The 56,248-nt window shown below is 70.6% G+C and carries 52 protein-coding genes (1 of these 52 running past the window's edge); 23 read left to right on the top strand and 29 right to left on the bottom strand.

What is annotated here, in order from left to right:
* Both DEIMA_RS00365 and DEIMA_RS16560 read left to right on the top strand, forming a co-directional pair.
* A protein-coding gene (locus DEIMA_RS00365; RefSeq protein WP_013555239.1) for a diguanylate cyclase crosses the window boundary here: on the top strand, nt 1–861 show its 3' portion. The gene continues 252 nt to the left of window position 1, outside the view; the window shows 861 of its 1,113 coding nt (coding positions 253–1,113); the start codon falls outside the window, past its left edge; its stop codon occupies nt 859–861.
* A gap of 146 nt (nt 862–1,007) precedes the next feature.
* Nucleotides 1,008–2,060: a GAF domain-containing protein gene (locus tag DEIMA_RS16560; RefSeq protein ID WP_013555240.1), complete on the top strand. Its 1,053-nt coding sequence runs from the start codon at nt 1,008–1,010 to the stop codon at nt 2,058–2,060.
* Nucleotides 2,061–2,400: 340 nt separating this feature from the next.
* Here DEIMA_RS16560 and DEIMA_RS00375 read toward each other — a convergent pair whose 3' ends face one another.
* The 5 genes from DEIMA_RS00375 to DEIMA_RS00395 form a co-directional block, all read right to left on the bottom strand.
* Nucleotides 2,401–2,928 carry a DUF4334 domain-containing protein gene (locus tag DEIMA_RS00375; protein WP_013555241.1) on the bottom strand — a complete coding sequence of 176 codons (528 nt, stop codon included), beginning with the start codon at nt 2,926–2,928 and terminating at the stop codon, nt 2,401–2,403.
* 111 nt (nt 2,929–3,039) lie between these two features.
* A complete protein-coding gene (locus DEIMA_RS00380) occupies nt 3,040–3,876 on the bottom strand; it encodes a carbohydrate ABC transporter permease (RefSeq protein WP_013555242.1) in 837 nt (278 codons plus the stop codon).
* Nucleotides 3,866–4,840: a carbohydrate ABC transporter permease gene (locus DEIMA_RS00385; protein ID WP_013555243.1), complete on the bottom strand. Its 975-nt coding sequence runs from the start codon at nt 4,838–4,840 to the stop codon at nt 3,866–3,868. Before DEIMA_RS00385 ends, DEIMA_RS00380 begins: the two co-directional genes overlap by 11 nt.
* Nucleotides 4,841–4,909: 69 nt before the next feature.
* Nucleotides 4,910–6,193: an ABC transporter substrate-binding protein gene (locus tag DEIMA_RS00390; protein ID WP_013555244.1), complete on the bottom strand. Its 1,284-nt coding sequence runs from the start codon at nt 6,191–6,193 to the stop codon at nt 4,910–4,912.
* Nucleotides 6,194–6,217: 24 nt separating this feature from the next.
* Nucleotides 6,218–6,931 carry a glycerophosphodiester phosphodiesterase gene (locus tag DEIMA_RS00395; RefSeq protein WP_013555245.1) on the bottom strand — a complete coding sequence of 238 codons (714 nt, stop codon included), beginning with the start codon at nt 6,929–6,931 and terminating at the stop codon, nt 6,218–6,220.
* Nucleotides 6,932–7,025: 94 nt separating this feature from the next.
* Between DEIMA_RS00395 and DEIMA_RS00400 the strand changes: the two genes are divergently transcribed.
* From DEIMA_RS00400 to DEIMA_RS00415, 4 genes are all read left to right on the top strand, one after another.
* The gene (locus tag DEIMA_RS00400) at nt 7,026–7,772 is read left to right on the top strand and encodes a GntR family transcriptional regulator (RefSeq protein ID WP_148234845.1); all 747 of its coding nucleotides are present in this window, start codon (nt 7,026–7,028) and stop codon (nt 7,770–7,772) included.
* Nucleotides 7,773–7,834: 62 nt separating this feature from the next.
* The gene (locus DEIMA_RS00405) at nt 7,835–8,872 is read left to right on the top strand and encodes an SIS domain-containing protein (protein WP_013555247.1); all 1,038 of its coding nucleotides are present in this window, start codon (nt 7,835–7,837) and stop codon (nt 8,870–8,872) included.
* A 1-nt stretch (nt 8,873) separates the two neighbouring features.
* Complete coding sequence (locus DEIMA_RS00410; RefSeq protein WP_013555248.1) at nt 8,874–9,689, top strand: PfkB family carbohydrate kinase; 816 nt, start codon at nt 8,874–8,876, stop codon at nt 9,687–9,689.
* Nucleotides 9,690–9,708: 19 nt separating this feature from the next.
* Entirely contained in the window at nt 9,709–10,479 is a 771-nt protein-coding gene (locus DEIMA_RS00415) for an ABC transporter substrate-binding protein (RefSeq protein ID WP_013555249.1), read from the top strand.
* 111 nt (nt 10,480–10,590) lie between these two features.
* On the opposite strand, the gene DEIMA_RS00420 is transcribed toward DEIMA_RS00415, so the two are convergent.
* Nucleotides 10,591–11,313, bottom strand: coding sequence for a TetR/AcrR family transcriptional regulator (locus DEIMA_RS00420; protein WP_013555250.1), 723 nt, complete (start codon nt 11,311–11,313; stop codon nt 10,591–10,593).
* Between the two features lie 91 nt (nt 11,314–11,404).
* Between DEIMA_RS00420 and DEIMA_RS00425 the strand changes: the two genes are divergently transcribed.
* Together DEIMA_RS00425 and DEIMA_RS00430 are read left to right on the top strand one after the other, a co-directional pair.
* On the top strand, nt 11,405–12,292 hold the full coding sequence (locus DEIMA_RS00425; protein WP_013555251.1) for an aldo/keto reductase family oxidoreductase: 888 nt from the start codon (nt 11,405–11,407) through the stop codon (nt 12,290–12,292).
* 49 nt (nt 12,293–12,341) lie between these two features.
* Nucleotides 12,342–13,217, top strand: a complete 876-nt coding sequence (locus DEIMA_RS00430; protein ID WP_013555252.1) for an SDR family oxidoreductase — start codon at nt 12,342–12,344, stop codon at nt 13,215–13,217.
* 306 nt (nt 13,218–13,523) lie between these two features.
* Here DEIMA_RS00430 and DEIMA_RS00435 read toward each other — a convergent pair whose 3' ends face one another.
* The 4 genes from DEIMA_RS00435 to DEIMA_RS00450 form a co-directional block, all read right to left on the bottom strand.
* Complete coding sequence (locus DEIMA_RS00435; protein WP_245528336.1) at nt 13,524–16,688, bottom strand: GAF domain-containing sensor histidine kinase; 3,165 nt, start codon at nt 16,686–16,688, stop codon at nt 13,524–13,526.
* A 70-nt stretch (nt 16,689–16,758) separates the two neighbouring features.
* Nucleotides 16,759–17,220, bottom strand: a complete 462-nt coding sequence (locus DEIMA_RS00440) for an arsenate reductase ArsC (protein ID WP_013555254.1) — start codon at nt 17,218–17,220, stop codon at nt 16,759–16,761.
* 10 nt (nt 17,221–17,230) lie between these two features.
* Complete coding sequence (locus DEIMA_RS00445; RefSeq protein WP_013555255.1) at nt 17,231–17,551, bottom strand: ArsR/SmtB family transcription factor; 321 nt, start codon at nt 17,549–17,551, stop codon at nt 17,231–17,233.
* 85 nt (nt 17,552–17,636) lie between these two features.
* Nucleotides 17,637–18,734: a TDT family transporter gene (locus tag DEIMA_RS00450; RefSeq protein WP_013555256.1), complete on the bottom strand. Its 1,098-nt coding sequence runs from the start codon at nt 18,732–18,734 to the stop codon at nt 17,637–17,639.
* A 120-nt stretch (nt 18,735–18,854) separates the two neighbouring features.
* On the opposite strand from DEIMA_RS00450, the gene DEIMA_RS00455 reads away from it, so the two are divergent.
* Together DEIMA_RS00455 and DEIMA_RS00460 are read left to right on the top strand one after the other, a co-directional pair.
* Nucleotides 18,855–19,745, top strand: a complete 891-nt coding sequence (locus tag DEIMA_RS00455; RefSeq protein ID WP_169311912.1) for a LysR substrate-binding domain-containing protein — start codon at nt 18,855–18,857, stop codon at nt 19,743–19,745.
* Between the two features lie 145 nt (nt 19,746–19,890).
* Nucleotides 19,891–21,750, top strand: a complete 1,860-nt coding sequence (locus DEIMA_RS00460; protein ID WP_013555258.1) for a glycoside hydrolase family 2 protein — start codon at nt 19,891–19,893, stop codon at nt 21,748–21,750.
* A gap of 93 nt (nt 21,751–21,843) precedes the next feature.
* On the opposite strand, the gene DEIMA_RS00465 is transcribed toward DEIMA_RS00460, so the two are convergent.
* Both DEIMA_RS00465 and DEIMA_RS00470 read right to left on the bottom strand, forming a co-directional pair.
* Entirely contained in the window at nt 21,844–22,335 is a 492-nt protein-coding gene (locus tag DEIMA_RS00465; protein WP_013555259.1) for a YciE/YciF ferroxidase family protein, read from the bottom strand.
* Between the two features lie 183 nt (nt 22,336–22,518).
* Nucleotides 22,519–22,971 carry a hypothetical protein gene (locus DEIMA_RS00470; protein ID WP_013555260.1) on the bottom strand — a complete coding sequence of 151 codons (453 nt, stop codon included), beginning with the start codon at nt 22,969–22,971 and terminating at the stop codon, nt 22,519–22,521.
* 126 nt (nt 22,972–23,097) lie between these two features.
* Here DEIMA_RS00470 and DEIMA_RS00475 point away from each other — a divergent pair, with 126 nt between their 5' ends.
* Together DEIMA_RS00475 and DEIMA_RS00480 are read left to right on the top strand one after the other, a co-directional pair.
* Nucleotides 23,098–23,340, top strand: a complete 243-nt coding sequence (locus tag DEIMA_RS00475; protein WP_013555261.1) for a VF530 family protein — start codon at nt 23,098–23,100, stop codon at nt 23,338–23,340.
* An 86-nt stretch (nt 23,341–23,426) separates the two neighbouring features.
* A complete protein-coding gene (locus tag DEIMA_RS00480; RefSeq protein WP_013555262.1) occupies nt 23,427–24,056 on the top strand; it encodes an FMN-dependent NADH-azoreductase in 630 nt (209 codons plus the stop codon).
* A gap of 59 nt (nt 24,057–24,115) precedes the next feature.
* Here the strand turns inward: DEIMA_RS00480 and DEIMA_RS00485 are convergent, their stop codons facing one another.
* Both DEIMA_RS00485 and DEIMA_RS00490 read right to left on the bottom strand, forming a co-directional pair.
* On the bottom strand, nt 24,116–24,430 hold the full coding sequence (locus DEIMA_RS00485; RefSeq protein WP_013555263.1) for a hypothetical protein: 315 nt from the start codon (nt 24,428–24,430) through the stop codon (nt 24,116–24,118).
* Between the two features lie 55 nt (nt 24,431–24,485).
* The gene (locus tag DEIMA_RS00490; protein ID WP_013555264.1) at nt 24,486–25,319 is read right to left on the bottom strand and encodes an HAD family hydrolase; all 834 of its coding nucleotides are present in this window, start codon (nt 25,317–25,319) and stop codon (nt 24,486–24,488) included.
* Nucleotides 25,320–25,425: 106 nt separating this feature from the next.
* Here DEIMA_RS00490 and DEIMA_RS00495 point away from each other — a divergent pair, with 106 nt between their 5' ends.
* A complete protein-coding gene (locus tag DEIMA_RS00495; RefSeq protein WP_013555265.1) occupies nt 25,426–25,722 on the top strand; it encodes a hypothetical protein in 297 nt (98 codons plus the stop codon).
* A complete protein-coding gene (locus DEIMA_RS16565; protein ID WP_013555266.1) occupies nt 25,722–26,738 on the top strand; it encodes a DUF6745 domain-containing protein in 1,017 nt (338 codons plus the stop codon). Before DEIMA_RS00495 ends, DEIMA_RS16565 begins: the two co-directional genes overlap by 1 nt.
* Nucleotides 26,739–26,767: 29 nt before the next feature.
* Here DEIMA_RS16565 and DEIMA_RS00505 read toward each other — a convergent pair whose 3' ends face one another.
* The 6 genes from DEIMA_RS00505 to DEIMA_RS00530 are packed head-to-tail and all read right to left on the bottom strand — an operon-like array spanning nt 26,768 to nt 32,750.
* Nucleotides 26,768–27,685: an STM4011 family radical SAM protein gene (locus DEIMA_RS00505; protein ID WP_043816901.1), complete on the bottom strand. Its 918-nt coding sequence runs from the start codon at nt 27,683–27,685 to the stop codon at nt 26,768–26,770.
* An 8-nt stretch (nt 27,686–27,693) separates the two neighbouring features.
* A complete protein-coding gene (locus DEIMA_RS00510; RefSeq protein WP_013555268.1) occupies nt 27,694–29,013 on the bottom strand; it encodes an STM4012 family radical SAM protein in 1,320 nt (439 codons plus the stop codon).
* Nucleotides 29,010–29,810 (bottom strand): STM4013/SEN3800 family hydrolase, encoded by an 801-nt coding sequence (locus tag DEIMA_RS00515; protein ID WP_013555269.1) that lies wholly within the window; start codon nt 29,808–29,810, stop codon nt 29,010–29,012. Before DEIMA_RS00515 ends, DEIMA_RS00510 begins: the two co-directional genes overlap by 4 nt.
* Nucleotides 29,794–30,900 carry an STM4014 family protein gene (locus DEIMA_RS00520; protein WP_013555270.1) on the bottom strand — a complete coding sequence of 369 codons (1,107 nt, stop codon included), beginning with the start codon at nt 30,898–30,900 and terminating at the stop codon, nt 29,794–29,796. Before DEIMA_RS00520 ends, DEIMA_RS00515 begins: the two co-directional genes overlap by 17 nt.
* Nucleotides 30,897–31,814 carry an STM4015 family protein gene (locus tag DEIMA_RS00525; protein WP_013555271.1) on the bottom strand — a complete coding sequence of 306 codons (918 nt, stop codon included), beginning with the start codon at nt 31,812–31,814 and terminating at the stop codon, nt 30,897–30,899. The genes DEIMA_RS00520 and DEIMA_RS00525 overlap by 4 nt, the downstream gene beginning before the upstream one ends.
* Entirely contained in the window at nt 31,815–32,750 is a 936-nt protein-coding gene (locus DEIMA_RS00530) for an STM4015 family protein (RefSeq protein ID WP_245528338.1), read from the bottom strand.
* Nucleotides 32,751–33,025: 275 nt separating this feature from the next.
* Between DEIMA_RS00530 and DEIMA_RS16570 the strand changes: the two genes are divergently transcribed.
* A complete protein-coding gene (locus DEIMA_RS16570) occupies nt 33,026–34,180 on the top strand; it encodes a GGDEF domain-containing protein (RefSeq protein WP_013555273.1) in 1,155 nt (384 codons plus the stop codon).
* Between the two features lie 64 nt (nt 34,181–34,244).
* On the opposite strand, the gene DEIMA_RS00540 is transcribed toward DEIMA_RS16570, so the two are convergent.
* Both DEIMA_RS00540 and DEIMA_RS00545 read right to left on the bottom strand, forming a co-directional pair.
* Nucleotides 34,245–35,030, bottom strand: coding sequence for a class I SAM-dependent methyltransferase (locus DEIMA_RS00540; RefSeq protein ID WP_013555274.1), 786 nt, complete (start codon nt 35,028–35,030; stop codon nt 34,245–34,247).
* 151 nt (nt 35,031–35,181) lie between these two features.
* Entirely contained in the window at nt 35,182–37,632 is a 2,451-nt protein-coding gene (locus DEIMA_RS00545; protein WP_013555275.1) for a putative bifunctional diguanylate cyclase/phosphodiesterase, read from the bottom strand.
* A 197-nt stretch (nt 37,633–37,829) separates the two neighbouring features.
* Here DEIMA_RS00545 and DEIMA_RS00550 point away from each other — a divergent pair, with 197 nt between their 5' ends.
* From DEIMA_RS00550 to DEIMA_RS00560, 3 genes are all read left to right on the top strand, one after another.
* The gene (locus DEIMA_RS00550) at nt 37,830–39,518 is read left to right on the top strand and encodes an FAD-dependent oxidoreductase (protein WP_013555276.1); all 1,689 of its coding nucleotides are present in this window, start codon (nt 37,830–37,832) and stop codon (nt 39,516–39,518) included.
* A gap of 26 nt (nt 39,519–39,544) precedes the next feature.
* Complete coding sequence (locus tag DEIMA_RS00555) at nt 39,545–40,402, top strand: alpha/beta hydrolase (protein ID WP_013555277.1); 858 nt, start codon at nt 39,545–39,547, stop codon at nt 40,400–40,402.
* Nucleotides 40,403–40,481: 79 nt separating this feature from the next.
* Entirely contained in the window at nt 40,482–40,766 is a 285-nt protein-coding gene (locus DEIMA_RS00560) for a hypothetical protein (RefSeq protein WP_013555278.1), read from the top strand.
* Nucleotides 40,767–40,813: 47 nt separating this feature from the next.
* Here the strand turns inward: DEIMA_RS00560 and DEIMA_RS00565 are convergent, their stop codons facing one another.
* Nucleotides 40,814–43,084, bottom strand: coding sequence for a putative bifunctional diguanylate cyclase/phosphodiesterase (locus DEIMA_RS00565; protein ID WP_013555279.1), 2,271 nt, complete (start codon nt 43,082–43,084; stop codon nt 40,814–40,816).
* Between the two features lie 111 nt (nt 43,085–43,195).
* Nucleotides 43,196–43,678: a response regulator gene (locus DEIMA_RS16575; protein ID WP_013555280.1), complete on the bottom strand. Its 483-nt coding sequence runs from the start codon at nt 43,676–43,678 to the stop codon at nt 43,196–43,198.
* Nucleotides 43,679–43,737: 59 nt separating this feature from the next.
* Here DEIMA_RS16575 and DEIMA_RS00575 point away from each other — a divergent pair, with 59 nt between their 5' ends.
* A complete protein-coding gene (locus tag DEIMA_RS00575) occupies nt 43,738–44,640 on the top strand; it encodes an RluA family pseudouridine synthase (protein WP_148234850.1) in 903 nt (300 codons plus the stop codon).
* A gap of 18 nt (nt 44,641–44,658) precedes the next feature.
* Here DEIMA_RS00575 and DEIMA_RS00580 read toward each other — a convergent pair whose 3' ends face one another.
* Nucleotides 44,659–45,699 (bottom strand): CobW family GTP-binding protein, encoded by a 1,041-nt coding sequence (locus tag DEIMA_RS00580; RefSeq protein WP_013555282.1) that lies wholly within the window; start codon nt 45,697–45,699, stop codon nt 44,659–44,661.
* A gap of 260 nt (nt 45,700–45,959) precedes the next feature.
* Here DEIMA_RS00580 and DEIMA_RS00585 point away from each other — a divergent pair, with 260 nt between their 5' ends.
* A complete protein-coding gene (locus DEIMA_RS00585; protein ID WP_013555283.1) occupies nt 45,960–46,400 on the top strand; it encodes a hypothetical protein in 441 nt (146 codons plus the stop codon).
* A gap of 36 nt (nt 46,401–46,436) precedes the next feature.
* On the opposite strand, the gene DEIMA_RS16580 is transcribed toward DEIMA_RS00585, so the two are convergent.
* Nucleotides 46,437–48,044, bottom strand: a complete 1,608-nt coding sequence (locus DEIMA_RS16580) for an ATP-binding protein (protein WP_013555284.1) — start codon at nt 48,042–48,044, stop codon at nt 46,437–46,439.
* 248 nt (nt 48,045–48,292) lie between these two features.
* Here DEIMA_RS16580 and DEIMA_RS00595 point away from each other — a divergent pair, with 248 nt between their 5' ends.
* Entirely contained in the window at nt 48,293–50,065 is a 1,773-nt protein-coding gene (locus tag DEIMA_RS00595; RefSeq protein ID WP_013555285.1) for a thiamine pyrophosphate-requiring protein, read from the top strand.
* A gap of 51 nt (nt 50,066–50,116) precedes the next feature.
* Here DEIMA_RS00595 and DEIMA_RS00600 read toward each other — a convergent pair whose 3' ends face one another.
* From DEIMA_RS00600 to DEIMA_RS00610, 3 genes are all read right to left on the bottom strand, one after another.
* The gene (locus DEIMA_RS00600; RefSeq protein ID WP_013555286.1) at nt 50,117–51,415 is read right to left on the bottom strand and encodes an alpha/beta hydrolase family protein; all 1,299 of its coding nucleotides are present in this window, start codon (nt 51,413–51,415) and stop codon (nt 50,117–50,119) included.
* A 124-nt stretch (nt 51,416–51,539) separates the two neighbouring features.
* Nucleotides 51,540–51,968, bottom strand: a complete 429-nt coding sequence (locus tag DEIMA_RS00605) for a hypothetical protein (RefSeq protein ID WP_013555287.1) — start codon at nt 51,966–51,968, stop codon at nt 51,540–51,542.
* A 17-nt stretch (nt 51,969–51,985) separates the two neighbouring features.
* Nucleotides 51,986–52,858, bottom strand: coding sequence for a sulfurtransferase (locus DEIMA_RS00610; RefSeq protein ID WP_013555288.1), 873 nt, complete (start codon nt 52,856–52,858; stop codon nt 51,986–51,988).
* 129 nt (nt 52,859–52,987) lie between these two features.
* On the opposite strand from DEIMA_RS00610, the gene DEIMA_RS00615 reads away from it, so the two are divergent.
* Nucleotides 52,988–53,884: a LysR family transcriptional regulator gene (locus tag DEIMA_RS00615; RefSeq protein WP_013555289.1), complete on the top strand. Its 897-nt coding sequence runs from the start codon at nt 52,988–52,990 to the stop codon at nt 53,882–53,884.
* Nucleotides 53,885–54,039: 155 nt separating this feature from the next.
* On the top strand, nt 54,040–55,863 hold the full coding sequence (locus tag DEIMA_RS16585; RefSeq protein ID WP_013555290.1) for a diguanylate cyclase: 1,824 nt from the start codon (nt 54,040–54,042) through the stop codon (nt 55,861–55,863).
* Nucleotides 55,864–56,248: the final 385 nt, after the last annotated feature.

A 56,248-nucleotide genomic window follows, 5' to 3' on the forward strand; every position in this document is an offset into this window, starting at 1 on the left:
GGCCGCCTCGCCGGACTCGCCGTTGCGGCGCCCATCGCCGTATACCGCCTGCTGCTGGGCGGCGCCGGCGCCATCCCCGCGTTGGCGCAACTCCTGATCATCGCGATCTTCGCCGCGCCGCGCGGCACCTGGCTGAACCTCAGCGCCACCCCGGGCATCTCCCTGACCCGCACACCCTGGGTGGCGCTCGTCCTGTTCGCCTGGGCGACCCTTCCGCTGTTCGTTGCCTTTGAAGTGGCAGACCAGCCATTCGCGTACGCCTTCGCCGCCTACGCGGCCCTGACCGTCCTGAGCGCCATCGGCCTGATCCTCGGACAACTGGCGGGACAGACGCGCCTCAAAGCTCTCGCGCAGGCGCACCGCCTACGCTCCCTGGCCTTCACGGACGCCCTTACCGGCGCGTACAACCGGCGCCAGTTCGAGCTGGACTTCCCCCGCGCGGACGAGGCCTGTCTGCTGCTGCTGGACCTCGACCACTTCAAGCGCGTGAACGACACCCACGGGCATGACGTTGGCGACCGGGTCCTGCAGGCCTTCGTGACGATCCTCCGCGAGGCCACGCGCCCAGGCGATGACGTGTACCGCCTGGGCGGTGAGGAATTCGTGGTGCTCCTCCGTGACTGTCCACCAACAAAAGCGGTAAGCGTCGCCGAACGCATTCGCGCGCACGTCGAGTCCTCCCTCGCACTGTACGCTGCTCTCCCAGGACCGGCCCTCACCATGTCCGGAGGGCTCGTGCCCGTTGGGGAACAAGCCCTGCGACGCGCGGATGAACTGCTGTACCAAGCCAAAGCGAATGGCCGCAACCGGGTCATGGATGACACCAATGCCCAACGTATTCCTCAATGGCCCTCAGGTTGATGGTTGGCCTCATGTGGTCCCGGATGACTTGAGGGCGATACCAAACGTGCAGCCCAGATGTTCGCTGATGCGGCTCGCAAGAGGCCGTTTCAGCCTCGTGTGATTTTCCAACTGTGCAGCTGACGCCCAGCGGGATAGGCTGCCCCATGACTGGCGCGCCACTCCCACCCGACGAATCCGCCCGACTGCTGGACCTCGCCCGGTACCAGGTGCTCGACACGCCGCCCGAGGAGTTGTTCGACCGCATCACCCGGCTCACCGCCCGGTTGTTCCGCACGCCGGTCGCAGCCATCAATTTCGTGGCGGTGGACCGCCAGTGGGCGAAATCGTACGTGGGCCTGCCCGGCCCGGAAGCCGACCGATCGCACTCCTTCTGCGCGTGGACGGTCCTGCAGGATCAACCGCTGGTCGTGCCGGACGCGCAGCTGGACCCGCGCTTCGAAACGAACCCGATGGTGCAGGGCGACCCGCATATCCGCCTGTACGCCGGGGCGCCCCTGTGCACGCCGGGCGGCCACCGCATTGGCACGCTGTGCGTCACGGATGTGGCGCCGCGCACCCTGACCGATGAGGACCTGCAGAACCTGCAGGACCTCGCGGCGTTCACCGTCACGGAACTGGAGTTGCGAGCTGAGCTGGCCCGGCTACGTCGGACTGTGGACGCGCACACCCTGCAACATGCCGAGCAGCGACGCATGGTGCAGTACGCGCGCACGCTCGACGGCGTGCGGGACCTGCTGTCGTTGCCCCTCGAGCCCGAAGAGCAACTGCAGCAGATCGGCATGCTGCTGGCCGGAGCCCTGGGCGCCGCGTGGGCAGGGCTGGTCGCGGATCATGGCGTGGCGGTCCACACGGCGGAGCTGCGCACCACCACGACGCCCCCTGATGCGCTTCAGGATTTTGCTTCGGCTCTGGACCGCACCCGTCACACGCTGAACGCGGACCGCACGCCCCTCGGGCGGCCCGTGTACTACGAGGACTACCGCCAGCACCCAGACCCTGCCGCGGAAGCGCTGGATGCGGGATGGCGGGCTGCCGCGTGGGTACCGTTCGGGACGTGGGGAGGCGTAACGTACCTTCTGGCACTGTTCCGCACACCCGAACCTGGCCGTGTGACCTGGCGAGAAAGCGACCGTGCCCTGCTGGACACCGCCGCGCAGGTCATCCGCGCCCACCTCAACACGGCTGGCAGCTCCTGACCCCCGATGGGCGTGACGGAACGGAGACGGCTGCGCCCATCAGCAGGACTTCAAACGCCCGGAACGGAAAGGTCAGCCGCTGACTGCACCCCAGAAAATCAGCGGCGCCGTCAGTGTTTGAGCCCGACCTGCATGATTAAACCTCAGCATCAGGCGCGAGCATACAGGTGCGCCCGCTCACGGGTGCGTAGTCAATCGCAAGCGCGACAGGAGACATAGTGGAACGTCACGGCGGGCACGACGTGTCGCTGCATACCCTCCTGCGGTGTCGGTCTGGGTGCAGGCCATGAGAAAGCGCACCGCCCCTGCTTGAGGATGCGGGTGCCCACACCCGGGGGCGTTAGGGGCGCTCCTGGCGGAGCACGAAGAAGTACGGCGCGGCGAACCCGCGCGCGTCCATGGCGCCCAACACCGTCCGGTCGTTCACGCGGCGGAACACGTCGTGGATCGGCTGACGGTCGTAGATCATGGTGGCGCTCACGCGTCCGCGGTACAACGTCATGCGCAGCCGGGCCGTGTACCGCGGCGTTTGCAGCAGGGGCCGCGCGGCGGTGATCAGTGCGCGGTACGGCAGGTGCCGGGGCACGCGGACGCTGAAGGGCACGCGTGCCGGGTCGATGGGGAAGATGTCTTCGGCGTGCGCGCCGCGGAACAGCAGCGGGTGCACGGATTCGTCATCGTGGAAGGCCTTGCCGTACCAGCCGGTGGCGCTCAGCAGGCCGTCCATGGGGTGCCCGGTGGGGAATTCCGCGCCGCGCCACGTGCCGCGCAGCGCGGTGGTGTCCAGGGGTGGCAGGGCGTCGAAAATGCGGAGGGCCACTTCGGGGCTCACGCAGCCCAGGTGCAGCGCGTCGTCGAAGGTCAGCATGCTTCACCTTAAGCCCGGCGGGTTCGTGGGATGCGCCGAGTGCGGACGCTGCAGCGCGGGCGGAGACGCACGTGCGTCTCCGCCCGCCGGGTAGGCCGGGTGGATCGCCGGTTACTTGTCCTCGCTGAGGGCGAAGCCGCGGCTGAATTGCCGTTGGAGGGCGGTGAAGACGATCAGGGGGGGCAGGATGGTGATGATCGCGCCGGCCATGACGGCGCCCCAGTCGGTCTGGCCGCCCACGTCGATGAGGCGGCGCAGGCCGACCTGCACGACCTGCCGTTCGTCCTGCTGCATGATGACGAGCGGCCAGAGGTACTGGTCCCAGGCGGACACGAACTGAATGACGGCGAGCGCCCCGATGGTGTTCCAGCTCATGGGGATGAGTACGCGCGAGAGGTAGCGCAGGGGACCGCAGCCGTCGATGCGGGCGGCGTCCGCGAGGCTCGCCGGGATGTTCATGAAGTGCTGCCGGAACAGGAACGTGCCGGTGGCGCTCGCGAGGAACGGCACGATGATCGCCGCGAAGCTGTTCGCCCACTTCAGGTCGCGGCTGACGAGGTCGAACAGGGCGACGATCAGCACTTCGGTGGGGAGCATCAGGGAGAGCAGCACGAGCGTGAACGCGGCGTTCTTGAGGGGGAAACGGAAGTGCACGAACGCGAGCGCGGCGAGCAGCGCGAGGGCGGTCTTGCCGACGGTGACGCTCACGGCGACGATCAGGCTGTTGAGCAGGTACCGGCCGAGGTGCGCGCCGTTCCAGACGCTCCCGAGGTTCTCCAGGAAGGCGGTGCCGGGCCGCAGGCTGGGGCTGAGGACGGCGTTGGATTCCTGCGTGGCCTTCACGAGCGCGAACAGCAGGGGCGCACCAACCAGCAGCACCGCCACGATCAGGGTGAGGTGGATCAGCCACGCGTTCGGGACGCGGCGGCTGGGCGTGTCAGGCGCCATAGTGCACCCGCCGTTCCCCGAAGCGGAACTGCAGCCACGTGAGGCCGCCCACGAGCGCGAGGAGCAGCACGGCCTGCGCGGCGGCGGCGCCCGCGCGGAAGTTCACGAAGCCGTCCTGGTACAGCTGGTACACCAGGAACGTCGTGACGCCCGCGTGCCCGGCGTAGGGGCCGCCGCGCGTGAGGATGTCGGTGAGGGCGAACGCGTCGAACAGTGCGGCGACGATGTTCGTGAACACCAGGAAGAACGTGACGGGCGTCAGCAGCGGGAACACGACGCGCCAGAACACCTGGGTGGGGGTGGCGCCGTCGATTTCGGCCGCTTCGAGGACGTCGCGGGGGAGGTTCTGGATGCTGGCGAGGTAGAAGACGACGTTGTACGCGAGGCCCTTCCAGATGGCGGCGAGCGTGACGAGGCCGAACGCGAGGAGGGGTGTGTCGAGCCAGCGGGGGCGGACGCCGACGAGCGCGCCGAGCAGCTGGTTCACGACGCCGATTTCGGGGTTGAACAGGAACAGCCACAGTGTCCCCGCGATGGCGGGACTCAGGGCGTACGGGTAGATGAGCAGCAGGCGGTACACGCCCGCGCCGCGGATGGGGCGGCTGGCGAGCCACGCGAGGCCCAGCGCGAGCAGCAGCCCGAGCGTGACGGTGAGCGCCGTGAAGATCAGCGTCTGCAGGGCGACCTGCTGGTACGTGGGGCTGAGCAGCAGCTCCGTGAAGTTCGCGAGGCCCACGAACCGTTCCGTGCCGAGAATGACGTTCGCGCGGTACGCGGCGAGCCGCAGGGTCTGCAGGGCGGGCAGGTAGATGAACACGCCCAGCACCAGCAGGCTGGGCAGCAGGAACAGCCACGGGAGCGCCGCGCCGCGGAACACGGCGCGTTCCTCGTGGGGCAGGGCGGCGCGGGCGCGTTTCGGGCGGCGCGCGGGCCGCGGCGCGCGTCGGCGTTTCAGGGTGAGCACACGTGACCTCCGGGGGGTTCGGCGCGCGGCCCGCCCCGGGGTGGGGCGGGCCGCGGCGCGGAGCGGGGTTTACTTGAAGTTCGCGTTGTACTCGGCGAGGGCGGCGTCTGCGCGCGCCTTGGTGTCCTGCAGGGCCGCGTCGACGCTCTGGCCGCCGAGGACCTTCTGAAGGCCTTCCTCGATGATCTTGCGCGTCTGGATGGCCGCGCCGTTCAGGCCGCCGGCGGTGGCGGCGTTCGTTACGGTTTTGGTGAGCTGGTTGAACGCGACAGTCTGCAGAGGCGTCTGCGTGAACCAGCCCTGCTTGCGGAGCGTGTCGATGCTGCTCTGACGCACGGGGTAGTAGCCGGTGAGTTTATGCCAGTCGGCCATGTTGCGGGTGTTGGTCATGTACAGCGCGAAGTCCAGCGCGCCTTCCGCCTGGGGTTTGCTGATGCCTTTGGAAATCCACAGGCTGGCGCCGCCGATGACCACGCCGTTGCGTTTCGCGCCGTCGGGGATGGGGAGCACGCCGACGCCCATCGTGAAGCCGCTCTTGCGGGCGGCGTCGCGGATGTTGCCGATGTCGGCGGTGCTGGTGATGTGGAACACGGCCTTCTGGTTCGTGAAGATGGCGTCGCTGCCGTCCCAGTCCTCGAGTTTGCCGGTGTACGTGTAGTACTTGTTGGTCTGCAGCGTCTTGAAGAAGGTGAAGATGTTGCGGGCGGCGGCGCTGTCGAGGTTGGTGGTGGTGGCGCGGCCCTGGCGGCCGTTGCCGTTGTTGAGGAGCACGGCGCCCTGCTGCGCCATCCACTGCTCCACGAACCAGCCGTTGAGGCTCATGCCGAAGCAGCTGGCGTCGAGTTTCGCCGCCTGGATTTTCTGGCAGGCTTTGAGCAGCGCGCCGAAGGTGGTGGGCGGCGTTTTGGGGTTCAGGCCGGCTTTGCGCATCAGGTCCTGGTTGTAGTACAGGACGGGGCTGCTGGAGTTGAATGGCAGGCTGTTTACCTTCCCGCCGATGGTGTAGTAGTTCAGGACGGGTTTGATGTAGTCGCCGAAGTCGACATTCTTGACGCTGCTGATCGGCTGGAACGCGCCGCTGTCGAGGGCGAGCTGGCTGCCGACCTCGAAGATCTGCACGAGCGCGGGCGCCTTGCCCTGGCGCGCGGCGAGGATGGTGGCCTGCAAGCTGTCGTTGTAGCTGCCTTTGTAGCTGGGGACGACGCGCACGCCCGGGTGGGCTTTGTTGTACTCGTCCGCGCGGGCCTGAATCCAGCCGCTGCGTTTCGCGTCGCCGAAGGAGTGCCAGAATTCGACGGTGGTCTGGGCGGCGGCGGTGCCCGTCAGGGCCAGCAGGAGCATCAGTCGTTTCATGAGTGCCACCGTAGGCGCCCGGCGTCAGGCGTTCGTCAACCGTTCATGCGTGGGGGTGGATGCGCCGCATTGCAGCACGTCCGGGTGGTCGCCGATGAGGGCGTGCACGCCGAGTGCGCGCAGCCGCTGCACTTCGGCGGCGTCGTTCACGGTCCAGACGTTGACGTGCCAGCCGTGCGCGGCGGCCAGGGCCATCAGGGGCGCGTCCACCAGCGAGTAGTGCGGGTGGACGGCGCGGGCGTCCAGGCGGCGCATGACGGCCGGCACGAGGTCGTGCGCGCCCAGGCGGTAGCGGCGGTGCATCAGGAAGCCGCGTTCGATGTCCGGGGCGTGCGCCCGCGCGAGGGCCAGCGCGCGCGGACTGAAGCTGCTCACGATGACCTGCCCGGTCAGGCCGTACGCGCGGATGGCGTCGAGGGTCCGCACGGTCCGGTCGTCCGGGAGGTCGCCGTCCACCTTCACTTCGACGTTCACGAACGCGCCGCTGGACGCCGCCCAGGCGAGCGCGGCGTCCAGGGTCGGGACGTGTGCCGGGAGCGTCCGCGCGCCGAGGGTCTGCAGGTCCCGACCGTCGAGCAGGTGCGGGTCGTGGTGGATCACGAGGGTGCCGTCCCCGAGGCGGCGCACATCGAGTTCCACGCCGTCCAGGCCAGCATGCAGGGCAGCGCGGAAGCCGTCAAGGGTGTTTTCGGGGTGCAGGTGCGGCGTGCCGCGGTGGCCGAGCAGCAGGGGCGTCATGCGCGCAGCGTACCGGGCGCGCGTCAGGCGCGCGCCTGCCGTGGTCACGGCGGCCCGCTAGGAATTGCGGCGGGTTCGCGGCATGCTGGGCGGGATGACCAGACCGGATGACCGACCCACGCCTACGCTCCCGCGGTACCTGCAGGTGCAGCAGATGCTGCAGGACATCATCGAGGGGGCGGAGTACGCGCCGGGCGACAAGGTCCCGTCGGAGCGGGAACTGGCCGAGCAGCTGGGCGTGAGCCGCATGACGGTCCGCAAGGCGATGGACAACCTCGTGCGCATGGGGTGGCTGGAGCGTGACAGCACGGCGGGCACACGTGTGAGTGCGCCGCGCGTGAACCGGGTGCTGAATGACCCGCAGCTGCACAGCATCACGCAGATGGTCGCGGCGACGGGCGGGCAGGCGGGGGGGCGGCTGCTGGAGTTTCAGGTGGCGCCGGCGTCCAGCAAGGTGAGTGAGGTGCTGCGGGTGCCGCTGGGCAGCCCGGTGGTGGTGCTGCGGCGCTTGCGGCTGGTGAACGACGTGCCGTTCTGCCTGGAGACGAGTCATCTGCCGGCGGAGCGGGTGCCGGGCCTGGCGGCGGAGGACCTAGCGGGGAACCAGTCGCTCTACGGCGTGTTGCACGCGCGGTACGGCATTGATGCGGGGGAGGGGGAGAGCACGATCAGCGTGTCGAGTGCCACGGCGGCCGAGGCGGGCGTGCTGGGACTGGCGCAGGGGGAGGCGGTGCTGCTGTACCGGACGGTGGTGCGTGACCGGGCGGGGGCGCCGTTTGAGTACCTGAAGTCCGTGAATCACCCGCGGCTGGTGGCGTTCCGCGTGCGTTCGCTGGGGTGACGCTTGACTTTTCGGGGGCGCGCGCGCACTGTTGGTATATACCAAGAACCAGTGAGGTCAATATGTCCAGTTCCACCCAAGCGGTCGTGAAAGCGGCCCCCGTCAACCACGACCGCATCATCGAAGGCCTCCACGGCGCCCTCCAGGCCAAAACCCTCGCCGCGCAACTCGGCCAGGAACTCGCCCAGCAGGTCGACCGCATCTACTTCATCGGCTGCGGCGCCCCCAACCGCGTCATGCTCACCCTCGAATACTGGATGGACCACGCCCACACCAGCTTCCAGGTCAAGCGGTACTTCCCGGCCGAGTTCATGACGCTCGAACCGCACCTCGACGAACGCACCCTCGTGATCCTCGGCTCCAAATCCGGCACCACGCAAGAAACCGTCGAGGCTGCCCGCTACCTCCAGAACAAACCCTGCCTCACCGTCGCCGTCACCAGCACGGAACACGCCCCCCTCGCGCAGGCCGCGCAGCGCACCCTGCTCATGGGAGACACCGAGCAGGCCCACACCGGCATGTTCATCGTCCTGCAGGCCCTCGTGGGCGGCCTCATGCACGCCCGCGACGGCTGGCCGCACCTCCAGAACCTCCTGACCTCCCTCGACGCCCTGCCCGAAGTGCTCGTCGAATCCGCCCAGCTCAACGACGAACGCGGCCGCCAGGACGCCGACACCTACCAGCACGACAAGGTCCTGTACCACATCGCGTCTGGCCCGGTGTTCGCCACCGCCTACGTCTTCGGCGTATGCATGCTCATGGAGATGCAATGGATGCACAGCATCCCCATCGAGGCCGCCGAGTGGTTCCACGGGCCCTTCGAGATTCTCGACGCCACCACCCCCGTCATGCTGCTGCTCGGCGAAGACCCCAGCCGCCCCCTCATGGAACGCGCCGTCACCTTCTGCCGCAAGTACACCGACCGGCTCATGATCTACGACGCCAGAGACTACCCCATGACCGGCATCCACCCGGACATCCGCCCCATCGTCGCGCCGTTCGTCCTGCAGGCCGCGCTGAACCGCTTCGCGGAGCACCTCTCCGAACGCCACAACCACCACCTCGACACGCGCCGCTACATGTGGGTCACCGAGTACTGACGTGCGCCGCCTCCTCGGACTCGGCGACAACACCGTCGACCTCTACCTCGCCAGCAACACCATGTACCCCGGCGGGAACGCCGTCAACGTCGCCGTCCTCACGGCCCGCCTCGGCCACGACGCCAGCTACCTCGGCACGGTCGGCGACGACCCCGCCGGTCACCTGCTCCTGAACGCCCTACGCGCCGAACGCGTCGACACCACCCGCACCCGCCAGGTGCCCGGCACCACCTCCTGGTCGCGCGTCCTCCACCAGGGCAACGACCGCCACTTCGACGGCAGTGACGCCGGCGTGTCCACGCAGTGGACCTTCACCGACGAGGACGACGCGTTCATCGCCGAGCACCGCATGGTGCACAGCAGCATCTACAGCGGCCTCGACGCGCACCTCCCCCGCATCCGCGCGCACGCCCCGCTGCTGAGCTTCGACTTCTCGTCCGAATGGACGGACGACGCCCTGCAGCGCACCGCCCCCCACCTCGACGTGGCGTTCCTGTCGGCCGCGCACCAACCGCACGCCGCGTGCGTGGACCTGGGCCGGCACCTCGTCCGCCTCGGCCCCGCCGTCGTCGTGCTCACGCGCGGCGACCAGGGCGCCCTCGCCGTCACCCACGACAGCGTCCACGACGTCGGCGTCCTCCCCGCCGACATCGTCGACACCCTCGGCGCCGGCGACGCGTTCATCACCGGCTTCCTGAACAGCTGGTACGACGAGCGCGACGTCCCCCTCGCGCTCCACGACGCCGCCACGCAGGCCGCCCGCAACTGCGCCACCCTCGGCGCCTTCGGGCACGGCACGCCCATCCCCCCCGCCTGACCCGCCCCCTGGAGGACCTATGAACGGAACGCCGCTCCGCCGCTGGACCCTGCTGCTGACCCTCGTCGTCACCGGAAGTCTCCACGCGCACGCGAACACCCTCGCCGACATCAAGCGGACCGGCGTGCTCCGCCTCGCCACCGAAGGCAACTACACGCCCTTCAACTACTACAAAGGCAAAACCCTCACCGGCTTCGAGGTGGAACTCGGCAACGCCATCGCCAAACAACTCGGCGTGAAGGCGCAGTGGACCACCAACGTCTTCGAGAGCCTCCTGATCGGCCTGCAGCAGAACAAGTACGACCTCGTCATCGCCAGCCACGGCATCACCCCGGAACGCCAGGCGGCCGTGGACTTCAGCGCCCCGCACTACTGCAGTGGCGGCATCCTCGTCAGCAAACCCGGCGGGCCGCGCACCGTCGCCGACCTGAAAGGCAAGATCGTCACGATGGGCGTGAACACGTCCTACCTGCAGTACGTTCAGCGGCTTCCCGGCATCCGCGCCGTCAAGACCTTCCCCACCACCAACGACCAGCTCAACGCCGTCCTGGCGGGCCGCGCGGACACCATGGTCCTCGACCGTTTCAACGCCATCGACGCGAGCAAGGCCCTGCCCGGCAAGCTCCAGCTCGGCGACGTCATCTTCCCGGAACGCATCGGCATGGCCATGAGCAAGCGCAACACCCAGCTGGTGTCCGCCGTGAACGCCGCGCTCGCAGCCGTCATGCGCGACGGCACGTACGCGAAGCTCAGCACCGCATACTTCGGGCAGGACGTCCGCTGCAAATAACCCCCACTGCACGCGAGTGAAGCGCGGCGGCCCCGGCATGAAGGTTCTCCTTCGTGCCGGGGCCGCCGCACTGTTCCGCGTTCCCGCAGCCGCAGGGCAGGCGCTATGACCTCAGGTCAGGCGCCGCAGCCATTCCGCGAGCAGGGCCTGCTCGGCGCGGCTGAAGGCTTCCGGCAGGTCCGGCAGGAGCGCCAGCAGGGCAATGGCGTGCGTGGTCGCCTGCTGCCGAGCGGAGCGGGCCGCTGAGGGGGCCGCGCTCGCTCCGGGGGTCAGCAGGGCGTCCAGGACCGCGTCGCGCATCAGCGTGGCGAGCTGCGGGTCGTGCTCGGGCGTGCGCAGCAGGTGGAGGGTGATGCCCATGCAGGCCGCGTGGATGATGGCGGCGGCGCGGTCCACGCTGACGGTGAGCCGTCCGGTTTCCGCGACGCGTTGCAGCAGGGCGTGCAGCATGGCGGCGGCGCGCGTGGCGGCCGGGGAGGCGGCGCTGTGGTGCGGCGCGCCGTACATGAGGGTGTACAGGTGCGGGTGCGTGAGGCCGAACTCGACGTGCAGGTTCCAGCCGTGGCGGAGGTCCTCGACCGGGTCGTGGCGGGGGGGCTGCGCGGTCTTGAGGGCGAGGTAGGTGTCGAAGCCGGTGCTGGCGACGGCGTTCAGGAGGCCCTGCATGTCACCGAACTGGCGGTAGATGGTGGGCGCCTGGACGGCGGCGGCGGCGCTGATGGCGCGAGTCGAGACGGCGTCCACGCCGCCGCGCTCGAGGAGCGTCAGGGCGGCGTGCAGGATGCGGTCCCGGGGGGAAGGGGGGCAACCGGCGTCATATAGCAATGATAACACTCGCACGTTACCGGGTTGACATATCACTGATTACGGACTTAAGTTATCGGTGTAAACACCGTCAACCACCCCCTCGCCCAAGGAGCACCCCATGACCACCCCCGCACAGCACGCCGGCACCTTCACCCTCGGCAACCGCACCGTCCACCGCCTCGGCTACGGCGCCATGCAACTCGCCGGCCCCGGCGTATTCGGCCCGCCCCGCGACCCCGACGCCGCCCGCGCCGTCCTGCGCGAAGCGCTCACCCTCGGCATCAACCACATCGACACCAGTGACTACTACGGCCCCTACGTCACCAACCAGCTCATCTACGACACCCTCCACCCATACCCGGACGACCTGCTGATCGTCACCAAGGTCGGCGCGCGCCGCTCCGACACCGGCGCCTGGCTGCCCGCCATGGCCCCCCACGAACTCGAAAGCGCCGTGCACGACAACCTCCGCCGACTCGGCCTCGACGCCCTCGACGTCGTCAACCTGCGCCTCATGGGCGACGGCCACGGCCCCACCGACGCCTCCCTCGCCGAACCGCTCACCACCCTCGTCCACCTCAAAGCGCAGGGCCTGATTCGCCACATCGGCCTCAGCAACATCACGCCCACGCAACTCGCCGAAGCGCAAAGCCTCACCGACATCGTCTGCGTGCAGAACATGTATAACCTCGCGCACCGCGACGACGACGCCTTCATCGACGACCTCGCCCGCCAGGGCATCGCGTACGTCCCGTTCTTCCCGCTCGGCGGCTTCAACCCGCTGCAATCCGCCGCCCTCCAGAACGTCGCCGCGTCCCTGAACGCCACCCCTATGCAGGTCGCGCTCGCGTGGCTGCTGCAACGCGCCCCGAACATCCTCCTGATTCCCGGCACGTCCTCCGTCCACCACCTGCGCGAGAACGTCGCCGCCGCCCACCTCACCCTGCCCGGCACGGCCCTCGCCGCCCTCGACGACCTCGGCGCACCCCACCAGACGCACGCCTGAACGACCACCCCACCAGCCGCCCAAGACGCACCCCTCAGGAGGGACCCGCATGCTCCTCATCACTGGCGCCACCGGCCAGCTCGGCACCGCCGTCATCCAGCAGCTGCTCCGCCGGACCCCCGCCCACCACATCGCCGCCCTCGTCCGCGACGAACGCAAAGCCGCCCCCCTGAGCGCCGCCGGCGTGCACGTCCGCGTCGGCCACTACGACGACCCCGGCACCCTCGACGCGGCCATGCCGGGCGTCAGCACCGTCCTCCTGATCGCCGGCACCGACGAGCAACGCCGCGTCCAACAGCACCGCAACGTCATCGAAGCGGCGCGCCGCGCTGGCGTGCAGTGCCTCGCGTACACCAGCCGCGACCTGCGCGACCCCGCCACGCTCACGAACACCCTGATGCTCGGCCACGTCCAGACCGAGGACCTCATCCGCGCGAGCGGCCTGAACCACCTCATCTTCCGCAACATCCTGTACCTCGACGCCGTCCTGAACTTCGTCGGCCCGGACGTCCTCGACGCAGGCATTCAGCTGCCCACCGGCGACGGCCGCGTCGCCTTCGCGCTGCGCAGCGAACTCGGCGAAGCCATCGCCAACGCCCTGCTCGACGAACCACGCGGCCACACCACCTACCACCTCACCGGCAGCGCCGCGTACTCCTTCGCGGACGTGGCCGCTGCACTGAGTGACCTCTCGGGCCGCCCCGTCAAGTACACACCCCTCACGACCGCCGCCTTCGCGGAGCGCCTGCACGCGCGCGGCGTCCCGAACGCCCTGGCGCAGCGGATCATCGGCTTCCTCACCGACATCCGCCACGGGCAAGAGGACCACGTCACCCCCGACCTCGCCCGCCTGCTCGGCCGCCCCCCCGCCGGACTCCATGACGGCCTCGCCACGCTCTTCCGCCTCCCCGCCCCGCACGCCTGAGGCCGCGCGCCGCCCCGACAAGAAGGCGGTGGCGCTCAGGGGCACGCTGTCGCGCATTTCAGCGCAGGCCCCTCTGCAGGCGTCCCGTTCGACCGGCGCTTGAGCACGAGCGTGACCAGCCGAGGCACCCGTGGACGCCAGCACCGGGGCGACACATCGGACGACGTGGCTCACCCCAAGGTGTCCTGCGTGGGTGGAAGAGCCCGCCAGCATGCCGGACGCGTTCCCAGGTGAACCACGTGGCCGTGGCGCTGATCGGATGGACGCCGTGTTCGCGCTGTCTTCACGCGCGTCTGACCGACACCCTCAGTCGCTGTGGCCAGGCGCGGGCACGCCCTGCAGCGTGAAGTGGAAGGTGCTGCCCACGCCCGGCTGGGATTCCGCCCAGATGCGCCCGCCGTGGCGCTCCACGATCTTCCGGCAGATCGCCAGGCCCATCCCGGTGCCCTCGTACTGCTCGCGCACGTGCAGCCGCTGGAAGATCTGGAACACCCGCTCCGCGTACTCCTGCCCGAACCCGATGCCGTTGTCCACCACCCGGAAATGCCACGCCGCGCCGTCCGGCTCGGCCCGCACGTGCACCTCGGGCGTGACGCCTTCCCGGCGGAACTTCAGGGCGTTTCCGATCAGGTTCTGGAACAACTGCACCAGTTCCGACGGCGCGCCCATAACGGCCGGGAGGGCCTCCACGGTCACGCGCGCGCCTGTGCGTTCCACCGCGTCATGCAGGCGGTCCAGCGCCTCGCGGACCGGCACGGTAACGTCCAGGGGCTCCAGCGGGTCCTGCACCGCGTTCAGGCGTGAGAACACCAGCAGGTCGTCAATCAGGACCTTCATGCGTTGCGCGCCACGCGTCACGAACGCGAGGTACCGCAGGCCCTGCTCGTCCAGCACCCCTGCGTACTTGCGCTCGATCAGCCCCGCGAAGCTGGCGATGGTGCGCAGTGGCTCCTGCAGGTCGTGACTGGCGACGTACGCGAACTTTTCCAGTTCCGCGTTGCTGCGCTCCAGTTCCAGCGTGCGTTCCCGCAGCGCGGCGGCGCTGAGGGCTGCTTCCAGCGCCAGCCCGAGGCTGTGCGCCACGGTTTCCAGCACGGCGCGGTCCATGGCGGTCCACTGCCGATGCTGGAACAGGCCCACCCCGATCAGGCCGTGCAGGGTGTCGCCGACCATCACGGGGAGCATCGCGGCGGCACTCACGTGCTGCACGACGTCCGGGTCAGTGTCCGCGCCGCGTGCGTACTCGTCTTCGTACAGCGGCTCGCGGGTCGTCCACGGCACGTCCAGCGTGGGCGCGTGCCCGAGGGGGAAGCCGTCATCGACGGCCGCCTGCAACCCCGGGTGCCCGAGCGACCCGACCTGCGAGCGGCTCCGCCAGCGGTCCCCGTCCTGCTGCCAGTACAGCGCGTACCCTTCGGGCAGCAGCGACAGCAGAATCTCCTGCGCGCGCCGCACCAGGCCGTCCACGTCCGCCTCGACCGCGAGGTCCCGCGTGAGGTTCGCGAATGCCTCCAGCGCCTGCGCGCGCGCGCCCAGTTCCGCGTTCTGCACGGCGAGGCGCGTCGTCTGCTCCGCGCGTTCCAGCGCCAGCCCGAGGCTGCGCGCCACCGCCTGGAACACTGCCCGTTCACGCGCGGTCCACGCGCGCACCGACGTGGACGCCATCGTGAACAGCGCCGTCGCCTCCCCGCGCACGAAGTACGGCTGGGACGCCGCCGCCCCGTACGGCGCCGCCGCGGCGACCCCTTCTGCGGCCGGGTCCCAGCCGTCCACGAACAGCGCGTCGCGCGCCTCGACGGCCATCGCGAAGCTCGGCAGGTCCACCGGGAAGCCCGCGCGGGCCAGCGCCTGCATGTCCGGCTGGATGTCGTCGGTCATGACCCGCGCCTTCCAGAGCTCCCCGTCGCGTTCGTAGTAGGCGGCGCTCACGTTCCCGAGCGTCGTGCGCAGCACGTTCGTCGCGTGCCGCGCGAGGTCCTGCACGTCCGTGGAGGACGCGGTCCGTTCGCTGAACGCCACGAACGCGTCGAGGGCCACGCGCTGCTCCTCCAGTTCACGCGTGCGTTCCAGCACGCGGCGCTCCAGGGTCGCGTGACTGAACTGCAGCTGCTGGTACAGACGGGCGTTGTCGAGGGCCACGGCAGTCTGCGCGGCGAGGCCCACGGTGAGCGCTTCAGCGCGCGCCGTGAACACCCCCACGTCCGCATGGCCGAAGAACAACCCGCCCAGCACCTCGCCGCTGCGCGCGGTCACGGGCACCGCAAGGTAACTGCGGACCGGCAGGTGCCCGGGCGGCATGCCGTGATGCGGGGCGGTGTGACCGTAGCGCGCGTCCCGCGTGATGTCCGGCGAGCGCACCACGCCCTCGCCGTGGAAGGTCGGCGCGAACACCTGCGTGTTGCGCGGCATCGGGAATGACGAGAACGCCTCGCGCGGCACGCCCGACAGCGTGTAGAGCGTGTAGCTTTCCTGCTGCTCGTTCACGAGGTTGTAGAAGAACGCACCGAACTGCGCGCCCGTCAGTTCCACGCCGGCGTCCGTCACGGCCTGCACGAGCTTGCTGAGGTCCAGTTCTGCGGACAGGGCCTGCCCGATCCGGTTGAGCGTTTCGAGCGTCTCCGCCTGCTCCTGCAGCCGCACTTCGGCGGTGACGCGCCCAAGCGCCTGCGCGCACTGCTGCACGAGCGTCATCAGGAAACGGCGCTCCTCCTCCGAGAAGGTCCGCACCTCCCGGAAGCTGAGGGTCAGGACGCCCCAGAGCGCCCCGTCGACGACCATCGGCAGGGCCGCGATGCTGCGCGTCGCTTCCGCGCGGGTCGTGAGCGACTCCGGGAACTGCTCGTCGAACGCCCGGCCGCCCACGAACACCGGCTCGTGCGTGCGCGCCGCGTGGCAGGTCGGCAGGTCCAGTGTGATCGGGAACCGCGCGTACTGCGCCTTGAGCGCCTCGCTGAACCCGATTGTGCCGCGCAGCTCCAGGGCCTGCCCGTCCGCGGTCGGCCCCGTGAGCGACGCCATGTACGCGCCGGCCGCGGCGACCGCGTGGTTCAGGAGCACGTCCATCACCTGTTCCGGCGTGCTGGCGTCCGCGAGCGCCACCGAGACGCGCTGCAGCGCGGCGGTCTGCTGCCCGGTGGTGACGTCGCGGATCTGCACGGCCAGCGCCTCGCCGTGCGGCACGACGTGGACGCGCACCCACCCGCCGATGGCCGGGTTGAACGCGTCGTACGTGACGGGCCGCCGCTCGCGGCGCACCTCGGCGCGCGCCGCAAGCCAGCGCGCGCTGAACGCCGCCGAGAACTCACCTTCCAGGGAGCGGCCCAGCAGCTGCTCCGGCTGGAGGCGCACCATAGCCGCTGCCGCCGCGTTCGCGTACAGGAAGTTCCCCGCGCCGTCCAGCACGAACGTGGCGTCGCTGCTGGCGTCCATGAGGGACAGGAGCGCGGGCGGCAGTGGCGCGTCAGAGGGCATGGCCATCGTGATCCCGGGGAGAAACTTGCACTGCTGCCCATTGTAGGGCAGGGGCCGCGCCCCACTTCGTTCAGTGCGCCAGCACGGCGGGGCTGTCAGGGTACGTGGGTGGCACGGGCGTGCCCGCTTTCAGCGCCTGCACGAACGCCTCGAACTGTGGACGCATCTGGTCGCGCACCGCCCGCCAGCGTTCCAGGCTGCCGCCACTGGGGTCCACGAACGGGTAGTGCAGCCGCGTCGTCTGCGCCGGGTAGGTCGGGCAGGAGTCGGCGGCGCTGTCACACACCGTGATGACGTAATCGAACGCCCAGGGGTCCGGCACGTCGTGCAGCGTCTTGCTGGTGTGCGCGTCCAGGCTGAGGCCGAGCTCCGCCATGACCGTCCGCGCGCCGTCCTTGACGAACGTTGCTTCCGTCCCGGCGCTGTGGACGTCCAGGTCGAGGCCCGCCGTGGCGGCGGCGTGGCGGGTGAGCGCCTCGGCCATCTGGCTGCGGGCACTGTTGTGGGTGCACAGGATCAACACGCGCATCATCCCCGCGAGCCTAACACACCGACTCGGTTTGATGCGTCACGTCGCCCTCCCGCGCGAGCAGCTCGGTGAGGACGTCGCCGCCCAGGCGGTACAGGGGACCGCGTGCCAGGCGGTAGTACACGTTCTTTCCGCGCGGCTCACTCACGACCAGCCCCGCCTCGCGCAGCACGCCCAGGTGGTACGACACCCGGCTCTGCGGCAGCCCCAGGGCGGCTTCCAGGTCGCACACGCAGTGCTCGCCGCGCGCCAGGAGGCGCAGGGTGTCATAGCGGGTGTCGTGGGCGAGGGCCTTGAGGCGCATGAGGGCGCCCGCTGCGTCTGTTGCCGTCATGCATCAACTCTATCTGCTGGGAATGGAAGCCGTGCGGGCGCGGGCCGTGCATCGTTCTCGCAGCATGCGCCCGCACCGGGTGAGGTCAGCGTGGGTACAGCGCGCCGGAACGCCACGCCGTCCACGTCCGCGCGGCCACGACGAGCCAGGTGCCCGCGAGTGCGACCACGAGGGCGCACGCCACGACGAGCAGCGCCTGCACGTGCGTCTGCTGCGCGAGCGTGAACGTGGCGGCGGTGAACACCCCGAGTGGGAACGTGAATCCCCACCAGCCGAGGTTGAAGGGGAGCCCCTGGCGGACGAGCCGCGCCGTCTTGAGGGCCGCGAGCAGCCCCCACCAGAGTCCGTACCCCCACAGCAGCGCGCCGCCGAGGACGCCCACGCCGAACGCGACGCTCCCGACCCCTGCGAGGGGCGTGCCGACGAACGCGCTCGTGGACGCTGTGCCGAGCAGCATCAGCCCGAGCGCGCCCGTGCCGAGCGGGCCGAGCGGCAGCCACACGGACGCGCCCAGTTCGCGCGCAGGCAGGCCCTCCTGAACCAAGCGCAGGAACCACAGGGCGAGCACGCCCAGCACGAGCGGCACCGACAGGGCCCACAGGACGTAGCTGCCCTCGATGACGCCGCGGGCCAGGTCCGGCGCGAGGTGCGGCGCGAGCAGGCCACCGCTCGCGGCCGCGACCTCGCAGGGCACCAGCGGGAGCAACCACGTGGCGCTCAGCGTGCTGAAGTGGTGCTGCTGGCGGGTGATCATCAGGTACGGGACGAGCAGGCCGCACGCCACGCTGAGCGCGGCGTCCACGTGCCACGCGCTGAGGGCGAACGGGATGACCTCCGGGCCGAGGCGCGGTAGGCCGAAGGTGAGCAGGCCGTTCAGGAGGGTGGCGAGGCTCATGGGGATCGCGCCGAGGAACAGGGCGTGCACGGGGTCACGCAGCAGATCGCGGGTGGCGTGCGGGAGCAGCACCACGCGCAGTGCGAACAGCAGCGAGAAGGCGAGGAACAGCGTGACGTCCAGCCACCACAACGCCTCGCCGACCCAGGTCAGGCCTGGGCTGGGCAGTGGAACGCGGGCGAGCATCAGGGCGACGATGCCGGTGCCCATCGTGATGGTGAAGTGGTTGGGTGTGAACGGACGCAAGACGCGTTCGGCGCGCGTCTCGGCAGGGAGCGAGCGTTGCATGGTCTCCTTGGGGCGGCGCGGAATGCCACGCGCCGGACGCGTCCCAAGGTAAAGGGCGGGGCGGTATCAATCAAATGCGTGATTTTCAGGTCAATTATTCAGAAGTCTTATAATGTATTGGTGCCTGTGCAGCCTGAGCATCTGCTGACCCTGCTGCGCGTCGCCGACACCGGCAGCCTCAGCGCCGCCGCGACCGAACTGAACCTCAGCCAGCCGGCGGTGACGCAGCAACTCAAGCTGCTGGAACGCGCCGTGGGCGAACCGCTGTTCACGAGGCACCGCGCGGGCGTGACGCTCACCCGCACCGGCGACGGCCTCCTGCCGTTCGCGCGGGCACTCCGCCGCGCGCTTGACGACGCGCGCCAGTACGCCCTCGACCTGCGCGACCTGCAGGCCGGGGACGTGCGCGTGGCCGCGAGCACGACCCTCGCGGCGTTCGTGCTGCCCCCCGCGCTCGCCACCTTCCACGCCCGGCACCCCGGCGTGGCGCTGCACGTCACGAGCGGCAACTCCCGCGAGGTCACGCAGCGCCTGCTGGACGGCGCGTGCGACCTCGCCCTGATCGAGGGCGCACGCCCGGCGCTGCCGCCCGGCTTCGGCCACGCGGTGCTGCGCCAGGACACCCTGCGGCTCGTCGCGGCCCCCACGCACCCGCTGGCCGGGCGGACCCTGCAGCCCGGCGACCTGGACGATCTGCCCGTCGTGTGGCGCGAACCCGGGTCGGGCACGCGCGAGGTGGCGCGCGCCGCGCTCGCCCGCGCGAACGTCCGCGTGCACGACGTCCTGCACCTCGCCGGCGCGGAGGCGGTGAAGGAGGCCGTGCTGAGCGGCCTGGGCGCGGCGTTCCTGTCCGACCTGAGTGTCCGGCGTGACCTGGAACGCGGGCACCTCGTGGCGCTGGACGTGCCCCTGCCCGGATTGTCGCGCCCGCTGCAGGCGCTGTGGCCCGGGACGCGCTCGAAAGCGGCAGACGCCCTACTCACGCTGCTCCGCTCACCCAGCACCCCCTGAGCGGTGCGGACGCCGATTCCGGAGCGGCCACACGTGAAGGTTTGCCCTCTTGACGCGCCGGGCACGCACGGCACGATGAGGAGGACGTCCGGGCGCCCCCGACCACCCTCACCCTGGCGCCCCGTCCACCGCCACAAGGAGGGCCATGACCACACCTCACCCCCGCCCGCAACTCACCCGCGCGCACTGGATGGACCTCTGCGGCACCTGGGCGTTCGCGTACGACGACGACGACGTCGGCCTCGACGAAGGCTGGTTCCAGCCCGACGCCGCGCGCGCGTTCCCCCGCACCATCCAGGTGCCGTTCCCGCCCGAGTCGCCGGCCAGCGGCGTCCATGACCGCAGCTTCCACCCGGTCGTCTGGTACGCCCGCACCCTCGACCTCACGCGCCCCACAGACGGCGAACGCGTCCTGCTGCAGTTCGGCGCGGTCGACTACCGCGCGAGCGTCTGGGTGAACGGTCAGCTGGTCGCGCAGCACCAGGGGGGACACACGCCATTCACGGCGGACATCACCGCCGCGCTGAACAGCGACGGCGTCAGCACCGTCGTCGTCCGCGCCGAGGACGACCCGCAGGACCTCGCGCAACCACGCGGGAAGCAAGACTGGCAGCCCGAACCGCACGCCATCTGGTACCACCGCACCACCGGCATCTGGCAGCCGGTGTGGCTGGAACGCGTCCCGCACACGCACCTGCAGGCGCTGCGGTGGACGCCGGACCTCGACCGCACCGAACTGCGCCTGCACGCCCGCCTGAACCGCACGCCCCGCCCGGGCGTGCGGCTGCGGGTGCGCCTCAGCCTGCGCGGCGCGACCCTCGCGGACGTGACCCTCGACGCGCTCGGCCGTGACGTCCGCGTCACGTTGCCGCTGCACTTCACGTCCATGTACCCGGAACGTCACGACCTGCTGTGGTCCCCCACCCACCCGAACCTCATCGACGCGCACCTCACCCTCCTCGATGGCGACGCCCCCCTCGACGAGGTCGGCAGTTACGCCGGCATGCGCAGCGCCGAGGTCCGCGCCGGGCAGTTCCTGCTGAACGGCGCGCCGCTGTTCCTGCGCATGGTCCTCGCGCAGAACTACTGGCCGGACACGCACCTCGCCGCGCCCAGCCCGGACGCGCTGCGGCAGGAAGCGCAGCTCGTGAAGGACCTCGGCTTCAACGGCGTACGCATCCACCAGAAGGTCGAGGACCCCCGGTTCCTGTACTGGTGCGATCAGCTCGGCCTGCTGGTATGGGGCGAAATGGCGAACGCGTACGCCTTCACCGAGGACGCCCAGACGCGCCTCACGGCCGAATGGACCGAAGCGGTCACACGCGACTACAACCACCCGAGCCTGATCGCGTGGGTGCCGCTCAACGAGTCGTGGGGCCTCCCGAACCTGGAACGCGACCCGGCGCAGCGCGCGTACGTGCGCGCCCTGTACCACCTCACGCGCGCGCTCGACCCGACCCGGCCCGTCATCGCGAACGACGGCTGGCAGTTCATCACCGGCGACGTCCTCGGCATTCACGATTACGCCCTGAGCGGGCACGCCCTGCGCGAACGGTACGGCACGCACGAGGCGCTGCAGCGCTCCCTGTCGTCCGTGCAGCCCTACTTCCGGCGCCTGCTGCTCGACGGGCACATCCGGGACGGCGAGGCGGTCATGCTCACCGAGTTCGGCGGCATCAGCCTCCAGCCAGCCGAGGGCGAGCAGTGGTGGGGGTACGGGACAGTGCAGGACAGCGCGGCCCTCCTCGGGAAGTACGAGGAGCTGTTGAGCGCCATCCTCGCGTCGGACGTGCTGATGGGCTTCTGCTACACGCAACTGACCGACACGGAACAGGAGAGCAACGGCCTCGTGACCGCCGCGCGCATCCCCAAAGTCGAACCGTCCGCGTTGCGCGCCATCAACACGCGCCCCGCCCGTTCGGTGCCCGGCGAGGAACTGCTGGTGATTCACCACGCCGCGCACGACGCGCTCGTGGAGCGCACCAGCCGCACCACCCTCGAGTAACCCACCGCAGGCGGGCACCCCAGGGCGGGGGCCTCGCCTGCACGCACCACAAAGGGGGCGGCGCACGGCGCCGCCCCCTGGACGCAGGGTTCCTCAGGCGTTCAGGGCCTGAACGTTGATCTGCTGCGCCGCCTGCGTCAGCAGCTCATCGGTCTGCTTCTCTTCCTGCAGCGTCTGTTCGAGGAGCTGCACGGCTTCCTGGTCGCCGAGCAGTTGGGCGTACGTGCGGGCCGTGCCGTACCCGGCGATCTCGTAGTGTTCGATGGCCTGCTGGCACGCGATGATGCCCGCTTCGAGGACTTCCGGGCTGGCGTTTTCCTGCAGCAGCTTCTGCGCTTCCTGCACGAGGCCGCGCATGCCTTCGCACTGTTCCTGGCCGGGCTGCTCGCCGAGCTTCTGGAAGATCTGCTCCAGACGCTGAATCTGCCCCTGCGTCTGCTGAATGTGCGTGACGATGGACTCCTTGAGGTCTGGGGTCTGCACGACCTCGGAGGTCTGCTGCATCACCCGGAGCGCCTGCTGCTCCGCACTGTAGATGTCCTGGAGTTTGTGGATGTACAGGTCCTGCAGATCTTGCATTTGCATGTCATCACCTCTGCCACTCAGGGTGCTCGCCGTTCAAGTGGGGGGTCTGGCAGGGCTGGAAAAAAGGTGAAGGTTTCCCTTTCACAGCGCCTTCACTGAAGTCTGACCACACCCTGACGAGCCCGGCGGGTGGCCGCGCCTGCTTGAGCGTGTCGGTGTCCAGCGAAGTGCTGCGGGGGTGCGTCAGGCTTTGGCGAGCATGCGCAGGCCGAGCGGGAGCCCCTCGACCGTGAGGCAGGGGACGCCCGTGAGGATCGGGGTGGGGGCGACCTGCAGCACGTGGCTGCGGCGGTCCTCGTCGAGGGCGCGCACCGCGAACGAGGTGGCGAGCAGGACGGCGTCCGGCGAGGGCAGGCTGCGGGCGACGTCGCGGCAGGCGGCCCAGGCGGGGTCGGGGAGTTCCACGCCCGCGTACTGCACGTGAACGTCGAGCGTGGCGGGGTTCACGCGGGCGTCAGCGACGCGTTTCTCCTCGCTGATGAGGACGAGGCGGACGCCGCCGCGATGCGCGTCGCACGCGGCGAGGGCCTGCGCGTAGGTGTGCGAGGGGCTGTCCGAGCCGCGCAGGTCCAGCACCACGATGGGTTGCGGGACCTCCAGTTCCGGGCGTCTGGTGCCCCAGGTGAACGTGATCATGCGCGTTCCCCGCTGACGTTTGTGTGCGCGTTCGTCATGCCCTGAGTCTCGTGCGTGTGCGGCGGGCGCGCCATGAAGTTTCTGGCGCGTCGGGGCTTGGGGCGCCGGCCCTGCTTTAATGGAGGGATGACGGCTTCTCGATCCCCGGACCCTTTGCATGGCGTGACTCTGGAGCGGTTGTTGACGCAATTGGTGGAGGTGTATGGCTGGGCGGAACTTGGGCGGCGGGTGCGCATCCGGTGTTTCCAGCAGGACCCGAGTGTGGCGTCGAGCCTGAAGTTTCTGAGGCGGACGCCGTGGGCGCGGGCGAAGGTGGAGGGCCTGTACCTGGAGTGGCTGCGTGAGGGCGGCGTGGACAGCACCCTCTAAAACACACCGGTTGACTTTTTAAATCAGAGTGTTTAACTTGGGGTCATACGACGACGGCGCACCCGCGCCACGTCCAAGGAGACCCCATGACCAACATCCTGTACGTCCGCGGCACGCCCAAAAGCACCGAACAGTCCTACTCCCTGCGCCTCGCCGAACACTTCTTGAGCACCTACACCGCCGAGCATCCCAACGCCACCGTCACCGAACTCGACCTGTACGAGGACCACATCCCCCTCATTGACGAGGACGTCATGAACGGCTGGGGCAAACTCGCGCAGCAGGCGGAACTCAACCACCACGAACAGCGCAAAGTCGAACGCCTCGGCGAACTCGTCGACCAGTTCCTCGCCAGCGACGTCGTGGTCATCGCCGCGCCCATGTGGAACTTCGGCTACCCCCCCATGGTCAAGGCGTACATGGACGCCATCGCCGTTGCCGGCAAGACCTTCAAATACACCGAGCAGGGCCCCGTCGGCCTCGCCGGCGACAAGAAGGTCGTCATCATCGAGGCGCGCGGTAACACGTACACCGGCGCTTCCCCGTTCGCCAGCGCCGAGCACTCCGCCAGCCACCTCAAGGCGTTCCTGGGCCTGCTCGGCATCACGGACGTGGACGTGCTGCTCGCCGAAGGGCTCGCCATCGACCCCAGCAAAGCCGAGGACATCTTCCAGACGGCCGCGCAGCACGCCGCCACGGTCGCGCGCGCCTTTTAAACCCCACACGCTGAAGGCCGGACCCCCAGGGTCCGGCCTTCAGCGTTGCGGCCCGGGTGTTACCCGAGGTCGGGTTCCTGCCCCTGCGCGCTGACGTCTTCGTCGTCGCTGCGGGCCTCGTCCTGGTAAATCCAGTGGACCACGCCGTCCAGCAGGAAGAACAGGATGGGCCGGTTGTTGTCGCCCATGGCGCTGTACACCGCATTGATGTCACTGCTGTCGTCCGCGAGGTTCAGCATCAGCTCGTAGGCGTTGCTGTGCGCCTCGTCCAGCACCAGGTGCACGGCGGGCAGGTTGGGTTTCCCGACGACCGTGATGTAGGGGATCTGGCGTTTGCCGAGCTTCTTGCGGAGTTTCGTCTCGGAGTTCATCATGCGCCCACTGTACGCACTGCCATGCCGGGGTCCACGAGAAAACGCCAGGAAGCCTTCATGTTCGGTCGGTGCTGGTCATCCGCGCCGCCGCGTGGGCGGCCAGGACGCGTTCGATGCTGAGGGCGACACCGTCCTGGTCGTTGCTGAGGGTGACGTCGTCGGCAGCGTGCAGGGCGTCCGCGTGGGCGTTGGCGACGGCCACGCCGACGCCCGCCCAAGCGAGCAGGGGCGCGTCGGCGGGCATGTCCCCGAACGCGAGGACCTGCGCCCGGTCCAGGCCGTGGCGGGCGCAGGTGCGCTGCACGGCGGCGAGCTTGGTGGCTGCCGCGTCGGTCACCTCCGCGAAGTGCCGTGAGGAGGCGCTGACGTGCAGGGGCGGAGTAGGTGCCTGCACGTGGAGGTCCTGGAGGGCGCAGGCGAGGGTGGGCCCGTCGTGGTGGGGGTGGCGGGCGAGGAGTTTGAGCGGGGCCGGGCTGAGGTGGGGGAGGAGGTCGTCGGGCGCGCGCGCGCGCGGTGGTGCGTGCGGGGCACGCAGGGCGTGGTAGGCGCGCTCGGCGAGGTGGTGGGTGCCCCAGTCGGCGGCGAGGGCGAGGCCGGGGAGGGCCTGCCGGGCGGCGTGTACGAACGGGGCGAGCGGGGTCGGCAGGGGCGTGCGGTCGAGGACGTGGCCGTCGGCGTGGAGGGTGAGGGCGCCGCCGCTGCAGCTGAGTTCGTGCGCGCCGAGGAGGGGCGTGAGGGTGCGGGCGTGCCGGGCGGGGCGGGCGGTGACGGGGAGGATGAGCCAGCCGGCGTGCCGGGCGGCGTGGAGGGCGGCGCGGGCGCGGGGGCTGAGGGTGCCGTCGGTGTGCAGGAGGGTGCCGTCGAGGTCGAGGGCCAGGAGGCGCTGCATGCCCTGACTGTAGAGCGCGGAGGGATGAGTGCAGGCTGAATTGTCATTTGAGTCAGGATGTGTTATGCTATTTACATAAGTCGGTAGATGACTTCAGGAGGTAAATATGTTGTACCGTCACGGAGACGTCCTCATCGAACGCATCAGCGCCCTGCCCACCGCCACCCCCCGCCCCGGCCACACCCTCGCCCACGGCGAAGTCACCGGCCACAGCCACCGCTTCCGCGACCCCCACAGCGTCCAGCTCTACCAGCATGGCGCCACCACCTACCTGCGCGTCCTCAACGACACCGCCGACCTCATCCACGAAGAACACCGCACCATCACCCTCCCCCGCGGCGACTACCGCTTCTGGATGCAGCGCGAATACAGCCCCGAAGCCATCCGCCGGGTCATCGACTGATGAGCGCCCTTGCCCTCGGCGCCAAAGTCCTCAGCGCCACCGAAGCCCGCGAACGCCTCCTGAGCGGCGACACCACCAGCCCCCTGTACTTCCGCGGGCACCTCGACCTCAGCGGCACGCCCCTCACCCGCCTGCCCGACGACCTCAGCGGCGACACCCTCGACCTCAGCGACACCGGCCTCCCCACCCTGCCCGAACGCCTGAACGTCGGCGAACTCCTCGCCCGCAACCTCCCCATCACGCACGTGCCCGCCAGCACCCGCGTCCTGTTCCGCCTCACCCTCGACGGCTGCCCACGCCTGCAGCACCTCCCCGAAGGCCTCAAGGTCGGCTCACTCAGCCTGCAGGACTGCCCTTCCCTGGAACACCTCCCCGAAGGCCTCGACGTGTGCTTCCTGAACATCAGCCGCTGCGACGCCCTCCGCACCTGGCCCGAACGGGCCCAGGTACGTCACGGGCACCTCATCGCCCGCGACTGCCTGAACCTCCGCGCCCTGCCCGCATGGCTCACGCACGTCGCGCAACTCGACCTCAGCGGCTGCCGCGGCATCACTGCCCTCCCCGAGGGCCTGCGCATCAACGGGTGGCTCGACGTCGCCGACAGCGGCCTCACGGGCCTCCCCGAAGGGCAGGACGTCCCCCTGCGCTGGCGCGGCGTCCGCATCGACGCGCACGTCGCCTTCCACCCGGAACGCATCACCGCCGCCGAAGTCCTCGCGCAGCCGAACGCCGAAGTGCGCCGCGTCATGATGGAACGCATGGGCGCCGAGCGCTTCCTGCAGGAAGCCGGCGCTGAAGAACTCGACCGCGACCATGACGCCGGCGGCGAACGCCGCCTCCTGCGCGTCAACCTCCCCAACGACGAACCGTTCGTGGCCGTCAGCGTCGCCTGCCCGTCCACCGGACGCGCGTACGTGCTGCGCGTCCCCCCCACCATCCGCACCGCGCACGCCGCGTCCGCATGGCTCGCCGGGTTCGACGACCCGGCCCTCTACCAGCCCGCCCTCGAAGCGTAACGCCCAGAGCGGGGAGGTGGGGGCCACCCTCAGGGGCGGCCCCCACCTCCCCGCAGCAGCAGTTGCGCGCGCGCCAGGTACGCTTCCGGCGCTGCCCACTCCGGCCCCTCCGGAATGCGCGCCAGCAACCCGTCCCCGTACACCCCCGCCGCGTTCAGGTGCGGCACGTGCACGTACCCGATGTGGCACTCGCAACTGGCGCGGCTGCACGGACGGGGCTTCAGCAGCGCCTCCACCGGCCCGTCGTACAGGTTCCCGAGCGGCCGCGACACGAAGTGGCAGCGGCGGACCGTCCCGTCCCCCTCCACGCTGATGGCGCTCTCCCCGGCGGTGCACGCCGCGCCGCGCGTCGGGTAACGGCGCGTGTTCACTTCGAACAGCGGATCAATGCCGCTCAGCCACGCGACCTCCTCGGGCGTGTACCCGCCGCCCGTCTTGAACGCGTTTACCCACAGGTACACGTGCGCCGGGAGCGCCGCGCGCAGCGCCTCAATCGCCGGGAAGTGACTGCGTTTCCCCACCACGCCCACGCTGTAGCGCACGCCCAGCGCGTCCAGCTCCGCGCAGCGCGCCAGGAACCGCGCCTCGTCCACCTCGCCGGGGTGGTACGTGGCCCACAGACCCACCTTCGCGCGGTCCGCGTCGCGCGCCCAGTCCAGGCGCCCACTCAGGTTCGTCTGGATTGCCACCTGCCGCACGTGCGGCAGGTGGCTCAGGTGCACCAGCGCCCGCTGGTACCGGGCCCGCACCAGCGCCTCGCCCCACGGCGTAAACAGCACCGACACGTCGAACGCCTGCGCGTCTACCCACGCCAGGAACCGCGTCAGCGCCCGCTCGTCGTGCGCGTGCTCCTCGGCGCTTTCCGTCCGTTTCGCGAACGGGCAGTACGGGCACGCGTAATTGCAGCTGCTCAGCGGCCCGCGGTACAGCACATTCAGGTGCCGCACGCTCCCGCTCACCGCCACGCGAACTCCGCGCTCAGCGCCTGCACCGCCGGGGAGTACAGCCACGGTCCGATCGCGTCGGACTGCTCCAGCCCGGCATCGTTCAGCTTCAGCGTCTCGCCGTCCCAGGTCGCCAGCCCCAGCGCGAGGAGTTCCCCGAGTTCCGGGTGGTCCTCCAGCGGCGACGACCCGAACGCCAGGCGGTACAGGCCCGCCGATACGCCTGCGTGGTGCAGCAGCGACTGCAGCAGGAAGCGCCGCCGCTGCTCGTCCGCGCTCAGGCGCAGGCCGTTCGTCGCGAACGCGAACGCCTCCGCCGGGCGCGCCACAAAGTCCTTGAGGATGTCGCGCACGCCCACCGCACCCACCGCGTACTCACTCGCGTAATGCAGGCCGCGCGTGTACGACCGCGCGCCGCACCCCAGGCCCACCATGCCGTCCAGCTGGCACGTGTACTCCGGTTCGCTCTCCAGCGGCAGCTCGGCCCGCTGGAAGCGCCGCATGGACGTCTGCACGTACCCGTTCGCGCGCAGGAACGCCCGGCCCAGCCGGTACAGCTCCAGCCGCTCGTCATCCCACGTGCGCCCCAACCGCCCGATGCCCGTGAGGGGCCGCACGTACAGCGGGTACAGGAACAGCTCCTCCGGCGCCCACCGCAGCGCGTCCTCCAGCGAGTGCTGCCACGTCTCCGGCGTCTGGTGCGCAAGGCCGTAAATCAGGTCGATGTTCAGGTGCCCCAGGCCCGCCGCGCGGATGTTCGACAGGGCCGCGTGCACCTCCGCGTTGCGCTGCGAGCGGCCCACACTGCGCACCTCCGACTCCACGAAACTCTGCACGCCGATGCTCACGCGACTCACGCCGCGCGCCGCCAGCACCGCCAGTCGCTCCGGCGTGGCCGTGGCCGGGGACGTCTCGACGCTCGTCGGCTGGGCGTCCGGGCGCGCGCCGAACACACCGTCCAGCAGGTCGAACACGCGCTCCAGCTCCGCCGCCTCCAGGTACGTGGGTGTTCCCCCGCCGAGCGCGATGCGCGAGAAGGACACCTCGCCCAGCTGCGCGCGCACGGCGTGCGCCTGCCGCTCCAGTGCGTCCAGGTACGCGGCTTCCAGCGCCGCCGGCGCGCCCACCGTCGTGAACAGGTTGCAGAATCCGCAGCGCATCTCGCAGAACGGCACGTGCACGTACAGGTACAGGTTCCGCCGGGCCTCGTCCGCCCACGCGTCCCGCAGCGACACGGGCGGGTCGAGCGGCCGGTACGCCGTCTTGTGCGGGTACCCGTACGTGTACGCCTGGTACGGCCCGCCGCGCAGGTGCGCTGCGAGCGCCGTCACGCCCGCCCCCGCAGCAGCAGCTCCGCGTACGGCACCGTCCACACGTTCGGGTGCGCGATGCGGTGCCCCCAGTACCCGTCCTCCCCGAAGCACGTACCGTGGTCCGCACACACGATCAGCAACGTGTCGCCGCGCGCCCGCAGGGCGTCCAGCAGGGTGGGGAGGGCCGCGTCGACGGTGCGCAGCGCCGCGCGCTGCGTGTCCGGCGAGTCCCGGCGCGCCCCCGGAACGTAGAAGTGGGTTGGTGTGTGCGTGGCCGCGACATTCATAAGCAGAAACACCCTCTCCGGGATAGCACGAAGTCGCTCCGCCGCGACGCGCATCTGCACGCGCGCCCCATCCGGGTTCTGCACGCCCGACGCGGCTGTCCAGTGCGCCTCGTGAAACAGCGCGGGGAGCGCCGACCCGAGCGCCGTGCGCCCGTTGAAGAACCCCACGCCGCCCACGCACACCGTCCGGTACCCACGCGCCGCGAACGCCGCCGGCAGCGTCCCCTCATCGAACGTGAACGTCCGCGCGGCCGTGCTGGTGCTTCCCTCGAACCGCGCCGCGAACAGCCGCGCGTGCCGTCCCGGCCGTGCGGGCGTCGGCAGGAAGCCGCTCAGGAACGCGTGATGCGCCGCGTACGTGAAGCTGCCCGGCGTGTGCCGCGCCTCCCACGCGCCGCCCGGCAGCAGCGCCGCGAGGTGCGGCGTCTCTCCGAGGCGCAGGGCCGCGTCCGCCACGTCGTACCGCAAACTGTCCAGCGTGATCAGGACGACGTCCACGTCCGGAATCAGGTCACGCGCGCTCAGCATGCCTGCCCTCCGACAGGAGCGCCCGCAACTCTGCGCCGTACGTGTCCAGGCCGCCGTGCAGCACGCCCCGGTGGTAATCGCCGAACGCGTTCACTTCCAGCACCGCCGCACCCCGGAACCCCGGCGTGAGCAGCACGTCCACACCGCCGTACAGCGCGCCCGGGAACGCCGCGAGCGCGCCCTCCGCCACGCCCTGCACGTGTGCCCACCCGGCCTCGCCGAGCGCGCCCCGCAGGGCGTCCACGTCCCCGCGCTCATTCCCGAGGTGCAGGTTCGTGATCGGCCCGCGCGCGCTCCGCACCACCGTGTGCCCCGCCGTCCCGCCGATCACGACGACGCGCAGGTCAATCGTGCGCCCCTGAAAACTCACCTTCGGCAGCCACCGCTCCACGTGCACGCGGTGCCGCGCGAGGGCGTCCACGAGCGTGCGCACCTCCGCCCACGACGAGTACTGCCGCAGGCGCCGCGAGTTGAACAGCCGCCCACCCTCCATGTGCACCGTCGTGACCGCCGACACGCGCGAGCCGCGCCACTGCAACGCCACCGCCCCGGACGCGCTCGACCCGTACGCGAGCTTCACGAACACCCGCGACCACCCCCGCGCGACCGCCGCCTCGAACAGCGCCTCCGCGCCGTCCACCTCCGGCAATGCGGGCGGGACCGGCACGCCCGCCCCCGCGAGCCGGGCGTGGGTGGCGGCCTTGTCGAACATCGTGAGCACATGCTCCACGTCCTGCATGCGCCGGTGCGGCGCGCATCTGTCCAGCTGCCCCAACAGCTCGCGCAGCGCCCCCGCGAAGCCCGCGTACCACGCGCGCATCGGCGCGAGTTCCCCGCCCGCCAGGTCCCCGGCCTGCGCGCCGCCCCGCTCGATCAACGCACGTTCCGTGTCCGCATGCTCGCCGGGCGAGTCGAACCGCACGACCGTCCCCGGCCGCACGAGGTCCGTGAGGTGCACTTCGCCGCGCAGCAGCTCCAGGTACGACACGACCCGCGCGGGCGGCCACCCCAGCGCCGCCAGCGACGCCTGAAACGCGCGCGCGCGCCGCCCGGTGGGCGGCGCGATCAGCAACACGTCCGGGGCGGTCATTCGCCCAGCGCCACGAACCGCCACTCGTCATCCGGGTCCTGCGCGTCCCCGAGGTCCACCTCGATGCCGAGCGCCTCCAGCCGCGCCATCATCTCCGGCGTGCAGAAGTGATGCTGCAGGTCCAGCCGCTGCAGCCGCCGCACGCGCTCACTGGTGACGAGCGCCGCCGCCCCCTCATCACTGAGCGTGCCGAGCGACAGGTCCAGCGTGTGCAGCCCGTCCAGCACCGGCGCGTCCGCGAGGACCTGCGCGATCTGGTCCTGATGATCGCTGTCCTTCAGGCCCAGGTACCGTAATTTCGGGAAGCGCGCGCCGTCCAGAATTGGCGTGAGGTCCTCCACGGTGGCTGTCGAGCCGTAATTCTCCGTACCGAGGTACACCTCCAGGTGCTCCAGGTTCGGCAGGTCCGCCGTCATGACTTCACGCACCACATCGCTGCTCAGACCGCCCGCCTGAATGACGAGGTGCCGGAGCGCGTCCGAACGCAGCGGCCCGAGCGTCAGGCCGTTCCCGCCGCGCACGCCCAGGTGCGTCAGGCGCGGGTACGCGGCCAGCAGGGGAGACAGGTCCGTGTTCTGAATCCACGACACCTCGTTCTCCTCGTACGTGACGTCCCCGAAGAACAACACGTGCAACTCCGGCAGGCGCTCACGCGCCCCGGCCAGCGCCTCCACGACGTCGACCGGCTCCGCCTCACTGTCGTCCACGCCCCACCAGCCGACCACCAGGCCGCGCGTGCGCTCCACCCCCGGCAACTCCAAGAACGCCCGGAACTGCTCCACCCAGCTCTGCTCATCGTCCCACTCCACGAACAGACGCGCGATCTGCATCGCCGGGTCAGGCAGCGCCTCGCCGGGCCTCCAGGCGGTCACGTCGAACCCACCGAACTGCGTCAGGTGCTCACCAATGGCCATTCATTCCCCCAGGGCGACGTAGCGCCAGTCGTCATCATCCTGCTGCTCGTCCACGTCCAGCTCGACGCCGTGCGCGTCCGCCCACGCCTGAAGCTCCTCCACCATCGCGTCCGACAGCCAGTTGAAGTTCAGGTCCAGTTTGCGCAGGTGCCCGAGCGTGCCGCTCTGCAGCAGCGCCCGCCCGCCCTCGTCCGTGAGGACCCCCATCGAGAGGTCCAGCACCTCCAGGCGCGCCACGACCGGCGCCGTCACCAGCACCTGCGCGAGCTGATCCTGATGGTCGCTGTTCTTCAGGCCCAGGTACCGCAATTTCGGGAAGCGCGTCCCATCCAGAATCGGCGTGACATCCTCGATGGTGCTCGTCGCTCCGTACTCCTCCGTGCCGAGGTACACCTCCAGGTGCTCCAGGTTCGGCAGGTCCGCCTGCATCACGTCCCGCACCAGTTCGGACGTGACGCCGCCCGACTCGATCACCAGCGTCCGCACCTCAGGCAGCGCGAGGTCGGACAGGCGCAGGTTATTCCCCCCCCGCACCCCCACGTGCACCAACTGCGGGAACGCGCGCAGCACGCCGCCCAGGTCGGTGTTCTCAATCCATGAGACCTCACTCTCCTCGGAGGCGATGTCATTGATGAACAGTACGCGGAGGTCCCGCAGTTGCGGCGCGGCGGCCAGCAGCGGCGTCACCATCTGCTCGACCGGGTTGCTTTCAATGAGGATGTCCGTCGACCAGTACCCCACCACCAGCCCCGCCATGCGCTCCACGCCCGGCTGCTGCAGGTACGCGCCCAGCAGGTCCGCCCAGGACAGCTCCCCGTTGTAATCCGTGCTCAGGCGGTGAATCTGCCGCGCTGGATCACCCAGCGGATCGCCAGGCACCCACTGCACCACTTCAAACCCGCCGAACGCGTCCATGTTGCCGTAAGTTTGATGCACGCCCCCACTGTAGAGCCTGCGCGCAGCCCCAGCAGACGATTCCCGTCAGCGGAGGCCCACGCAGCCCGGACCCCCGCACCTTCCCGCACGCTCCGCAGCCCCTCAGCAGGCCACCCGATACCGGCGCCGACACAGCGCAGTCCTGAACAGGCCTGCAGGCCTCGCCGCGCCGTCATGCGTGCGGGCGAAACGCTGTCCTGAACGTGTCGGAGCATGTCAGGGTCGTGTAAGACCCCCGCGCGTAGGGTGGACCCAGGGAAAGGTGACCGGGCGTGATGGATCAGCTGTTCGTGAATTTCTGCGTCATGGTGACCTTCGCGTTCTTTCGGTCCTTCACGTTCATCACGGCGCAGCACACGGACGCGGCGGCCCTGCAGGCCTGGCGAGCGGCCATCACGGTCGCCAATGCGCTGCTCCTGTGCCACTACGGCCTTGTCGTTCAGGGCGTCTCCGTGGACCTCGGCAACGCGCCCATCGCGGCGTTCGCGTTCAGCAACGGACCCCTCGCCGCCCTGGCGGCCGCCGCGCCCCTGCTGGCGTACCGCGCGGTGCAGGCGCCCACGGACGCCCTGGACGCAGTGATGAGCACCCTGCTGAGCATCGTCGCGGTCATGGTGATCCGCACACTCCGGCGTCACCACGGCCCGCCGACGCCCCTCGAAGGGGTCCGGAACGCGCTGGGGCTGTTCGCCGTCGCGACGCTGCCGGCCTTCCTTCCGGCTGTCAGCGGGCAGCGCAGTCCCGCTGACCTGTGGGCGCCGTACCTGACGGAAGTCATCGGGAGTGCCCTGGCGCTCAACATCATCACCGCGGTGATGCGGGCACACTTTCAGGTGGTTCACAAAACCGAACGGTACCGAACGCTGATGCAGCTCGACCCGCTGACGCAGCTGTTCAACCGGCGGAAATTCGACGAGGACATCCAGCAGGCGCCCTCGCCCGCCTACCTCCTGTTACTGGACCTCGACCATTTCAAACGCGTCAATGACACGCACGGGCATGATGCCGGCGACGAGGTCCTGCGGGTCACGGCGCAGGTCCTGCGCGAAGCGGTCCGGGAGTCCGACCGGGTGTACCGCCTCGGCGGCGAGGAGCTCGCCGTGCTGCTCGCGCCCTGCGCGGCAGAAGCCGCAAGAGGCATTGCCGAGCGTATCCGGCGCAACGTCGAGCAGGACGTCGCCGCGCGGACGGGCCTGCCTGAACCGGTCACGCTCTCCGGCGGCCTGATGGCCGTGCACGGTGATCAGCGGACGCTGCTGCGCGCTGTTGACGCGCTGCTGTACACCGCGAAAGCCGCCGGGCGGAACCGAATCGCCACGGCACCGTCCACCCCGGCACCTGTGGTCGTGCCCGGCGATGTCGGGGAGCGCCGCCCGGCAGCGGAAGAGCCCGTGATGAGTCCCGCGCGCGGAGGCGCCGCGGGGGGGTGAGGCGCACGCTCGTACGCCACCGATCAACGCCGGTCCCTCCCGGGGCGCCACGGCACTGAACCGCTCAGGCGGGCGGTTCGGTGCGCTGGGCGGTGACGAGGGTGACCGTTGACGTGTACGTGTACTGCAGGCCCTGCGGCGTCCAGGTCAGGTAGGGACTCAGGGCACTCAGGAACGCTTCGCGCTGCTCGGCGGGCACGCGGGCGAAGGCCAGCAGGTCCGCCGGGTCCGCGAACGCCTGCGCGCGTTCCTCCTGCACCTGCACCACCTCGACGTTCGGCGTGCACGCCCGCAGCACCCCGGCAATCAGGTCCGTGCGCGCGAAGGGCAGCCGGGACGGGCCGCGCCGCCACGCCACGTGCGGCGCGGCAGTGCCGTTGTCCTCCAGAATGAGCAGGCGCTGGCGCGTGCGGCGCCACAGCGCCTGCACGTCCGCGCGGAGATCCAGGGAGCGGTACAGCGCCCAGGCGCACAGGACCACGTCGTGCGGGGGGACGGTGGCGTCCTGAAAGTGCCCCAGGTGACACGTCACGTTCGGCGGGCAGTTCCGCCCGAGCACCTCCAGCATCGCCGATGAGTAATCGAGCGCGGTCACGTGCCGCACGGCGTCCGCGAGGGGCCGCGTGAAGCGACCCGTGCCGGCGCCGGCGTCCAGCAGGGTCCAGTCCGGACGCAGGTACGCCCGCAGGGCCCGCAGCGTCCGTGGCAGTGGCGCCCGCGCAGCCTCGTACCGCTCGGCCACCCGCGCCCAGTACGACAGGTCGCGCGGGCTGTCCCAGCGGGCGCTCGGGTCGTTCAGCACCGCTTCCCGCCACGCCTGCAGCCCCCGCTCCAGTTCTTCCGGCGCCATCCGTCCACTGTAGCGGATGGCGCGCAGAGGCCGGCCCGGGCGGGGCGAACTGGACGCAAGGGCGCGGGACGCAGCGACGCCGGGTTCAGCGCCGACCGGTCACGCCCGCGGTTGAGCTGGCCGCGACGCCCCGCCGAGCAGGCCGCCCCCGTCAGGCGGGCGCCTCACCCCCGTGCCGCTGTGGGCGCGCCAGCCAGGCGTCCAGCGCGTCGCTCGGCATGGGCCGCGCGATGGCGTACCCCTGCAGCCGGTCGCAGTTCCAGGCGCGCAGCAGGCGCGCCTGCGCGGGCTGCTCCACGCCTTCCGCCACGACCTGCATGCCCGCTTCCTGCGCGAAGGTGATCAGCGCGCGCACCAGCGGTGTCGAGGACCGGCGGCCAGCACTGACGGGCAGCAGGTCGGCGATGACCGCGCGGTCGATCTTGAGGACCTGCGCGGGCACCTGAAACAGGCGGCTCATGCTGGAATACCCGGTGCCGAAATCGTCAATGGCGAACCGGACACCGGCGCCCGCGAGGGCCGCGTACTGCGGCAGGGCGGCCGGGTCGAGCGCCACGCGGGCCGGCAACTCCAACTCCAGCGCGTCTGCGTCGAGCGTGTGCGCCGCGAGGAGCCGCGTGAGGCGCCCCGCGAAATCCGGCGCGTCGAGCTGCTGCGCGGCCACATTGACGCTGACGCGCAGGTCCGGCCAGCGGGCGCGCCACGCGCGCAACTGCGCGCACGCGGCGCGCAGCACCCACTCGCCGACGCCCACCATCAGGTCGCTTTCCTCCGCGATGGGCAGGAACCGGGCGGGCAGGAGCAGCCCCAGCGTGGGGTGCTGCCAGCGCACGAGCGCCTCGACCGTGCAGGGGCCGCGCCCGTCCGCGGGCACGACCGGCTGGTAATGCAGCTGCAGTTCGTCGCGCTCCAGGGCGGCGCGCAGGTCCTGCTCGATGTTCAGGCGTTCCTGCGCGGCGTCGCTGAGGGCCGCCTGGAAGCGGCGGACGCTGCGCCGGTCGCGTTTGGCGCTGTACATGGCGAGGTCCGCGTGCTTGTGCAGCGTCGTGACGTCCGCGCCATCGTGCGGGAACAGCGCCATGCCGATGGACGCCGTGACGACCAGCGTGCGGCCCTCCAGCGTGACCGGCAGGCTCAGCGCGTCGAGCAGGCGCTGGGCGACCAGTTCGACGTCCGCGTGGTCCTGCACGTGGCGGAGCAGCACGATGAACTCGTCGCCGCCCTGCCGCGCCACGACGTCCCCGTCGCGGACGCCCTGGCGGAGCCGGTCGGCCACCAGCATCAGCAGCGCGTCGCCCGCGGGGTGGCCGAGCGTGTCATTCACCTGCTTGAAGCGGTCGAGGTCGATGAACAGCACGCCGAGTGGCGCGCCTGATTGCATGGCGGCGTGCAGCGTCCCCTCGAACGCGGCGCGGTTCAGCAGGCCGGTCAGGGCGTCGTGCCGGGTTTGATGCTCCAGTTGCGCCTGCGCGCACTGCAGCGCGGCGTTCGCCTGCGCGAGCTCCTGGTTGCGGAGCTGCTCCTCGGCGGCGCGGTGCGACAGGCGCTCCACCTGCAGCTGGGTGGCCAGCACCTGCGACTTGTGCCGCAGCACGTCGGCGATGAGTTGCCGGTGCAGCTGCTCGTGCGCGCGGAAGTGCGCGAGCGCCCGCGCATGCTCCCCCTGCGCTTCGAGTAGGTCCGCGAGGTGCTGGTGCGCCTCGCTCTGCCGCTGCGCGACCTGCAGGTCCTCCGCGAGGGTCAGGGCGCCCTTGAGGTACGTTTGCGCCTCGTCCAGCCGCCCGAGCCGCTGCAGGGCCCGTCCGCACACGACCTGCGCGTCACACCCGTTCTCGCGGTCCCCGAGTTCCTCCGTGAGGGCGACCGCCACCTGCGCGGCCCGCAGGGCGTCCTCGGGGCGCCCCAGCTCCAGCAGGTTCGCGGCGATGTTCCCGTGCAGCAGGCCCTCATGCTGCCGGTAGCCGGCGTCCAGCGCCCGCTGGAGCGTCACCTCATTCAGGTGCAGCGCCTCCTCGTACCGGCCGAGCTGGTGGTAATCCATGGCGGCGTTGATGGACGCGCTGGACAGCAGCAGCGGATGCGCGATGCGCCGCGCGATCTCCAGCGCCTCCAGGTGGTACTGCAGCGCCTGGTCGTGCTCCCTGAGCTCGATGTGGAGGTTCCCGATGTTGTTCAGGCTGCGGGCCTGCCCGAGTTCATCCCCGGTGGACTGCACGAGGCGCAGGCACGCCAGGTGATGTTCCAGCGCCTCGCCATACTGCCCGGCGCGCGCGACCGTGATGGCCAGGCCGCTCAGGCTGCGGGCCGTGAGGCCGGGCAGCGTGAGCGCCTGCGCGTCCGCCGCCGCGCGCTCGAATGCGGCGCGCGCCTCGTCGAAGTGCCCCAGGAAGTACGCGCTGTAGCCGGTGAGCATCAGCGCGCGCGTCGCGCCCTCGGGGTACGGGGCGCGTTCCGCGAGGGCGTACGCTTCGGCGGCCAGGGCGCGCGCGCGCTGCATGGACGTCATCAGGATGGCGTCCGCCTCGTCGTTCAGCGTGTCAATGCGGTGCCGGACGTCCAGGGGGACGCCGGTGAGCACGGCAGTGGGAGGAACAGTGGTCAAGGGGTCTCCTGAGCGGGTGGGCGTACTGCCTGCATGGTACGCGCGCCCCTCTGACACTTTCCTGAATGCCGCAGGACCTACCGCCCCGGCTGCCCGGGTGCGCTCCGGAGCCGCCGGGCCCTCATGCATCACTCATCCATTGACCCGGGTGCGCGGCCATCGTACGAGCAGCATGCCGTTCGCCCGACAGGACCCCCATGATCACCGCTGACCTGATGCGCGCCGTGCCGCTGCTGCGCGATCTGGACGACGCCACCTGCGAGCAGCTCGCCGCGACCGCAGCGGACATCCACCTGAACCCCGGTGAGTGGCTGGTGCAGGAGGGCGAGGTGCCGGCCTTCTACGTGCTGCTCAGCGGTGAGCTGGAAGTCACGAAGACCTCAGGCGGCGAGGCGCACGTCCTCAACCACTACCGTCCCGGCGACGCCTTCGGGGAGGTGCCGCTGCTGCTGGGGTCCGCCGCCGTCGCGAACCTGCGCGCCACCACCGAGTCGCGCGTCATGCGCCTCGAAGCGGACGACTTCCACGACCTGATGGCCGCGTCGGAACGGGTCGCGTCGCAGGTCCTGCGGACCATGTCGCGCCGCGTCGCGGACCTGCAGCGCCTCGCGCTGGACGCCCCCACGCGCCCCACGCTCATCGTCGGCGCGCGCGTGGACGTCGCCTGCTACGGCCTGCGGGAGTTCTTCTCCCGCAACCGACTGCCGTTCCGCTGGGTGGACCCCGACGAGCCGGCCACGCGCGCGCACCTGCCGAGCGGCGCGCAGGGGCCGTACCCGCTGGTGGTGCTGCCGGACGGCACGGTCCTGCACCAACCGCACCCGCGGGAGGTGGCGGAGCATGTGGGCCTGCAGACGCGCCCCGGCACCGACCGGTACGACGTCGTCATCGTCGGGGGCGGTCCGGCGGGCCTGGCCGCGGCGGTGTACGGCGCGTCGGAGGGGCTGTGCACCATGCTGGTGGAGCGCGAGGCGCCGGGCGGGCAGGCTGGAACGAGCACCCGCATCGAAAACTACCTGGGGTTCCCGACGGGCCTGTCCGGCGATGACCTCAGCGGGCGGGCGCTGCAGCAGGCGCGGCGCTTCGGGGCGGAAATCGTCACCACGCGCGAGGTGGTGGCCCTGACGCCGGCCCACGACGGGTACACCGTCACGCTGGACGGCGGCGACGCCGTCCACGCCCGCACGGTCATCCTGGCGACGGGCGTGGCGTGGCGTGCCCTGCCCGTGGAGGGCGCCGAGCGGCTCGTCGGGCGGGGCGTGTACTACGGCGCGGCGCGCACCGAGGCGCCCGGCACGCGCGGTAAGGACGTGTACCTGATCGGCGGCGGCAACTCCGCCGGGCAGGCCGCGATGCATTTCTCGGGGTACGCGCGGCGCGTCACGCTGCTCGTGCGCGGCCCGGACCTGGAGCGCAGCATGTCGCAGTACCTGATTGACCAGTTGCGCACCAAGGACAACATCCACGTGTGCGTGCAGTCGGAGGTGACGGCCGTGCACGGCACCGCGCACCTGACGCGCATCACCGTCCGCGACCGGGCGCGCGACGAGGAGCGTGACCTCGACACAGACGCGCTGTTCGTGTTCATCGGCGCGGACGCCCGCACGGACTGGCTGCCGGGCAGCGTCGCGCGTGACGAGCGCGGGTACGTCCTGACCGGCCTGAACGTCGCGGCGGGCGCGTGGCCGCTGCCGCGCGACCCGTTCCCGCTGGAGACGACCGCGCCGGGTGTGTTCGCCGCCGGGGACGTGCGGCACGGGTCCGTGAAGCGTGTCGCGTCCAGCGTCGGGGAGGGCAGCATGGCCATCGCGCTCATTCACCAGTACCTCGCCGCGCCGACCTCGCCGCCCCTCCCGCCGGCCGACGGCGCGCCCGAGCGCCCCTGACGCGCCGCGCGGTACCGTGAGGGCGCATGTTCCCTGGTTTCACGCTCCGCACTGTCCGCACGCCCGAAGCGACCCTGCGCGTCCGCACGGGCGGTGAAGGGCCGCCGCTGCTGCTGCTGCACGGCCACCCGCAGACGCACGTGATGTGGCACCTCGTCGCGCCGCGTCTCGCGCGGCACTTCACCGTCGTGTGCCCGGACCTGCGCGGGTACGGCGACAGTGTCGGCCCGCCCAGCACGCCCGACCACGAGCCCGCCTCGAAACGCGCCATGGCGCGCGACATGCTCCACCTGATGCGCCAGCTCGGCCATGACCGGTTCCGGGTGGCCGGGCACGACCGCGGCGGGCGCGTCGCGTACCGCCTCGCCCTCGATCATCCCGCGAGCGTGGAGCGCCTCGCCGTGCTCGACATCATCCCCACCGGCGACGCCTGGCGCCGCGCCGACCGCGCGTTCGCGCTCACGAACTGGCACTGGGCGTTCCTCGCGCAGCCCCACCCGCTGCCGGAGCGGCTCATCAGCGCGAACCCCGGCGCGTTCTACTACCGTGAGGGCCGCGAGCGCTTCGCGCCGGACGCGCTCGCCGACTACGAACGCTGCGTGCACCGCCCGGAAGTCATTCACGCCATGTGCGAGGACTACCGTGCGGGCGCCACCCTCGACGACGCGCACGACCGCGCCGACCGGGGCGTGCGGCGCCTCCGCTGCCCCGTGCTGGCGTTGTGGAGTGCCCGCGAGGAACTGGAGCGGTGGTACGACGTGCTGGCCGTGTGGCGCGCGTGGGCGGACGACGTGCGCGGCCGCGCCCTCGACGCCGGGCATTACCTCGCCGAGGAGGCCCCCGAAGAGGTCGCGGCGGAACTGCACGCGTTCTTCAGCGCATGAAGCCTGCCTGAACCCGAGGCTCAGCGGTCCGTGAAGCCTGCACCCAGCCAACCATCACGGCGGTGGGCAACACTGGCGTATGGACCTCCAAGAGCAGATTGAACGCATGCGCTTCCCGGCGGGAACGCAGGTCTCGATGTACCGGGAAGGCCCTGACAACGACACGGTGTTCCGCGTGATGCAACGCGACCAGAACGGCAAGCGCGGCCTGGAACTGGTGCTCACGCACGACGCCGAGGAGATGTACGGCGAAGGTCCCATGGTGCACACCGCCCTGCAGGAACTCTACCGCCGCGTCGAGGCGGGCCTGCCGGAGGTCGTGCCGGGTCAGGAGTACACGCGGCTCACGTACACCGGCGACTGAAGCTCAGTTGCGTCAGCGGGGGCCGCGGGCATGTCCCGCGGCCCCGCTCAGGTGAGCAGCGTGTCGCGTTCCAGCAGCGCCGGCACGTCCTGCACCGGAATGGGCCGGGATAGCAGGAACCCCTGCGCGTACTCGCAGCCTAGGCTGCGCAGCAGCGCCAGCTGCGCGCGCGTCTCCACCCCTTCCGCGACGACGCTGAGGCCCAGGTTGTGCGCCATCGCCGTGATGGTCCGCACCAGTTCCGCGCTGTCCGCGCGGTCCTCCACGCCGCCCATGAAGGACCGGTCGATCTTCAGGGCCTGCGCGTCGAACCGCTGCAGGTACCCGAGCGAACTGTACCCCGTGCCGAAATCGTCGATGTGCAGGCCGACGCCGAGCGCCTTGAGGCCCGCGATGTTCGTCGTCACGACGTCCGAGCGTTCCATCACGAGCCCTTCGGTGATCTCCACCTTCAGCAGCTCCGCCGGGAACCCCGACGCGTGCAGCGCCGTGCGCACTGCGTCCACGAGGTCCGGGCGGGTGAACTGCTGCGAGCTGAGGTTCACGCTCAGCGTCAACTGGTCCGTGTTCGGCAACGTCGTGCGCCACGCCGCCATGTGCCGGCACGCCTCGCGCAGCACCCAGCGGTCCACGTCCACGATCAGGCCCGTTTCCTCCGCGATGGGCAGGAACTCCGCCGGGCTCATCATGCCGCCGCCGCGCGGCCACCGCACGAGCGCCTCGAACCCATGCACGCGCGACGTCGGGATGTGCACGATCGGCTGGAAATGCACGGTCAGCTGATCCGCCGCGAGCGCCGCGCGCAGTTCCGCTTCCAGCAGCAGTTGCGTGTTCGTGTTGGGGCGCATCTGTTCGTGGAACGTCACGAACGCGCCCCGGCCCGCGCGTTTGGCGCTGTACATGGCGATGTCCGCGTCGCGCATCACGTCGTCGGCATGCTGGTAGTGTGCGCCGCCCACCACCACCCCGATGCTCGCGCCGAAATACAGCGTGTGCGGCCCCACCTGGAAGGGCGCCGTGAACGCCCGCGCGAACCGTTCCGCCACGAGTGACGCGATGTCCGGTTCATCGAGCGATTCGAGCAGCACCACGAACTCGTCCCCGCCGAGGCGCGCGATGGTGTCCGTGGGGCGCACCAGCGCCTCCAAGCGGCGCGCGAACGCGACGAGCAGCGCGTCCCCGACCGAGTGCCCGAGCGTCTCGTTCACGACCTTGAAGCGGTCGCAGTCCAGGTACAGCACCGCGAACGTCGGGTCGGCGCTGCGCAGGATCGCCTGCAACCGCAGGTTGAACAGCGTCCAGTTCGGCAGGCCCGTGAGCGTGTCGTGCAGCGCGTCATGCTCACGCTGCACCGTGAGGTGCTGCACCTCCCGCGTCCGTTCCAGCACGCGCTGCGCGAGCTCCATGCCGGTGGTGCGCAGGTGCTCCTCCTCTCGGCGGCGATCCGTGTTGTCGCGCTTCAGGAGCAGCAGGTGCGACACCTGCCCGCCCGCGTCCCGCAGCGGCGATACGCTCGTCTCCGCCCAGTACACGTTGCCGTTCCGGTGATCGAACTGCATGTCCAGCACGTCCGCTGCGGCTCGTGACAGCGCGCCGCGCAGGCGCGCCGTCGTCTCGCGGTGCGCGCGCCACAGCACCGCCGGGTCACGCCCCTCCACGTCTGTGGCCGCGTACCCGGATTGCCGCTCGAACGCCGCGTTCACGTACGCCACCCGCAGGCCGCTGCCGCTGGTCGCGTCGGCGCTGAGGATCAGGACGGCGTCCGTCGCGTTCGCGAGCGCCGCCTCCATCAGGTGCAGCTGCGATTCCGCTGCGGCGCGCGCCTCCACGGTCAGGCGCGTCTCCAGCGCTTCCATGGTCATCGCCGCGAGGTCCTGCAGGGTCAGCAGCTGCTCGGCGCTCACGTCATGTCGCGCGCGCGTGTCGAGCACGCACAGGCTCCCGATGGCCAGGCCATCTGGCGTGAGCAGCGGCGCGCCCGCATAGAACCGGATGTGCGGGTCGCCGGTCACGAGCGGGTTGTGGATGAAGCGCTCATCGAGCGTCGCGTCCGGAACGACGAACACGTCGCCACTCAGAATCGTGTGCGCGCAAAAGGCGATGTCCCGCGCCGTCTCGCGCAGGTCCACGCCGATGCACGCCTTCGTCCACTGCCGGTCCGCGTCGATCAACGACACCAGCGCCATGGGCGCGTCCAGGACGCGCGCTGCGAGCGTCGCGAGCCGGTTGAACGTCGCCTCGGCCTCACTGTCGAGCACGCGGTACTGCTGCAGCGCCGCCAGCCGGAGGTCTTCGTTATGAGGGTGAGGGACCGGCATCAACAACTCTCCTTGACGGTGCCACCGTACCATCCGTCCGGTCACAAGCTTCTTACGTTTGCCTCAATCCTCGCACGCCGGGCCGCGCGAGGAACCGGCGTTCACTGATCGTCAGGGCGCGAGGCTCAGGCTGGCGTCCGCAGCGCGTGCCGCGCGCCGTGCGATGTTTGCCGGAAGGGGGCAGTAGCAGGCGGCGTGCAGCCAGTACTGCAGCAGCGCCCGCAGCAGCTCGGCGCGCGCGGCCGGGTCGGCGGGTTTCAGGCACAGGCTGTTCGCCTGCCGCGCGTACGCGTCCGCGACCAGCGTGGGCGGCGCGTCGTCGGCGAGGAGCACCACGGGAATCATGCGCGCCACCGGGTGCCGCTTGAGGCCGTCCACGACGTCCAGCGCGTCAACGCCGGGCAGCGGGAGGCTCAGCAGAATCAGGGTGGGCGGGTGCGCGCGCAGGGCGTCGAGCACAAAGGCGAGCGCGTCTGCACCGTCACGGCGAACAGTCAGGTTCAGGGTGGGCGTCAGGGTGTGCCACGCCGCCTCCACACAGAGGGGGGCGGCGCGGTCCTCGACCAGCAGCGCGTACGGTCCCTCGTTAGGCATGCCCTATGGTGCCACACGTTCACGCTGCGTGGGCCGTCCCGGCGAGCTACTGTGTGCACGTGCCCCTGAACGAAGGCTACGCCTACCGCGAGCAGCTCGGCCCGCGCGCCCACGGTCAACGCTCACTCTGGTATCTGGTCAGCAAATACCGCCACTCGTCCGCGCAGGACTGGCGTGAACGCGTCGCGCGTGGCGAAGTCACCCTCGACGGCGCGCCCATCGACGGCCATGAGATCCTCCAGGCCGGGCAGGTGCTCGTGTGGAACCGCCCCCCCTGGGATGAGGAGGCCACGCCGCGCACCTTCGACATCGCGTACCTCGACGACGCGCTCCTCGCGGTCATCAAGCCCAGCGGGCTGCCCACCATGCATGGTGGCGGCTTCCTGGAGAACACGCTGCTGAGCCTCGTGCGCGCGCAGCACCCCGAGGCGACGCCGCTGCACCGCCTGGGGCGCGCGACGTCCGGACTGGTGCTGTTCGCGCGGACGCACGCGGCTGCGTCCCGCCTGTCCGAGGCGTGGCGCATGCACCACGTCGAGAAGCGGTACCGGGCGCTGGCGAGCGGCGTGCTCGCGCAGGACCGCGTGACCATCGAGGCGCCCATCGGGCCGGTGCCGCACCCCAGGCTCGGGACGGTGCACGGCGTGAGCGCCACCGGCAAGGCTTCGCGCAGCGTCGCGTGCGTGCTGGAGCGCCGGGAGGACGCGACGCTGCTGCAGGTGGACATCTTCACCGGCCGGCCGCACCAGATTCGCATTCACACGGCGTTCCTCGGGCATCCGCTGGTGGGCGACCCGCTGTACGGGCCGGGCGGTCAGCCGAAAGCGGACAACCCGGGCCTGCCCGGCGACGGCGGGTACCTGCTGCACGCGGAGCGGCTGGCGTTCACGCACCCCGTGACGGGCGCGCCACTGGACGTGTACGCGCCCGCGCCGCCGGCGCTGCGCTGCGCGGGCGAGTGAGCGGGGCGGCGCACCCCGTCAGGCGTGCGCCGCGCCCTGCAGGGCGCTGTTGAGGAGTGCGTCGAGGTGCGCGCCGTCCAGGGCGGTGCCGATGAAGACGAGTTCGCTGTAGGCCTGCGCCGGGTCGGTCCACTGGCCGGCCTGTTCGAGCGCGAGTTGACGGCCGGTGTGGTTCCAGAGGGTGGCGGCGCCGTCGCCGAGGTTGATCCAGCCTTTGCTGCGGATGACGTTGCGGGGCAGGCCGGCGGTGAGGGCGGCGTAGAAGCGCTCCGGGTCGAACGGCCGGTCGGCGCGGTAGACGTGCGTGCCGAGGCCGTACGTTTCGGACTCGGGGGTGTGCTCGCGTTCGAGTTCCTGCATCCACGCGTCGAGTTCCATGGCGGCGTCGGCGTCGAACAGGTGAACGTTGAGGAGTTCGGTGGCGGGCAGGGCGCCGCGGGTACTTTCGAGAATGCGGGCGCGGGGGTTGGTGAGGCGGATCAGGTCGCGCAGCTGCCGCAGGTCGTCGGGCGTGGCGAGGTCGAGTTTGTTCAGGACGATGATGTCCGCGAATTCGATCTGTTCGGCGAGGAGCTGCCCGAAGCCGCGTTCGAGGTCGTCGCCGGGAATGGTGTCTGGGCGGTTCCAGAGCGTGAAGAACTGCGCGGTGTCGACGACGGTGATCATGGCGTCCACGTGCGCGCGGGTGGTGAGGTCGGGGAGGTCCGGGTCGAGGTCGAGGGTTTCGGGCGTGAGGCAGAACGTCTGCGCGATGGGGAGTGGCTCGCCGATGCCGGTGCTTTCGATGAGGATGCCGTCGAGTTCGCGGGTGCGCAGGAGGTCGTCGACGGCGGTGAGGAGGTCGCCGCGCAGGGTGCAGCAGATGCAGCCGTTGCTGAGTTCGATGGTGCGTTCGTCGGTGCTGACGATGAGACTCGCGTCGATGTTGACGGCGCCGAATTCGTTGACGATGACGGCGATCTTCTGGCCGTGGGTCTGGGTGAGGAGGTGGTTGAGGAGGGTGGTTTTCCCGGCGCCGAGGAAGCCGCAGAGGACGGTGATGGGCACAGACGTGGACATAAAGAAACGATAATTGATTATCAAGAATGATACAAGCCCGACTGCATACGATAGTGCAGGCTCCTGCTGGAACACGACTGTCTCCGCAAAAGGCGCAAGAGCTTTCCTTGGCTGGTATCCGTACAGTTGGAAGCCAAACTCATACTTGAAAACGTTTTATCACCTGGGGTCGAGTGGTTGGTCCCCCGCACTCCCCGCCACCCTGACAGCGTGCGCGAAAATGCCCGAGCCGGACCAGGGCCCCCGTGTTACCTTGGCGTATGCCAAGTTCGCTCCGAGAGGACGCCCCCGCGCCGATCATCGTGCTCGATCTGCGCGGCAGCGCCCGACCCGACGAGGGACACCGGCAGACCCTCATCGCCTGCGACGCCTACCCGAACGGCGCGCGGCTCATCGTCATCTCCACCGACGAATACGTTGCCGACATCCGCATCCACCCCGACACCCTCGACGTGAACGTCCAGTACGCCGGCGTGTACCTCCGCGATTCCGCCTGGACCCTGCAGGTCGCCGCGATCCCGCACCTGCCGCCTCGCACGCAAATCATTCTGGCCGTCGACCACGCCCTGCGCGTTCTCGACCCCGAGGAGCGCGCGGACGTGTTCGTCGTCGGCCCCGTCCGGGTCCTGCCCGGCCTGCCGCGTCTCACACCGCGGCAGCTGCGCGACACCCTGCGGGACCTCGCCGAAGACCTCCGCTGACCCTCACGGACCTCAGCCCGGAGCTCGGCGGGCGCGTCAGCGGCGCGGCAGGCTGAACCCGAACGTCGCCCCGACGCCCGGCTCGCCCTGCGCCCACACGTGCCCGCCGTGCCGCTCCACGATCCGGCGGACGTTCGCGAGGCCCACACCGCTCCCCTCGAACTCCTCCTGCCGGTGCAGCCGCTGGAACACGCCGAACAACCGATCCGCGTACGCCGGGTCGAACCCCGCGCCGTTGTCCCGCACGGTCACCGCCCACTCCGCCCCGCGCGCCTCCGCGCGCACCTCAATCCGGGCGTCCGGCGTGCCACGCGTGTACTTCACGGCGTTCGACAGCAGGTTCACCATCACCTGCCGAATAAGTTCCCCGTCCGCCTGAACGGTCGGCAGGGCGCCCACCACCCACGTCACCTCGCGCCCGGCCGTTTCCGCCATCAGGTCTGCCCGCACCGCGTCCACCAGCGCGCGCAGGTCCACGCGCTCCAGGTGAAGCGCCTGACGCGACGTCCGCGCGAGGTGCAGCAGCGCGTCGATCAGCGCGTTCATGCGGTTGGCGGCGCCCTCCACCACCTCCAGTGCCCGCTCGGCCTTCGCGTTGCCGCTCAGGGTGTCGCCGAGCGCGCGGCGCAGCAACCCCAGGAACCCCAGCATGTGCCGCACGGGCGTGCGCAGGTCATGCGACACCGACAGCGCGAACGCGTCCAGCTCCGCGTTCGCCACGTGCAGCGCCTGCGAACGCTCCTCCAGCAGGGCGTTCTGCTGCTGCATGGCGACGGCGTTCTGCTGGAGGGCGCTGAGGGTGCGCGTGCGGTCCAGCGCCAGCCCGAGTGTGCCGGCCGCGCGGGCCAGCAGGTCGCGCGTGCCCGCCGGCCACACGTCCGGCCCGGCGGGCGCCCACGCCAGCACGAACCCCAGGAGCGTCCCGTCCGGCTGACGGATCGGTTCGGCGCCGCACGCCATCGCCGAGGACGCCGGCAGTCCAGGCGCGGCGTCCTCGTTCACGTACTGGGCGGACCCGTGGCGCGCGACGTCCGTGAGGATCGGCAGGTCGCGGAGCTGCACCGCCGGCTGGGCCATGACGAGGCGGACGTCGCTGGGCGGCTCCCCCCACCAGTGCGGGCGGTGCAGGGCGCTGCCGTCGAGGTGAACGACCAGCATGCCGCGCGCGCCGATGGCCGGCCCGAGGCGCGCGAGCGCGAGGTCCGCGACGTTCTCGGGCGTTTCGGCGCGCTGCAGGGCCGTGCCCAGCGTAGCGAGGACCTCCGCGCGGGCACGCGCCGCTTCCGCCTGCTTGCGCGCCGTGATGTCGCGGTAATGCACGGCAATGCCGTCCTGAAACGGAAACGCCCGCAACTCAATCCAGGTGTTCACGGGCGCGTAGTGCACCTCGGTGCTTTCCGGACGCCGGGACGTCATGACGCGCTGGCCGAGCGCGAACAGGGGGGTGGCGGTCGCCTCCGGGAATTCCGTCCACAGCCCACGGCCGCGCAGGGCGTCCTCCTCGCCGGGCCGTCCCACGAAACCCGCAGCGAGGGCGTTGACGAACGTGAACTGCCACTGGGCGTCCACGGTGAAGAACGGGTCAGGCAGACCGCCCAGCAGTTCCTGCATCAGATTCAGAGCGTTGTCGGGCGTCGAGGGCATCACACCGCGCTCCACCCTACTGGACATCCGGGAGGCCCGCTAGAGGTCAGAGGTTTACGTCTCGTGCACGGTTGACGTGCTGGTAGGGGCGCAGGCCCGTCCGGCATGCGCCCCGGCTGCCGGGCCCGCGGGCGGGGCGTTGATTGCCGGTTGCTCTGCGCGAGGTGCACGCCCTCTCACGCTTCACGGCGCCGGCCGCGTCCAAGATGAGCGGGGTGCACGCTTTCGGGCGTCCCCAGGAGGTCACCATGCCGGAACAGCACGTCAGCGACCATCTGCTCGAACGCCTGCGCGCCTGGGGCGTCCGGCGCCTCTACGGGTACTCCGGCGACGGCATCAACGGGCTGCTGGGCGCCCTCAACCGCGCCGGGAACCAGCCCGAGTTCGTGCACAGCGTCCACGAGGAGCTCGCGTCGCTCATGGCGTGCGCGCACGCGAAATTCACCGGCGAGGTGGGCGTCTGCACGGCCACGTCCGGCCCGGGCGCCATTCACCTGCTGAACGGCCTGTACGACGCGAAGCTGGATCACCAGCCGGTCGTGGCGATCATCGGGCAGCAGGCGCGGCCGGCGCTCGGCAGCGCGTACCAGCAGGAAATCGACCTGCGGACGCTGCTCAAGGACGTGGCGGGCGCGTACCTCGCGGACCTCACGCATCCCGCGCAGGTGGCGCACGTCGTGGACCGCGCCTTCCGCATCGCCCTGGATGAGCGGACGGTCACCGCCATCATCATCCCGCACGACGTGCAGGACCTGCCCGCCCAGAACGAGCAGCCGCACGAGCACGGCTACCAGCATTCCAGCGTCGGGTACGCGCCTGCCCGGCGCCTCCCGCATGACGAGGACCTGCGCCGCGCAGCCGACATCCTGAACGCCGGCGCGCGCGTCGCCATCCTGGCCGGTGCGGGCGCGCTCCACGCGGGCGCGGAGTTGACGCTGGCGGCGGACGCCGTGCAGGGCGGCGTGGCGAAGGCGCTCCTCGGGAAGGCGGCGCTGCCCGATGACCTGCCGTTCGTGACGGGGTCGGTGGGGTGGCTCGGCACCGAAGCCAGCAACCACATGCTGCAGACGTGTGACACGCTGCTGATGGTCGGGACGGGCTTCCCGTACACCGAGTACCTCCCACGTGAGGGTCAGGCGCGCACCGTGCAGATCGACCGTTCCGCGAGCCGCGTGGGGCTGCGCACCCCCACGGAAGTGAACCTGATCGGCGACAGCGCCGAAACGCTCCGCGCGCTGCTGCCACTGCTGCACCCGAAACCGCGCGGCGCGTGGCGTGAGGACCTGGAGGCGCGCGCGCGGCAGAGCTGGGCGGACGCGGAACGCGCGGCGCAGCAGGACGCCCCGCCGCTGAACCCGGCGCGGGTGGCGTCCGCGCTCTCGCGGCGACTGCCGCCGCGCAGCATCATCACGGCGGACAGCGGCACGTCCGCCGTGTGGCTCGGTCGGCACCTGCGCCTCCGCGAGGGCATGATGGCGTCGCTGTCCGGCACGCTCGCCACCATGGGGTCGGCGGTGCCGTACGCGCTCGCCGCGAAACTGAACTTCCCGGACCGTCCGGTCATCGCGCTCGCCGGGGACGGCGCCATGCAGATGAGCGGCAACGCCGGCCTGATCGCGGTGGCGCAGCAGTGGCGCGCCTGGGCGGACCCACGGCTGGTCGTGGTCGTTCTGAACAACCGGGACCTGAATTACGTGACGTGGGAGCAGCGGGCGATGGAAGGCCACCCGAAGTTCCCCGCCAGTCAGGACCTCCCCGACGTGCCGTTCGCGCGGTACGCGGAACTGCTGGGCCTGCAGGGCGTGCGCGTGGACGACGCGGGTCACCTGGAGGACGCCCTGGAGGTGGCGTTCGGCGCGGACCGTCCCGTGGTACTGGAGGCGGTCGTGAGCGCGCACGTGCCGACGCTCCCGCCGACCCTCACGGCCCAGCAGCGGCAGCACCTGCAGGCAGCGCTGGCGGACGACCCGGACGCGGCCGAGGTGAAGCGGCAACTGCGCCAGCAGGGGTACACGCTCTGACCACGAGCAGGCGGGACCGGGGGCACCCCCGGTCCCGCCTGCTCGTGCCGGTTACGGCTTTTGCGGGGGGAGGTGCTCGAAGCGCAGCCCGGCGGCGGTGCGGTTCTCGAACCCCTGCCAGTACGTGTGGTCCGCCTTGGGCGTGCCGTCCGTCCCGACCGAGAAGCGTCCGTCGCGCGCGTACTCGACGAGGTTCAGGTACTTGTCCATGCTCGCGTCGCCGCGCAGGTACCGCCCGAGGAACGCCGTGGCGAAGTGCTGCGCGATGTTGTTCATGCGGACGCTGTCCCACACGGGGTCCGCGTAGTGCGCGAACGGCGCGCCCGTCCGCCACACTTCCGCCGGGGCGGGCATGGGCGCGGCGGCGTTGTGGTTGGCGTTCTCGAAGGTCAGCAGGTACCGGTCGGCGTTCACGGCGCCCTCGAAGAGGTTCCGGATGCCCGGCTGGTACCCGGACACGTCGTCGACGCTGCCCGCCATGAACAGCACGGGCGTGCGCACGCCCTTGAGGGTGTCGGCACTCCAGAATCCGGCGTTCCAGCCCCACGGAGCGATAGCAATGGCCGCCTTGATGCGCGGGTCCATGCTGCTCGTGTACGCGGCGTTTCCGGCCTGCCGCTGCGCGAGCAGGCCGTTCGGCGGGGCGATCTGCGCGGTGACGCTCGCGGCCGTGAAGCCCGCCCCAATGGTGTTCATGACGCCGTACCCGCCCATGGAGTACCCGATGAGGGCAGTGCGGTTCACGTCCATGAGGCCCTGCAGGGTGCCCGGCTCGCTGTTCACGCGGCTCAGTTCGTTCAGGACGAACAGCTGGTCGAGGGGGCGGTTCAGCAGGGTGCTGGCGAACGCGGCCTGATCGCTGTAGGTGCTGTCGGTGTGGTCGATGGCGGCGACCACGTACCCTTTGCTGGCGAGGTTCTCCGCGAGTGGGCTCAGCAGAAACCGGTTGCCCGGGTAGCCGTGCGAAACGATCACCAGCGGGTACGGGCCGCTGCGCGTGTCCGGGGCGGCGTCGCGCGCGGCGCGGCCGGTGAGGGTGGTGGCGGTCTTGCCGTCGCGGGTGACGGTCACGTACTGCGCGGTGCCGGCTGTGGTGCCCAGTTGCGCGGGGTACCACACCTCCACGGTGAGGGGACGGTCGTACGTGCGGTTCGCTTCGCCCGCTTTGGTGTTCACGACGTCCACCTGGCCGGCGTGCACGAACTTGAGGGTGCGGACGCCGACGGGCGCGGTGCCGTAGGGCGCGAGGGTGGGGGCGTCGGGGCGGATGGCGTCGATGCGGTTGGTCTGGGCGTTCACGCTGCACAGCAGCGTACTGGCTGCGAGGGCCATCGTCAGGAATAGGCGCATAGGGTGTCGTACCTCCGCGCGGCACCGTACCGGGCGAATGTCAGGGGCGTACCACCTCAGCGGCACCTGTGATTTCACAGGTGCCGCGTTCAGGCTGACGGCAACGGCGCGGAGCTTCCCCCACTCAGCGGCCCTGCGGGACAACCCGCACCTGAAGGTCACGCATTTCGCTGAGGCGCTGCCACTGCTCCTGCCCGAGCAGTGTGACGTACCCGACCGCGTCGTACGTGCCCGGCGCGCCCCGCGACGGCTGCAGCGTCCACCCCTGGCCGTTCAGGTCACTCGGCGTTTCCGTCAGGCCCACCGGCTCCAGCACGAACGGCCCCGGCCCCGTCAGGCCCGACGCCCCTGTCAGGCGCAGGTTCACCTCGTACCCGTAGTAATCACTGGCGAAACGGCTGCGCAGGTACTCCTGGCGGGGCTTCTCGGTGCCGGACACCCCGAAGTACATGAAGAAACCGGAGAAGATACCGTCCAGGCTGAACCGGGGCGTGCGGCGCTTCCGGCTGCGGACCTGCTTCAGCGTCAGGGTGGGGGTGGCGGCGTGGGTCATGGGTAAACTCCTGTGCATTACGTGTCGAGGTGGGTTTTTTCGATGGGGACGCCGACACTGTTGCCCCATTCGGTCCAGCTGCCGTCGTAGTTGCGGACCTGCGGGTAGCCGAGCAGCTCGCTCAGCACGAACCAGGTGTGGCTGCTGCGCTCCGCAATGCGGCAGTACGTCATGACGGCGCGTTCCGGCGTGACGCCCGCCTGCCCGTACAGACGGCGGAGCTGTTCGGCGGTCCTGAAGGTGCCGTCGTGCTGCACGGCCATCGCCCACGGCAGGTTCGTGGCGCCGGGGATGTGGCCGCCGCGCAGCACGCCCTCCTGCGGGTAGTCCGGCATGTGCGTGACCTTGCCGCTGAACTCGTCCGGGCTGCGGACATCCACCAGCGCGCCCTGGCCCGCACGGACCGTCTCGATGTGCGCCTTCACTTGCTCGCGGTACGCGCGCAGGCGTTCGTCACGCGCGCCGACCGGGTACGTGGTGGGCGTGATGAGCGGCACGTCCGCCGTGAAGTCGAACCCGTCCGCGGCGAGCTTCTGCCGCCCGCCGTTCACGAGCTTTACGCGCGCGTGCCCGTGGTACCGCAGGAACCAGAACGCGTACGTGGCCCACCAGTTGCTCTTGTCGCCGTACAGCACGACCGTGGTGTCCAGCGTGACGCCCAGGCGGCCCATCAGCGCCGCGAACGCCTCGGGCGTCAGGAAATCCCGGATGGTGGGGTCCCACAGGTCACGGCGACTGTCGAGGCGAGCGGCGCCGGGAACGTGGCCGCTCGCGTACAGCGTCAGGTCCTCGCTGGCCTCCAGTACGCGCACGTCCGGGTCGGCGTGGTGCGCGGCGAGCCAGTCGGTGTCGACCAGCACGTCTTTCGCGTAGGGGGTGGGTCTGCTCATGGGGGCCTCGGGCGTCAGGTCACCCTGACGCCCTCAGGCTACGCGGGGGGCCGTGGACCCTCAAGCAGGCGCACTGCCGGGAAGTTATCGGAATTCCCGATAACTGCGGCGGGCCGCTATGCTGCGCGCATGCGCCTGAACCCGGAGTACCTGGTGACGTTCAGCGTGGTCGCCGAATACGGCAACATCAGCCGCGCCGCCGAAGCGCTCCGCCTCAGCCAGCCCGCCGTCAGCGGCCAGCTGAAGGCCCTGCAGGACCTCGTCGGCGAACGCCTGTACACCCGCACGGCGTACGGCATCACGCTCACGGACGCCGGACGGGACCTGCTCGGGTACGCGCGCGTCATCGCGTCCACCCTGACCGGCGCCGCAGAGCACCTGCGCGCCCGCCGGAACCGCGCGCGCCCGCTGCGGCTGGGCCTGTCATGGACGCTGGGCGCGCACGCCGTGAACATCGTGGCAGGCGCCCACGCAGACGGGCAGGCGGTGCGCGTCACGAGCGGCCACTCCGCCGCCCTCGCGGACGACGTGGCAACCGGCACGCTCGACGCCGCCCTGATCGTGCGCCCAGCCGCGCCCCTCCCGCCCGGCCTGGACGCGCACCGCTTCCGCAGCGAGGAGCTGAGCCTGCTCGTCCCGGACGCCCACCCCCTCGCCGCGCTGGGCGCCACGCCGCTCCTGCCCATCGCGCCGGAACCGTTCCTGTGGCCGATGGTCGGCTCGACCGTCGCCCGCCACGCCGAACGCCTCCTGAACGACGCCACCGTCATCCCCGAGGTGCAGTTCGAACTGGGCAGCCTCGCCGCCGTCCGCGAGGCGCTCGTGCGTGGCCTGGGCGTGACGATCCTGCCGCCCAGCGTCGCGCGGCTGGAAATCGACGCCGGGCACGTCACGCCCGTGCTGATCGAAGCGCCGAACGTCACCGTGGAGTACGTGGTCGTCACGCCCAGCGACGTGCTCGAGCGCGCCGAATCCCGCCGCCTCCTGGACCTGGTGTTGCGCGCCCGCCGCCCCACGCGCCCCTGACCACGGGCCCGAGCGCCCCCAGCACACCCCCCGAACCCCGGTGACCCTCAGGCCGCGCCGTCCGCTTCATGAACGCAGGGCGTACAAACGCCTCACGCGCCGTAACGCCCACCCGGAACAGTGCCGGCGCGCACCCCCTACACTGAAGTGCACCTATGCCCGCCCCACAACAGCTGACGATCCGCGCGTACCTGCTGCGGCATCAGGCGCTCCTGTGGACCGTGCTGCTCACGTTCGGCGCGCTGGAACTGTGGAGCACCGCCCGCAACAACGAAGCGACGCGCCTCGCCAACCAGACGCAGAGCGAACTCAACCAGGCGCGCGAAATCATCAAGACCGTCGTCGACCTCGAAACCGGCATTCGCGGCTACGCCGTCACCGGGGAAAGCCGCTTCCTGGAGCCGTACAACGCTGCGCGCGGCAACTTCAAATCCCAGATTGACGCGCTCCGGGACACGCAGCGGCGTATCAACGACGTGGACATGATCCCGAACATCCGCACCCTCGACCACATCGAGCAGACCGTGAACACCTGGTTCGTGGAGATCGCCAACTACGAAATTCAGTGGCGCCCCACGCACCCGGAACGGGTCGTGGCGCGCGAAAGCAGCGGGCGCGGCAAGCAGCTCATCGACAGCGTCCGCGCGGACATCGCGCTGTTCGAAGCGAGCGAACTGCGCGAACTCGACGGCCTGCAACAGCAGGCGGCGCAGGCGCGCCTGCTGAACCAGCTCGTGACGCTGTTCGGCGTGCTGGGCGCCCTGATCGCGTCGGTGACGTCCAGCATCTTCGTCGCGCGGAACCTCAGCGTGAAATTCGGGCGGCTGGCCGAAGCCGCCGAGCACCTCGCCGCCACCGAACACGCTCTGCCCGTCGGCGGGTTCCACCTCACCGAAGCGGCGCGCCTCGCCGAGAGCTTCAACACCATGGCCGGGAAGCTCGAAGCCTCGCACGAACGCCTCACGCGGCAGAACACCGCGTTGCAGGCCCGCAACGCCGAGGTCCTCGCCACGAACGAACTCGCCGAGCAGCTCCAGACGTGCTTCACGCTGCAGGAGGGCTTCATGGTCCTCCGCAGTACCCTCCCGCAACTGTTCCCGAACGTGCAGGGCGTCGTCACCATCATGAACGCCTCCCGGAACCTGCTGGAGCCGCAGGTGCGCTGGCCACCCGAACCGGACGGCGAAACGCCCACCGACCCGCTCATGGAACCCAGCGAATGCTGGGCGATCCGCAGCGGCCAGGCGTACGACCCGGACCAACGCCGCGTCACCCCGCCCTGCGGGCAGCACGACGCCCCCGGAGGGCACCTGTGCATCCCGCTGGTCGCGCACGGCGAAGCGCTCGGCATGCTGCGCCTCGGCGCGCTCCCCCACGACGAACGCGCCCGCCACGACCTGCGCGAACGCGCCCTCGCCATCGCCAGCCAGGTCGCGCTCGGCCTGTCGAACCTGCGCCTCCGCGAAACCCTCCGCAACCAGAGCATCCGCGACCCCCTCACCGGCCTGTTCAACCGCCGGTACCTCGACGAAACCTTCGAGCGGGAAGTGCGCCGCGCCGAACGACACCGACGGTCCCTGAGCATCCTCATGCTCGACGTCGACCACTTCAAACGCTTCAACGACACCTTCGGCCACGAAGCAGGCGACGCCGTCCTGGTGGCCCTCGCCCAGCTGATGACCCGCCACTTCCGCCGCGAGGACATCGTCTGCCGATACGGCGGGGAGGAATTCGCGGTGCTCCTCACGGACGCGTCCTTCCAGGACGGCCTGAACCGCGCCGAAGCGCTCCGCGCTGCCACCGCCGAACTCCGCCCCACCCTGCAGGGACGCGCACTCGGCGGCATCAGCATCTCCGTCGGCGTGAGCGGCTTCCCGGAACACGCGCGCGACAGTGCCGAACTGCTCCGCCTCGCGGACAGCGCCCTGTACGAGGCGAAACAGGCCGGACGAAACCGCGTCATGGCCGCCGGGCGCTAAGAACGGCGCCGCAGGCCGAAGGTCAGTCGCTTGAGTGGACGGTCAAGCGACCAGAGAGCGTTGCTCGCCGGGCAGGGCCAGCGCCCGAACGAGCACGATGAAGTCGGCCCAAACCGCTCTGCACGCGCTCGTGGCCCTCGCAGCCGCCGCGCCGGCAACCCCCGAAGTTCAACCCATGCCCGTTGCGGACGGGCCCACCCACCTGCGTGCGTCCCCGCGCGAACGGGTGCCACATCAGCGCGTCAAGCGGCACCCGCAGAAAAGCCGAGGACGGCCTGCCGCTTCCTCAACGTGCTCGCAGAGGTGGGGCGCGGCCCGTGAACGTGCTGCGTCCCCGGCCGCGCAGGCCAGCCGAACGGGGCGTGGAGTCAATAGGGCGCGTCCC

Source organism: Deinococcus maricopensis DSM 21211 (assembly GCF_000186385.1).
Taxonomy (GTDB): Bacteria; Deinococcota; Deinococci; order Deinococcales; family Deinococcaceae; genus Deinococcus_B; species Deinococcus_B maricopensis.

Bases quoted from the DNA above. Each gene is read 5' to 3' on its own strand.
- DEIMA_RS00445 (WP_013555255.1), bottom strand. From the start codon at position 17,551: ATGACGGCAACAGACGCAGCGGGCGCCCTCATGCGCCTCAAGGCCCTC.
- DEIMA_RS00405 (WP_013555247.1), top strand. From the start codon at position 7,835: ATGTCCAGTTCCACCCAAGCGGTCGTGAAAGCGGCCCCCGTCAACCAC.
- DEIMA_RS00460 (WP_013555258.1), top strand. From the start codon at position 19,891: ATGACCACACCTCACCCCCGCCCGCAACTCACCCGCGCGCACTGGATG.
- DEIMA_RS00605 (WP_013555287.1), bottom strand. From the start codon at position 51,968: ATGACCCACGCCGCCACCCCCACCCTGACGCTGAAGCAGGTCCGCAGC.
- DEIMA_RS00390 (WP_013555244.1), bottom strand. From the start codon at position 6,193: ATGAAACGACTGATGCTCCTGCTGGCCCTGACGGGCACCGCCGCCGCC.
- DEIMA_RS00435 (WP_245528336.1), bottom strand. From the start codon at position 16,688: ATGCCCTCTGACGCGCCACTGCCGCCCGCGCTCCTGTCCCTCATGGAC.
- DEIMA_RS00470 (WP_013555260.1), bottom strand. From the start codon at position 22,971: ATGATCACGTTCACCTGGGGCACCAGACGCCCGGAACTGGAGGTCCCG.
- DEIMA_RS00610 (WP_013555288.1), bottom strand. From the start codon at position 52,858: ATGAGCAGACCCACCCCCTACGCGAAAGACGTGCTGGTCGACACCGAC.
- DEIMA_RS00465 (WP_013555259.1), bottom strand. From the start codon at position 22,335: ATGCAAATGCAAGATCTGCAGGACCTGTACATCCACAAACTCCAGGAC.
- DEIMA_RS16560 (WP_013555240.1), top strand. From the start codon at position 1,008: ATGACTGGCGCGCCACTCCCACCCGACGAATCCGCCCGACTGCTGGAC.
- DEIMA_RS16570 (WP_013555273.1), top strand. From the start codon at position 33,026: ATGGATCAGCTGTTCGTGAATTTCTGCGTCATGGTGACCTTCGCGTTC.
- DEIMA_RS16565 (WP_013555266.1), top strand. From the start codon at position 25,722: ATGAGCGCCCTTGCCCTCGGCGCCAAAGTCCTCAGCGCCACCGAAGCC.
- DEIMA_RS00400 (WP_148234845.1), top strand. From the start codon at position 7,026: ATGACCAGACCGGATGACCGACCCACGCCTACGCTCCCGCGGTACCTG.
- DEIMA_RS00515 (WP_013555269.1), bottom strand. From the start codon at position 29,810: ATGCTGAGCGCGCGTGACCTGATTCCGGACGTGGACGTCGTCCTGATC.
- DEIMA_RS00615 (WP_013555289.1), top strand. From the start codon at position 52,988: ATGCGCCTGAACCCGGAGTACCTGGTGACGTTCAGCGTGGTCGCCGAA.
- DEIMA_RS16580 (WP_013555284.1), bottom strand. From the start codon at position 48,044: ATGCCCTCGACGCCCGACAACGCTCTGAATCTGATGCAGGAACTGCTG.
- DEIMA_RS00600 (WP_013555286.1), bottom strand. From the start codon at position 51,415: ATGCGCCTATTCCTGACGATGGCCCTCGCAGCCAGTACGCTGCTGTGC.
- DEIMA_RS16575 (WP_013555280.1), bottom strand. From the start codon at position 43,678: ATGCCTAACGAGGGACCGTACGCGCTGCTGGTCGAGGACCGCGCCGCC.
- DEIMA_RS00380 (WP_013555242.1), bottom strand. From the start codon at position 3,876: ATGGCGCCTGACACGCCCAGCCGCCGCGTCCCGAACGCGTGGCTGATC.
- DEIMA_RS00525 (WP_013555271.1), bottom strand. From the start codon at position 31,814: ATGGCCATTGGTGAGCACCTGACGCAGTTCGGTGGGTTCGACGTGACC.
- DEIMA_RS00560 (WP_013555278.1), top strand. From the start codon at position 40,482: ATGGACCTCCAAGAGCAGATTGAACGCATGCGCTTCCCGGCGGGAACG.
- DEIMA_RS00550 (WP_013555276.1), top strand. From the start codon at position 37,830: ATGATCACCGCTGACCTGATGCGCGCCGTGCCGCTGCTGCGCGATCTG.
- DEIMA_RS00580 (WP_013555282.1), bottom strand. From the start codon at position 45,699: ATGTCCACGTCTGTGCCCATCACCGTCCTCTGCGGCTTCCTCGGCGCC.
- DEIMA_RS00375 (WP_013555241.1), bottom strand. From the start codon at position 2,928: ATGCTGACCTTCGACGACGCGCTGCACCTGGGCTGCGTGAGCCCCGAA.
- DEIMA_RS00480 (WP_013555262.1), top strand. From the start codon at position 23,427: ATGACCAACATCCTGTACGTCCGCGGCACGCCCAAAAGCACCGAACAG.
- DEIMA_RS00425 (WP_013555251.1), top strand. From the start codon at position 11,405: ATGACCACCCCCGCACAGCACGCCGGCACCTTCACCCTCGGCAACCGC.
- DEIMA_RS00490 (WP_013555264.1), bottom strand. From the start codon at position 25,319: ATGCAGCGCCTCCTGGCCCTCGACCTCGACGGCACCCTCCTGCACACC.
- DEIMA_RS00475 (WP_013555261.1), top strand. From the start codon at position 23,098: ATGACGGCTTCTCGATCCCCGGACCCTTTGCATGGCGTGACTCTGGAG.
- DEIMA_RS00495 (WP_013555265.1), top strand. From the start codon at position 25,426: ATGTTGTACCGTCACGGAGACGTCCTCATCGAACGCATCAGCGCCCTG.
- DEIMA_RS00440 (WP_013555254.1), bottom strand. From the start codon at position 17,220: ATGATGCGCGTGTTGATCCTGTGCACCCACAACAGTGCCCGCAGCCAG.
- DEIMA_RS00450 (WP_013555256.1), bottom strand. From the start codon at position 18,734: ATGCAACGCTCGCTCCCTGCCGAGACGCGCGCCGAACGCGTCTTGCGT.
- DEIMA_RS16585 (WP_013555290.1), top strand. From the start codon at position 54,040: ATGCCCGCCCCACAACAGCTGACGATCCGCGCGTACCTGCTGCGGCAT.
- DEIMA_RS00395 (WP_013555245.1), bottom strand. From the start codon at position 6,931: ATGACGCCCCTGCTGCTCGGCCACCGCGGCACGCCGCACCTGCACCCC.
- DEIMA_RS00565 (WP_013555279.1), bottom strand. From the start codon at position 43,084: ATGCCGGTCCCTCACCCTCATAACGAAGACCTCCGGCTGGCGGCGCTG.
- DEIMA_RS00430 (WP_013555252.1), top strand. From the start codon at position 12,342: ATGCTCCTCATCACTGGCGCCACCGGCCAGCTCGGCACCGCCGTCATC.
- DEIMA_RS00485 (WP_013555263.1), bottom strand. From the start codon at position 24,430: ATGATGAACTCCGAGACGAAACTCCGCAAGAAGCTCGGCAAACGCCAG.
- DEIMA_RS00520 (WP_013555270.1), bottom strand. From the start codon at position 30,900: ATGACCGCCCCGGACGTGTTGCTGATCGCGCCGCCCACCGGGCGGCGC.
- DEIMA_RS00540 (WP_013555274.1), bottom strand. From the start codon at position 35,030: ATGGCGCCGGAAGAACTGGAGCGGGGGCTGCAGGCGTGGCGGGAAGCG.
- DEIMA_RS00555 (WP_013555277.1), top strand. From the start codon at position 39,545: ATGTTCCCTGGTTTCACGCTCCGCACTGTCCGCACGCCCGAAGCGACC.
- DEIMA_RS00595 (WP_013555285.1), top strand. From the start codon at position 48,293: ATGCCGGAACAGCACGTCAGCGACCATCTGCTCGAACGCCTGCGCGCC.
- DEIMA_RS00585 (WP_013555283.1), top strand. From the start codon at position 45,960: ATGCCAAGTTCGCTCCGAGAGGACGCCCCCGCGCCGATCATCGTGCTC.
- DEIMA_RS00415 (WP_013555249.1), top strand. From the start codon at position 9,709: ATGAACGGAACGCCGCTCCGCCGCTGGACCCTGCTGCTGACCCTCGTC.